Below are 57671 nucleotides of genomic sequence, written 5' to 3'. Positions count from 1 at the left end.
AAAGAGATAATGAACTTGGTGGAATCCTTAATCAGTGCATTCACAACGGTTTTGGTCTTCACACCTTTAAAGAGGAGCTTACAGGTCCTGAGTATGCATATAGATTTATCAAGCAGGTTCTTGATCTTGGCATAGAGTACAAGCTCCATACAATGGTTATGGACATAGCTCCTGATAAGACAGTAACAGCCATGAACAGAGAGGATGGCATGTTCCAGATTAAGGCTAAGGCTGTTATCCTTGCTATGGGTTGCAGAGAGCGTCCAAGAGGAGCTCTTAACATTCCTGGATATCGTCCAGCCGGCATTTTCTCAGCTGGTACAGCACAGCGCCTTGTTAACATCGAGGGCTACATGCCAGGTAGAGAAGTTGTTATCCTTGGTTCCGGTGATATCGGACTTATCATGGCCCGTCGTATGACTTTGGAAGGCGCCAAGGTAAAGGTAGTGGCAGAGCTTTTACCTTATTCTGGCGGACTTAAGAGAAATATCGTTCAGTGTCTTGATGACTATGGCATTCCACTTAAGCTTTCACACACTGTTGTAGACATTGAGGGTAAAGAGCATGTGACTGCTGTTACCATCGCTGAGGTGGGACCAGACAGAAAGCCTATCCCAGGCACAGAGGAAAGATATACCTGCGATACACTTCTTTTATCCTGTGGACTTATCCCAGAAAATGAGCTGTCAAGATCAGCAGGTGTTAAGATGAGCCCTGTAACATCAGGCCCTATAGTTAATGAATCCTTAGAGACCAACATCCCTGGCGTATTTGCCTGTGGTAACGTTCTTCACGTTCATGATCTGGTTGACTACGTTTCTGAAGAGGCTAAGAGAGCCGGCCAGAACGCAGTTAAGTACATAAATGACGGCTGCAAGGACGCCGATACAAGCGATGTGATCGATATCGTGGCTACAGAGGGTGCAAGATATACTGTTCCAACTACAATAAATGTTGACCGTATGGATGACCTTCTTACTGTGAGATTCAGAGTTGGCGATGTTTACAAGAACTCTTTTGTCAGCGTTTACTTTGATGATGAGCGCATTATGCACAATCAGAAGAGAATCATGGCTCCAGGTGAAATGGAGCAGGTAATTCTTCGTAAGAGCCAGCTACAGGAGCACAAGGGTCTTAAGAAGATCACAGTTAAGATTGAGGCAGAGTAATATCTTTTACCATGATAATGAGATTAGGTCTGATAGATTAAGGAGATTCATATGGAGATAAAAGAACTAACCTGTATAGGATGCCCAATGGGATGCCAGCTTACAGTAACTCTTGAAAATGGCGAAGTTACTGAGGTTAAGGGCAATACCTGTCAGAAGGGCGATATTTACGCAAGAAAAGAAGTAACTAATCCAACAAGAATTGTCACAAGCACAGTCAGGATCACAGGCGGCGACAAGGAAAGAGTCTGCGTTAAGACTGCCAGCGACATTCCAAAGGACAAGATCTTCGAAGTAATGAAGGACATTGACGCAGCAGTAGTTGCAGCACCAGCCCATATCGGCGATGTCCTCGTCAAAGACGTTGCAGGAACAGGCGTTGACGTCATCGCCACCAGAAACGTAGAGAAGGTGTAAGCGAGCATTCACAGTTTTGGTAGGCCTAATATTTGGCCCGGCCCCCGCAGACTCCATTTTGTGTTGGTTCGCTCGCCGCAATTTAAGGCTTTCCAAAAGGTGTTTCTAAATCCTGCGAATTAAAACTCGGCCAGGCTCTAAGATTTTTTAAGGGCAGGGTGTTTTGATACTGGCGAGTATAGGCAACAAAAGTGCCATTTTCTAATGCTCCCAGGGCAGGCTTTCACGCGCATGCGAACGATTGTCTGAAGCAGGGCGAAAAGATTATATTACATGGCAAGAGCGCAAAGCGCTCGTTACGGCAAAAAAGAAACGAGATTTCCAAGCTCATGGAGTTTGGAAATTCTCGTTTTTTATTTTGCCTATGGAGCAAAGCTCCAATTGCCATGCACTATAATCTGCCCTGCAAGTAATTATCGTGCAGCATGCGCATTGAAAGAAAGCCTGCGGGGGCAGGGCCAGAGAATGTCCTGTGAACTGTGAATGAAGCGCTGAAGACCTAGTTTTCAATAACGAATAAAAGATAAAAAGTTGCTAAAATAACGGTAAAAAACGCAAAAATGCTGGAAAAATACGATATTATTGTATTATGGGTAAAAGGCGAACTTTGATCTATAAGTTAATGATCTTTTTCATAATCATGGTCGTGTCGGTTCTGTTGCTGGCAGGGCTTAGTACCTATGCCAATCAGAACAAGATTTACAGGGGCGAGTGCGAGCAGAATCTTCAGCATATCGTTGATTATTTCTCTGTGCTTATGCAGGCTGATGGAAAGGAGTTTATTGCTTATCAGGATCTGATGATTGAGCTGGGTGGTGAGATAAATATCCCTGTGGATTTTGATGGAGATTATCATCCTGCCAAGGTGGCCTTTTATGATGCCTTCCATTCTCAATATCCTAATAAAACTCTTGTGACAGAAGTTGATTACATGCAAATGTCCAGAGCTCTTAAGATTCTCTATGTTACCTATAAGCATGAATACTGGCTTCATATCTTTGAGGAGGCCCAGGATTGCTTTGATGTTTCCTACACCTACTACGTGGTTCCTACAGGAGAGCATCTTCACATGTACTACATGATCGATGCAGTCAGAGAACCAAGAGCTTCTGATGGTGATAAATACATTGATCTTATGATTGATGTGGAGCAGGATATGGAGAGCCACGCCCATATGTGGAAGGCCTGGGAGACTGGCGAATACACTCCTGGTTATGATATTACCGACAATGAGTATGGTATTAACTATGCCTATTTCTATCCCCTTATCATAAATGGGCGCAAAATGGGAGTTATAGGCTCTGATATTTCCATCGAGAAATTCAACGGAAAGATTCTGCAGAATACCGTTAAGCAGATGATCTCCATGGGTATATTTATCACTATCGTATGCGGATTATTTACCTGGATAATTGGATCTAAGTATGTTCGAAGGCTTATCAAGCTTAAATCCAGGATGGCTACCTTTTCTGAGACCAGAGATCCGGAGATAGCTAACAGCATTCGCAAAAATATAAAGGGCACTGATGAAATAGCTGAGCTTGCCCATCAGACGGCTGACATGATCAGTGAGCTTGGCGCCTATATGGAGGATCTTCTTGCCAAGAATAAGGCCCTTACTGAGGCCCAGCAAAAGATTAAGGCAGCTAATGAGCTTGCTGTTAAGGATGCCCTTACAGGAATCCGCAATAAGACAGGTTATGATAACGAAGTTATCAAGACTGAGAAGCGCATGAAGGATGAGGGGTTCTATAAGTTTGGAATTGCCATGGTGGACCTTAACTACCTTAAGTTTATAAATGACACCTATGGACACGAAAAGGGTAACCATGCCATTATTAAGATCTGCAACATCGTATGTAACACCTTCTCACATTCTCCTGTATTTAGAGTTGGAGGAGATGAGTTTGTTGTATTTCTTGAAAATGAAGACTATGATAATGCAGAAGAAAGAATAGCAGCCTTTAAGAAGATCCTGGCTGACCTTGCAGAGGATGACACCCTGTCTCCATGGGAGAAGGTATCTGCAGCCATCGGATGGGACAAGTATGATATGCGGATTGATGATAGCGTTGAAACAGTATTTAAGCGCGCTGATGCCCGCATGTATGAGAATAAGCTTGCGATGAAGGCTGCCAGAAAATAGATTGTTGTTGGAGGGTTTTGTAACACTATGATTATTGCTCAGTATTTTTTGGAATTTCTTTTTTACAGCTTTCTAGGCTGGGTCTGGGAATCCATTTATTGTACAGCCAATGAGAAGAAATGGGCTGATAGAGGATTTCTTTTTGGCCCCATCTGTCCTATATATGGATCCTGCGTTGTGGCTACGTCTATTATCTTTAGCCTTATTCCGCAGCTCTCTGACCCTACATTCCCAATCTGGGGAACATTTATTATCTGCTATCTTGGTAGTGCTGTGGCTGAGTTTGGCACCTCCTGGGTTTTGGAAAAGAGATTCCATGCCAGATGGTGGGATTATAGTAACCTTCCCCTTAATATTCAGGGAAGAATCTGCGTGCCTGTAAGTATTGCCTTTGGTGTGGCAGGCGTTCTAGTCGTAAAGTACCTGATTCCATTCGTGGAAAATGTGAGAACCATGTTTAATCCTTACGTTGTTATCTTTGCTTCCATAGTGATGGCAATGATCCTTGGTGCGGACTTTGCACTTACTGAGGCCAGCTTGTCAGCTCTTTTAAAGGATGTTAAGGACATGCATCAGCAGTTTAATGAAAGGGCCCAGGGCAACTACGAGAAGATAGCTTCAACTTCTGAGGCTATAAAGGATGCCTTTGAAGACCTTGGCAGGAACCAAAAGAGAATTCTTAAGAGTCTTGAAAAATTCGTTCCGGATAATAAGCGCTTTACCAAGGAGATAGCAGAAAGCGGAGAGAAGCTATTGAAACGAATCAAAAATCGCTTATAATGGTATGGTTATTACTTGAATCACTCATTGTTATATGAGTGATTCTTTTTTTTTATTGGATGGAGAAAACCCTTTTTGGGGGGTGAGGTGACACATGAAGTGTGAAGTTTGTGGTAATAAAATTAAAAAAGGTCAGGACTTTTGTGAAGTTTGCGGAACTCCTGTTAATACAATTGAAAATGATGTGGAGCTTGAGAAGAAGCTTACTGAAGAATTAAAGAATGAATTAAAGAGTGAATCAAAGAGCAAACATGTAGATAATCTGGAAAAAGAAATAGATCTTTTTGACAAGAAAACATGGAATGGGGTGGCTAAATCATCACAGCGTAAGTTAACAGTTTTACCCAAGGTATTAGCTGTGGTAATTCCCTTGGCAATATGCCTTTTTATGATGCTTGTTGTTCCATATTTTATGGAGAATGCAGGTAGTTCAGAGTTTACAACTAAGTTAGAAGGCGTTGCTATCTATAATACCAACGGAATTATTGTTAATTCCAACGGTGAAAAGAACGAACAATTTAAGAACCATGGAGATCTGCGATTTTACCCAACCTTCGATCATGAGCAGGCTCTGGTCATAGATGGTAAGACCTGCTATCAGGTAAATGGTAATCTTAAGCCTTATAAGATTGGCAAGAATATTGATGGAGCCATCATCGCCAAGAGCAGTGGAGATGTTGTATTTTCCAACACAGACAAAAAGACACTGGACTACTACGATGCAGCCACAGGAGAGATCTATCATATCTCTGATGACTGTCCAAGAATAGATTATGTAGCCATTTCTAACAATGGGCAGTATGTGGTTTTCTATGATAATAGAAAAGACGTCATGATGCTATATGAAAAGAATGGTCATTGCGATGCTTTTGTTGCAGATTATCTTTATTGCATAGCAATCTCGGATGATGCAAGCAGAGCCTACTTTGAAAAGTACGAAGCTCCAAGCTGCACCATTATTTATCTTCATGATGGAAAATATCAGTTTATAGATAAGAATCCAAGCTGGGATTATGTTATTTCAAGTGATTGCAGAGAATTCCTGTCATATGGTTATGAGGATGTTCATTATTTCAAGGAAGGGTATGAGGAAGCTCATATAGTACTCACTGGTGAGTATATTGATGATGTCTATTTTGCATCAGAGCTTGTAGAAAAGGGCCGTGGTAGCTTCGATCATTATTTTATAGATCAGCCTTCCCTTGAACAGTGCATTTTTGAAACTGAAGAAAATGTCTACTATTTCTACGATGGTGATAAGAAGCCTGTAAACCTTGATATTAGCCCTCGAAGAGAAAGAAGATATGCTTTTTTCGAGGACAGGATCATTGCTTTAAACATTTTGGATTACAAGCTATATCAAACTGTGGCTATTGGCGGAGAACTTCAAAAGACTGAGTTTACTGACATAGACTTTAATGTTAAAGAGGTTGAGTGCAACGAGGATATGTCTTCCATATTCATCGGATCCTTTGATGATGAGCTATATCAGCTTGTTGACAGAAAGCCTGTATTTATAACTGAGTATGTGGGTGACTACTACGGCATGGAATATGACAAATATGAGAAGAAGTTCTTTTATGCAAATGCTGGTAATCTCTATTCCATCACAAATGGAGAGGAAACAATAGTCAATGAATTTGACGACTGTGCTAAATTCACATACATTTCCTATGAATTTGGTGATTTCATTGCCTTTGAGGGGAACACTGGCAAGAAATATGTAAGGGTTCTTGGAAATATGCTAAAGGTTAGGAAAAACTAATATAATTACTAGTTTTGAGGAGAAAAGTATGAAAAGAAAAGTTGGATGAATAATTGCCGCTATAGTGGCAATGGTTGCTGTCATAGCTCTTTTGACAGTAAGGGGGATGTATACGCCTGGGTTTACGGCGAGAAAGTTTATGTTGCAAAGGAAGAAGATATTTGAGTAATACTAAGCGAGATGAATATATAGACGCCATAAGGGGCGCCGTGATTATCCTGATGCTTGTGGGACACTCCGGTGCCCCAAAGCTTGTCACAACGCTGATTTATGGCTTTCACATGCCCTTCTTTTTTATATTATCAGGGCTTTTATACAACAGAACAAAGTGGGAGAGTAAGGGATTAAAGAAACTGGTTATCAATAAGTTTAAGGCTTACATAATTCCGTACTTCATTCTTTGCGGAATCAACATAGCTATTGAGATTTTCTACGATTATTTAAATGGCTTTACGATGCTACAGCTCTACAAGAAAGCTAAGGATAGCATCATCTGGGTTCTGTACTCCTATAGCACGAAGGCAAGGATGTCCACCAGCGTTCCACTGTGGTTCCTTCCCTGCATCTTCCTAAGTACGATCCTTACATATCTCTTTTTGAAGGTGAAGAACAGAGTGCTTCGTGGAACTGTAATAGCCATGGGGCTTATGATCAACGTGGCTCTCAAGATATATAAGGCTCCGCCAATCCTTCCATGGCATCTTGGAGTAGCCTTTGTTGGCGCCTTCTTTATGATCGTTGGATATTATGGCAAAAGAGCTATCGATGAAAATGCCACTGAGAATAATATGGCAATGATCCTGATTCTTAGCATTATATTCCTGTTCTGTACAGAACTTACGGGCAAAGTTGATGTTAACGTTAGAAATTATGGAACTCACCCATTCTTGTTCATCGTGGGAAGTACAGCCATGTCCATGGCACTGATCCTATTATTTAAGAATTACCTTCCTAACAGCAAGGTGCTTACCTTCCTTGGCCAGAACACACTGGTGATCATGGGCTTTAATTACACGATCAACGATTACTCAGCCGTTATATGGAAGAGAGTGAAGTTGTACAGTGTTATTCCATATAACTGGATTGTGGTATGTTTGTTGGATATAGTGGCATGTGTGATTATTATTTTTGCTCACAATGCATCTGTAAGATTATTAGATAATTATCGCAGCGCCGCAACACATGAGATATAATACATTTTAGACTGACTAGTTTTGGGGGATAATATGATTTTCGTTAGGGATAAGAAGTTCTATCAGACTCTGGTGGCCTTTGCGCTTCCGATTGCGCTTCAGCAGCTCATTACCGTAGGGGTTAACATGGCGGACAATGTAATGCTGGGGCAGCTTGGAGAATCCTCCATGAGCGGCGCAACTCTTGCCAATAACTTCATTTCAATATTTCAGATAATGTGCATGGGCCTTGGAATGGGAGCCAGCGTCCTTGTCAGCAGATACTTCGGCATGAAGGATAACATCAGTATGAAGAAGGCTGTGAATATTATGTATCGCCTTCTTTTTATTGTGGCAACCTGCTTTGCAGTGGCTACAGCCCTGATTCCGGGTTCCATCATGCGCCTGTATACTCCCAAGGCAGAGGTAATAGGCTTTGGAGTAGGGTACCTTTTGATTTCCATTCCCTGCTATTACTTAAATGGCTTTTCTCTTACCAGCAGCATCATGCTTAGGTGCGTTGGAAAGGCTCACGTTCCGCTGATTTCCAGCATCTGTTCGTTTTTTATAAATATCTTTTGCAACTACGTTTTCATCTTTGGTAAATTTGGAGCTCCCGCCATGGGAGTTAACGGCGCGGCTCTTGGTACGCTTATTGCCAGAATTGTGGAATTCTGTGTTATCATGGGATTTCTTTTGTTTGCAGATAAGAACATAGGCTTTAGAGTTAAGGACTTCGCCCTTCCGGTAAAAGACCTTGTGTCTGAATACATCAAGATATCTATTCCGGTTCTTTTTTCTGACACACTTCTTGGTCTTGGTAACAGCGCTGTTGCTGTAGTCATGGGGCACATAGGAGAGCAGTTTGTGGCGGCCAATTCCATTACAACAGTGGTTATGATGCTTGCCACCGTAGTAATCCAGGGTATCAGCCAGGCCAGCTGTTCAATCACAGGTATCACCCTGGGTGAAGGTGATATTGAAAAGGCTAAGGCCCAGGGCAATACCTTTGCAGCCCTTGGCTTTATTATTGGTGGTGTGGGATGTCTTATAATCCTGGCTCTTTCCAATGTCATTGTTGGTGTTTATAAGATTGAGCCAGAAACGGCAGTTCTTGCCAAGGACCTTATGCATGCTGTGGCAGTTGTTATCTGGTTCCAGGCAGCCAACAGCATTTTGACCAAGGGAACCCTTCGAGGAGGCGGAGATACCAAGTTTCTTATGGTTGCCGACATTATCTTTTTGTGGGTGTTTAGTATTCCTCTTGGAGCAATAACAGGTCTTTTGCTTAAATGGCCAGGCTTCTGGGTATACATTGCCCTTAAGATCGATCAGTTCCTTAAGTGCATACTTTGTGTACAGAGATTAAGAAGTGGAAAGTGGATCAAGAAGATCAACCCCAAGGAATCTTTAGATAAATAGATTTTAGTAAAAAAGACAAATGAATACTAAAATGCATAAAATGTCCGCACTATGCGGACATTTGTCTTTTATTCACAAAGAAATATATAATCCATAAAAAGATTTGTGCAAAATTTTGGCTTGTTTATGGGTCTTAGTTATGTTAAGTTTTGTTTATAGTTTTTATGGCTTTAGTCCGACAAAGTGAATATATATTCATGATATTCATCTTTCTGCAGCAAATATACAGCGTTTATGCATAATATTTGACAAGAAAAACCTATAATAAAGCGATAGGAGAGTAATATGGCACAACTTTGGGGTGGACGCTTCACAGGAAGTATCAATGAACTGGCTTGGAACTTTAATGCATCAATAACCTTTGATAAGAGATTCCTTGAAGTTGACGTTAGAGGAAGTAAGGCTCACGCTAAGATGCTTTCCAAACAGGGCATTATTTCAGAAGAAGAAAGCAACAAAATTTGTGAGGGCCTTGATACAATATTAGAAGATGTAAAGAGTGGCAAATTAGAGATAACCTCCAAGTACGAGGATATCCACAGCTTCCTTGAGGCCAATCTAATCGACAGGATCGGCGATGCAGGTAAGAAGGTTCATACAGGTAGAAGCCGTAACGATCAGGTTGCCCTTGATATGAGACTCTATGCAAGGGATGAAGTTAAGCATATGGAAGCTCTTTTAACCAATACTCTTACAGTGCTTAACCAGATCATGAAGGACAATCTGGACACCTACATGCCAGGCTTTACCCACCTTCAGAAAGCTCAGCCAGTGACTCTTGCTCATCACGTAGGCGCCTATTTTGAAATGTTTAAAAGAGATCTCCTAAGAATGAGAGATATCTACGAGAGGATGAACTACTGTCCGCTTGGAGCAGGGGCCCTTGCAGGCACCACATATCCTTTAGACAGAGAGTATACAGCACAGCTCCTTGATTTTTACGGACCAACTCTTAACAGTATGGATTCAGTATCTGACAGAGACTACCTTATCGAGTTTATGTCAGCTCTTTCTACAGTGATGATGCACCTTTCCAGATTCTCAGAAGAGATCATTATATGGAATAGTAACGAATACAGATTTGTGACAATTGATGATGCCTACTCCACAGGCTCAAGCATAATGCCTCAGAAGAAGAACCCTGATATAGCGGAGCTTGTAAGAGGTAAGACAGGCCGTGTATACGGCGATCTCATGTCACTTCTAACAACAATGAAGGGCATTCCTCTTGCCTACAACAAGGACATGCAGGAGGATAAGGAAGCCTTCTTTGATGCCATCGACAACACAGCTAATTGTTTGACTCTGTTTACTGACATGATGGCAACAGTTAAGTTCAATAAGGACAACATGGAAAAGAGCGCAATGATGGGCTTTACCAATGCTACAGATGCGGCAGACTATCTTGTTAACAAGGGTATGCCCTTTAGAGATGCCCATTCAGTTATCGGAAGACTGGTTCTTTGCTGCATCGATAAGAACTGCGCCATTGATGACCTTACAATAGATGAGCTCAAGGAGTTTTCAGAGCTTTTCGATAATGACATTTACGACGCAATTAGTCTTGAAACCTGCGTCAACAAGCGCCTCACCATCGGAGCCCCAAGTCCCGAGATGATGAGGAAGGTAATAGAGATAAATGAAGCTTTTCTAAAAGAAGATAAATAACCCCAGGAGGAGAAAATATTATGAGTGACAAGTTAAAAGTTGCAGTACTTGGTGGAACAGGAATGGTTGGACAGAGATTCATCTCTATTCTCAATAACCATCCATGGTTTGAGGTAACAACAGTTGCAGCAAGCCCACGTTCTGCTGGCCAGACCTACGAAGAAGCAGTAGGTGGAAGATGGAAGATGGACGGCGAGATCCCAGCTTCTGTTAAGAACCTTGTAGTTAAGGATGTAACTGATGTTAAGGGCGTTTCAGCAGACGTTGATTTTGTTCTTTCTGCTGTTAACATGTCCAAGGATGAGATCAAGCATATCGAGGAAGAGTATGCTAAGACTGAGACTCCTGTTGTTTCTAACAACTCAGCTCACAGATGGACTCCAGACGTTCCTATGATCATTCCTGAGATTAACCCTGACCACATGGATGTTATTGAATTCCAGAAGAAGAGACTTGGCACAACAAACGGCTTTATCGCTGTTAAGCCTAACTGCTCAATCCAGAGCTACACACCAGCTCTTACAGCATGGAAGGAATTCGAGCCATACGAAGTAGTAGCTACAACATACCAGGCTATTTCAGGTGCTGGTAAGAACTTTGAAGAGTGGCCAGAGATGGTGGGCAACGTAATCCCATTCATTTCAGGTGAGGAAGAGAAGTCAGAAAAAGAGCCACTTAGAATCTGGGGTAAGATTGAGAACGGCGTTATCGTTCCAGCAGACGACGTTAAGATCACATGCCAGTGCATCAGAATCCCAGTTCTTTACGGTCATACAGCAGCTGCTTTCGTTAAGTTCAAGAAGAACCCTACTAAGGAGCAGCTCATTGAGAAGCTTGAAAACTTTAAGGGACTTCCACAGGAACTTGGCCTTCCTTCAGCTCCTAAGCAGTTCATTCAGTACATGCAGGAGGACAACAGACCACAGATCACTCTTGATGTTAACTATGAGAACGGCATGGGTGTAAGCATTGGAAGACTTCGTGAGGACACAATCTATGACTGGAAGTTTGTAGGTCTTTCTCACAATACACTTCGTGGTGCTGCAGGCGGCGCTGTTGAGTGTGCAGAGCTTCTTAAGGCTTCAGGATACATTAACAAGAAGTAATTTAAATTTGATAGATTCTAAGGTGCTATGAACGAACAAAGACTAGATGATCTTAGATTTTTAAACAGGTATTATGACAGCAATCTCTCCAATATTCTTGTGGTCTATGGCCACAGGAATATTGAGAAGGATAGGCTGCTTGAGAAATTCATTGAAAATAGAAGAAGTGTTTTTTATACTGCTCGATCGGTTTCACCAAGAGAGCAGCTTTTTCTATGGGGAAAAGAGCTTAAGGAGACAGGAATAGATCTTCCTGAGTATCCTGAGTTTAAAGAGCTCTTTATGGCATGCCTTAAAAGTGCAGGCCGTAACCCAATCATCTTTGTGATAAAGAACTTTGAACACATAATAAAGGGCGACATTAGCTTTTTTACCCAGCTCACAGAACTTATGGATAAGAACGGCAAGAACAGACAGATCCTGGTACTTCTTGTAAGTGACGATATCAACTGGGTTGAGAACAGCATGGTCGCAAGCCTTGGAAATAAGGCAGCCTCCATTGCAGGCTTTAAGAAGATTAAGCCCTTATCCTTCACAGCTCTTAGAGCTTACTATCCAGATATGTCCTATCGTGACGCAGTTATGACCTATTCAGTTCTTGGAGGTCAGACCAGCCTTTGGAGATATTTTGACAGTAATCTTTCCTTTAAGGAGAACATCTGTAAGAACCTTATTGATCCAGGTTCTTACCTTCATGGAGAGGCCATGAGACTGACATCTCAGGATCTTCGCGAAACAGCAGTTTATCACACAATTCTTTCCTGTATGGCACGAGGTATCAACAAGCTTAACGACCTCTATCACGCCACAGGGTTTTCCAGGGCCAAGATCTCAGTTTATCTTAAGACCCTGATTCATCATGATTTTGCTTACAAGGCTTTTTCTTTTGGCAACGCAGGAAGAGAGAATGTGGTGAAGGGAGTCTACAAGATTGCAGATCCACTCCTTGATTTCTACTTCAGATTTATCTATCCAAATCTAAGTGCTCTTTCTCAGATGTCAGTGGAGAAGTTTTATGATATATTTATATCTGCAGGAATGCAAAGCTACACTTCAGAATATTTTAAGGCCGTGTGCCGTGAATATATCTTTAGAAGTGAGATGAAGGGCTCTTTCCCCTTTGAGATAGGTGACGAGGGAGAGTGGCTTGGCAAGGATGGAGATATTGATATTATCGTTCAGTCAGACACAGGAGATACAGCCATTGCCAAGTGTATCTGGGGCAGACAGGTGGCTCACAGTGATCTAAATGCTTTGGAGGACTGCGCAAAGAAAGCAAGACTTGAGGGAGATGTGGTCTATCTTTTTTCAACCGCAGGATTCGACGCATGGCTGGTGGATGCTTCTATGAAGCCAGGTAGCAAGTTGCGGCTGATTGGAATAGATGAATTAACGAATGGCTAACAAACAGGTATATATAGCAGAGAAGCCCAGCGTTGCGCAGGCTTTTGCCTCTGCTCTCAAAATAAATTTTACAAGGAGAGACGGGTATCTTGAGTCCGACACAGCAATCGTGACATGGTGTGTTGGACATCTGGTTACCATGAGCTATCCTGAAGTCTACGATGACAAATATAAAAGGTGGGCCCTGGAGACCTTGCCTTTTATTCCTACTGATTTCAAGTATGAGGTTATCTCAAGCGTTTCCAAACAGTTTAAGATTGTAAAAGAGCTTTTGAACAGGCCCGATGTTGACACGATATATATATGTACCGACTCAGGACGAGAGGGTGAATATATATATCGTCTTGTTGACATGCAGGCAGGTGTTAAGGATAAAAAGAGAAAGCGTGTCTGGATCGACTCTCAGACTGAGGATGAGATCCTAAGAGGTATCAGAGAAGCCAAGGATGACAGCGAATACGACAACCTTGGCGCCGCAGCCTTCTTAAGAGCTAAAGAGGATTACCTTATGGGTATTAATTTCTCAAGAGCTCTTACACTTAAGTATGCTTACTCCATCAAGAATTTCCTTAATGTGGATAAATGCGTTATCTCTGTGGGACGAGTTATGACCTGCGTTCTGGGAATTGTTGTGGATAGAGAAAGGGAGATAAGAGAATTCGTTAAGACTCCTTTCTACCGCATACTTGCAGGGGTTAACCTAAATGGTAAGACCTGTGACGCAGAGTGGAGAGTTGTGGAAGAGTCAAACTTTTTCCAGTCACCTCTTCTTTATTCCGAGAAGGGTTTTAAGGAAAGAGAAGGAGCCATTAAGCTGATCTCTCAGGTGGTTGGAGGAAGCCCCACTGAAGTAGTTAAGAACGAAGAGGGTAATCCTGTAGAATACAAGCTGGATCAGGGCATCAAGTGTCAGGTAATTAAGTGCGAGAAGAAAAAGGAAGTTAAGAATCCTCCTCTTTTATACAACCTGGCAGAGCTTCAGAACGACTGCTCCAGATTCTTTAAGATCAACCCAGATGAGACTCTTGCAGTTGCTCAGGAATTATATGAAAAGAAGCTTACAACTTATCCAAGAACTGACGCAAGAGTAATGTCCAGCGCCATAGCCAAGGTTATAAGCCAGAACATCAAGGGCCTTACAGCCTATGAACCCTGCAGCGTTTATGCCAAGTCAATCCTTCAGCATGAGGCTTATAAAGGAATTGAGAAGACCAGATATGTCAACGACAAGGCCATCACTGACCACTATGCTATCATTCCAACAGGTCAGGGTTTATCTGCTCTTTCAACCCTTAGCCCCACATCAGCTAAGGTTTATGAGATAATCGTAAGAAGATTCCTTGCAGTATTCTACCCAGCTGCCAACTATCAGAAGGTGGCTTTAGAGATTTCTCTTGATAATCTTGAAGCAGAGGCCAAGAAGGAACACTTCTTTGCCAACTTCAAGATCCTTACAGGCAAGGGCTATCTCCACGTTATGGACTACTCTTTCTTTAAGGATAAGAAGAAGGATAAGTCAGAGGGTGATGAGAATTCTTCTGAGGAAGAGGAGACAGTTACTGATGAGGAGCTCTTTGAGTACTTAAAGGGCCTTAAGAAGGGCGATGAGCTTGAAGTTTCAGGTTTTAACTTAAAGGAGGGCGAGACTTCACCTCCAAAGAGATACAATTCAGGTACCATCATCCTTACCATGGAAAATGCTGGTCAGTTCATTGAAGACGAAGAACTAAGAGCTCAGATCAAGGGTTCCGGAATCGGCACCAGTGCCACAAGAGCCGGTATCCTTACTAAGCTTGTTAATATAGGGTATCTTAATCTTAATAAGAAGACCCAGATAATTACTCCAACTCAGATGGGAGAAATGGTCTACGAGACAGTGTCCTGTTCCATGAAGCCTATGCTTAATCCAGCCCTTACAGCCAGCTGGGAGAAGGGCCTTACAGGCGTAGCTGAAGGCCAGATCACAGAGGAAGAGTACATGGGTAAGCTTGATGACTTTGTCAGCAAAAGAACTAACCTGGTTAAGCAAAACGACTACAGAGGGCTGCTGCGGTCCAGATTTGACTATGTAGCTTCTAATTACAAGGAAGCCCCTAAGAAGGCTTCTTCAAAGGGTAAAAGAACTAAAACAAAAGCAGAATAAATAAAGAAAAGGAGATAAAGAAATGGGTGTAAACAGTATTGATGCAGAGGACGATCAGTTTGCGTATCGCTATGATACTCAGCTTTTAATTGACAGAAGAGACAAGGACCTTGATGAGGATGAGATTGCAGATTACATCACAGAGAACTTCGAGGGCAATTCACTTATTGCAGCAGGAGACGAAGATCTTGTTAAGATCCACTTCCATACCAATGAGCCTTGGAAGGTTTTAGAGTATTGCAATACAGTAGGCGAGATCTACGACATCGTTGTTGAGGACATGATAAGACAGGCTAACGGACAGCAGGGGTAATTACATGAAAAGAGGATTAGTACTTGAAGGCGGTGCCATGAGAGGTATGTTTACCTGTGGCGTTTTGGACGTCTTCATGGAAGAAGGGATCTCTTTTGACGGAGCAGTGGGAGTGTCGGCTGGCGCCACCTTTGGCTGCAACATTAAGTCAAGGCAGATAGGAAGAGCCCTTAGATATAACAGAAAGTATTGCGGTGACAAGCGCTATTGCAGCTGGAGCAGCTGGTTTAGGACAGGAGATCTTTACAATGTTTCCTTCTGCTACGACGAGCTTCCTTACAAGCTGGACAGATGGGATATTAAGGCCTTTAAAGAGAACCCTATGGAGTTCTACTGCGTGGCTACTGATGTAGAGACAGGAAAGGCTGTGTACCACAAGTGCACTACAGGTCAGAAGGATGACATCATCTGGATTCAGGCTTCAGCCTCCATGCCAGTGTTCTCAAGACCTGTTAAGATTGAAGGCGGTAAGTACCTGGATGGTGGTATGAGTGACTCTATTCCTCTTAAGTTCATGGAGGATCAGGGATATGACCAGATTCTTGTCATTGAGACTCAGCCTCTGGAATACCGCAAGGAGCCTCAGAAACACATGGGAATTATCGGTCTCTTTTTAAGTAAATATCCTAAGATGATTGAAACTATGAGAAACAGATATCTTATGTATAATGAGGAAAAGGATTATATAAGACAGCAGGAAGAACTGGGTAACGTCCTTGTTATAAGACCTAAGGAGCCACTTCATATCGGAGCCATGGAAAAGAATAAGGACAATCTTCAAAGGGTATATGACCTGGGAAGAGTTGCAGCCAAGGAATTCCTTAAAAAGAAGACCTGGGTCAATGAGTAAGACCTGTTAAGTTAGATGTCTTTTGAAAGATCTAATAAGAAAGAGGAAAGTAGTAATGGAAGAATTTAAGATTTCTAATATGTATGATTTAAACGAGACAATCGCTGCAGACTATATGAAGACCAAGGAGTATCCCTGGGAGCTTCTTGCAGGTATCAAGGACTATATCATAGAGCTTGGTAACTCACTTCCTGCAGATAAGTTTGAAAAAAGAGGCGAGAACGTTTGGGTTGCCAAGAGCGCCAAGGTCTTTGATTCTGCTTACATCGGGGGACCATGTATCATCGATGAGGATGCAGAGATAAGACAGTGTGCCTTCATCAGAGGCAGCGCCATCGTTGGTAAGGGTGCTGTTGTAGGCAATTCCACTGAGCTTAAGAATGTAATTCTTTTTAACAAGGTTCAGGTTCCTCACTACAACTACGTTGGTGATTCTATCCTGGGCTTCAAGGCTCACATGGGCGCTGGCTCCATCACATCCAACGTTAAGAGTGACAAGAAGCTCATCGTTGTAAAGAACGGTGCTGATGACCAGGTAGAGACAGGCCTTAAGAAGATGGGTGCTATGCTTGGCGATAACGTTGAGGTTGGCTGCAATTCAGTTCTTAATCCTGGAACAGTTATTGGAAGATGGTGCAACGTATATCCACTTTCATCTGTTCGCGGATGCATCCCTGCTTACCACATCTTTAAGGACAAGGACCACGTTGTTAAGAAGGTCGAGGACTAATTTCTATTTATGAAGATTGAGAATGATAAGTTTTATAAAAGGCTGTTTGGCCTGGCGTTTCCTATAGCTATCCAGAGCCTTATGCTGGCTTTGGTGGCAGCAGGGGATGCCCTTATGCTGGGGAGAGTTGGACAGGATGAGATGACCAGCGTTTCTCTGGCCACTCAGATCCAGTTTGTCCAGAATATGGTGATATATTCTGTGACTGGAGCCGGGGCCATTCTGGGAGCCCAGTATTTTGGAAAGGGTGATAAAAGAACTTTAGAGAACCTTTTCCATATTATGTTAAGACTCTGTATCGGGGTTTCAATCCTGTTTTTCATTGGTTGTGAGTTCTTTCCTCAGTACCTTATGGCTATTTTTACAGGAAGTGATAAGCTCAATGCCCTTGGCTGCAGCTACCTTAGGATAGCTGGTTATTCCTACCTTCTTACAGGAATATCCCAGTGTTATCTTACTATTATGAAGGTTTCAGACCATGTGCCTGTCAGCGCCTTCATTAGTTCCGGAGCTGTGGTTATTAACATTGTCCTTAATGCTGTTTTTATCTTTGGACTTTTGTTTTGCCCTGCCATGGGAGTTAAGGGAGCTGCCCTTGCCACAACCCTGGCCAGAATTATTGAGCTGGCGTTATGTATTTCTTTTTCCTATAGGAAGGATTACATCAGGCCGGAGCTTAAGACCTTCTTTGATAAGAAGCCTGGACTTATTCAGGATTTCTTTAAGCAGTGTATTCCTCTTCTTGGAGGATCAATGCTCTGGGGCGTTGGATTTACATCCTATACAGCCATTATAGGCCACATGGGAGAGAATGCTGCAGCTGCCAATTCCATCGCATCTGTAGTCAGGGACCTTATCTGCTGCGTATGTAACGGTATCGGAAGTGCCGCCGGGATTATGGTGGGCTATGAGTTTGGAGCCGGCAACCTTGAAAAGGGTAAGGCCTACGGTATCAAGCTTGTGAAGATTTCCTATGTTATAGGCTTTGTTTCTACAGGATTTGTTCTTTTGATCACACCTTTAGTTGTGAGAATGGTGATCTTAACTGATGAAGCAAGATATTATCTTGTTGGAATGATGATCATTATGGCTGTATATATGATAGGAAGGTGCGTCAATACCGTGGCCATCAACGGAGTTCTGGATGGAGGCGGAGATACGGTGTTTGATATGTATTCTCTGGCGGTGTGCATGTGGGTTATTGCCATTCCACTGGCTCTTCTTGGAGCTTTCGTATTCCACTGGCACGTATTTGCTGTATATGCCTGCACCTGTCTTGATGAAGTGGGCAAGATCCCATGGGTTATGGTAAGACTTAAGAAATATAAGTGGGTTCAGGACCTGACCAAGTAGATAATAAAAATTTAAGAATTAAAGCATTAGCCGATACTTGTTGGTATCGGCTTTGTTTTTGGCTTTTTGCTTTAGCAAACACGGGATTTGTTAAAAAAAAAACATTGAATAAATAGAGGATTTGTGTAAAAATAAGTATGGTGTTTTTGGGATATTTCTTTTAGCACCAATTCTATGGCTGCATATAATGGCTAATATGCATAGGCCAGTCTAATTAAGTAGTAAGTAATGAAAGTTACTTTACAATACGAAAGGAGATTTTTCACATGATTTACTCAACAGAGGTAAAAAACATGTGCCCTGTAACACAAGGGGTACACCATGGCGCTGCTCCCATTCCGGAAGAGGCTAAGTGGGTTAAGTCAAAAGAGATAAAGGACATTTCAGGCTATACACATGGTATTGGCTGGTGTGCTCCTCAGCAGGGTTGCTGCAAGCTTTCCCTTAACGTTAAGGATGGTATCATCCAGGAAGCTCTTGTAGAGACAATTGGTTGCTCAGGTATGACTCATTCTGCTGCTATGGCATCTGAGATCCTTCCAGGACTTACAGTTCTTGAGGCTCTTAACACAGACCTTGTTTGTGATGCTATCAACACAGCTATGAGAGAGCTCTTCCTTCAGATCGTTTACGGAAGAACACAGTCTGCATTCTCAGAGGATGGACTTCAGATCGGTGCTGGTCTTGAGGATCTTGGTAAGGGTAACCGTTCAATGGTTGGTACAACTTACGGAACACTTGAGAAGGGACCTCGTTATCTTGAGCTTACAGATGGTTACATCACAGATATCGCTCTTGATGAGAACGACGAGATCATCGGATACAAGTATGTTAACTTTGGTAAGATGATGGACTTCATCAAGGCTGGTGACGACGCTAACACAGCTCTTGAGAAGGCTAAGGGACAGTATGGACGTGTTGCTGATGCAGTTCGTTGCATCGATCCAAGACACGAGTAATAGGTAAGGAGGAATAATAAAAATGGCTTTATTTGAATCATATGAAAGAAGAGAGCCCCAGATCCTGGCTTGCCTTAAGGAGTATGGAATTTCTTCTATCGAAGAGTGTAAAGAGATTACAATGGCAGCTGGCATTGACGTATACAGCCTTATCGAAGGCATTCAGCCAATCTGCTTTGAGAACGCTAAGTGGGCTTACACAGTAGGTGCTGCTATCGCTATTAAGAAGAACTGCAGAAAGGCTGCTGATGCAGCTGCAGCAATCGGTATTGGTCTTCAGGCTTTCTGTATTCCTGGATCAGTTGCTGATCGTCGTAAGGTTGGTCTTGGACATGGTAACCTTGGTAAGATGCTTCTTGAAGAGGATACAGAGTGCTTCGCATTCCTTGCTGGTCACGAGTCATTCGCAGCAGCTGAGGGTGCTATCGGTATCGCAGAGAAGGCTAACAAGGTTCGTCAGAAACCTCTTAGAGTTATCCTTAACGGTCTTGGTAAGGATGCAGCTCAGATCATTTCTCGTATCAACGGTTTCACATATATTGAGACTGAGTACGATTACTACACAGGTGAGGTTAAGGAAGTATTCAGAAAGTGCTACTCTAAGGATGCTAACTCACCACGTGCTAAGGTTAACTGCTACGGTGCTAACGATGTACAGGAAGGCGTTGCAATCATGTGGAAGGAGAACGTTGACGTATCTATCACAGGTAACTCAACTAACCCTACAAGATTCCAGCACCCAGTTGCAGGTACATATAAGAAGGAGCGTACAGAGGCTGGTAAGAAGTACTTCTCAGTTGCTTCAGGCGGCGGTACAGGACGTACACTTCACCCAGATAACATGGCAGCAGGCCCAGCTTCTTATGGTATGACAGATACTATGGGACGTATGCACTCAGATGCTCAGTTCGCAGGTTCATCTTCAGTTCCTGCTCACGTTGAGATGATGGGTCTTATCGGAGCTGGTAACAACCCTATGGTTGGTATGACTGTTTCTACAGCCGTTTCAATCGAAGAGGCTGCAAAGGCTGGTAAGTTCTGATTTTGATCACTTGATGAGGTTTTTTCGAATCTAGTGAGCATAGTCGTTCGATCGAGCGTTAGCGAGAGTCGAACTTCCATATTGTAAAATTACCCGGAGATTTCTCTCCGGGTGTTTTTTTGTACATGTTGATGGTTGCAAAATATAGCTCTTTCCAATATAATACGAACTGTTGCAAAGTAAGTTTTAATAGATATGTGAGGTTATTTTTTAGATGATTAGTGCAAATAACGTAACCTTAAGAGTTGGTAAGAAGGCTCTTTTTGAAGAAGTTAACATTAAATTCACACCAGGCAACTGCTACGGTATCATTGGTGCCAACGGTGCTGGTAAGTCTACATTTCTTAAGATTCTTTCAGGTCAGATCGAGACTACTAATGGTGATGTAGTTATCTCTGACGGAGAGCGTCTTTCATTCCTTGAACAGGATCACTTCAAGTATGATGATCAGGTAGTTCTTGATACTGTTATCGCAGGTAACGCTCGTCTTTTCGAGATCAAGAATGAGAAGGATGCAATCTATGCCAAGGAAGATTTCTCTGATGAAGATGGAATCCGTGCCAGTGAGCTTGAGGCTGAGTTTGCTGAAATGAATGGTTGGGAAGCTGAGTCAGATGCTGAGTCACTTCTTAATGGTCTTGGAATTGAGACAGAACACCACTACAAGCTTATGAAGGACTTGGATGGTGCTCAGAAGGTTAAGGTTCTTCTTGCAAGAGCTCTTTTTGGTAATCCAGATATTCTTCTTCTGGACGAGCCTACTAACCACCTTGATCTTGATGCTATCGCATGGCTTGAGGAGTTCCTTATCAACTTCGAGAATACAGTCATCGTAGTATCCCATGACCGTTACTTCCTTAACAAGGTTTGTACTTACATCGCAGATATAGATTATGGTAAGATCCAGCTCTATGCTGGTAACTACGACTTCTGGTACGAGTCAAGTCAGCTCATGATTCGTCAGATGAAGGAAGCCAATAAGAAGAAGGAAGAGCAGATCAAAGAGCTCAAAGAGTTCATCGCTCGTTTCTCTGCTAACGCAAGTAAGTCTAAGCAGGCTACTTCCCGTAAGAAGGCTCTTGAGAAGATCGAGCTTGATACAATCAAGCCTTCAAGCCGTAAGTATCCATACATCGACTTCAGACCAGACCGTGAGATCGGTAACGAGGTTCTTACAGTTGATGGAATCAGCAAGACTATCAACGGAGAGAAGGTTCTTGATAACATTTCCTTCGTAGTTCAGAGAGAGGATAAGATCGCTTTTGTAGGTGGTAATGAGCTTGCTAAGACAACTCTTTTCCAGATCCTTACAGGCGAGATTGAGCCAGATGAGGGAACCTATAAGTGGGGCGTAACAACATCCCAGGCTTACTTCCCTAAGGATAATACTAAGGAATTCGACAATGACTACACTATTACAGAGTGGCTTACAGGCTATTCTGAGATCAAGGATGCAACATATGTAAGAGGCTTCCTTGGACGTATGCTCTTTGCCGGTGAGGACGGAGTTAAGAAGGTTAAGGTCCTTTCCGGAGGTGAGAAGGTTAGATGCCTTCTTTCCAAGATGATGATCAGTGGTGCTAACTGCCTCATCTTTGATGAGCCAACTAACCACCTTGATATGGAATCAATTTCCGCACTTAATGATGGAATGATCAAGTTCCCAGGCGTTGAGCTTTTTGCCTGCCGTGACCACCAGGTAGTTCAGACAACTGCCAACAGAATCATGGAGATCCTTCCAGATGGAACACTTGTTGATAAGCGTTCTACATACGATGAGTACCTTGAAAATGATGAAATGGCTAGAAAGCGTACAGTTTATAACACTGCCGCTGAGGAAGAGGAAGACGACTGATTTTCCTATGGGGACCATGCTAGCCATGTGATGAGTTAAATTGGTTTAGCATGAGAGTTTTGCAATACATTACCGGTAACTGCCTTAATGGTTACACATAAACGAGTTATATGAATTGTGGAGGAGAAAAGCATGCAGGAATTTAAGCCAGTAAAAGAAGGAAAAGTCAGAGAAATCTATGATATCGGGGAGAACCTTATCATGGTTGCAACTGACAGAATTTCAGCCTTTGATGTTATCCTTAAGAACAAGGTAACTAAGAAGGGCACAGTTTTAACTCAGATGTCCAGATTTTGGTTCGACTATACTAAGGACATCGTTAAGAATCACATGGTAAGCGTTGATAACGCTGACATGCCAGAGTATTTCAGACAGCCAGAGTTTACAGGCAACAGCATGCTATGCAAAAAGCTTACAATGATCCCTGTTGAGTGTATCGTTCGTGGATACATCACAGGAAGTGGTTGGGCAAGCTATAAAGAGAACGGAACAGTTTGTGGCATCAAGCTTCCAGAAGGTCTTAAGGAATGTGGTAAGCTTCCTGAACCAATCTACACACCATCAACTAAGGCTGAGATCGGTGATCACGATGAGAACATCGACTTCGACCGCAGCGTAGAGGTTCTTGAAAAGGAATTCCCAGGACATGGTCTTGATTACGCAACCAAGATCCGTGATTATACAATCGCTCTTTACAAGAAGTGCGCTGACTATGCACTTACAAAGGGCATCATCATTGCAGATACCAAGTTCGAGTTTGGTATCGATGAAAACGGCGAAGTTCTTATCGCAGATGAAATGCTTACACCAGACAGCTCACGCTTCTGGCCAGTAGAAGGTTACGAGGAAGGCCATGATCAGCCATCCTTCGACAAGCAGTTCGTTCGTAACTGGCTTAAGGCTAATCCAGACAGCGACTACAACCTTCCACAGGATGTAATCGATAAGACAATAGCCAAGTACCTTGAAGCTTACAAGCTTCTCACAGGTTCAGAGCTCTAAGATCAAGAGAGCCAGAGGGAAACGCCCTTTGGCTCTTTTTTTTGTGGCATAAAAAACTGGGATAGGTTACAATAATTTTCAGGGTGACATATATTATTTTTTACAAAGGGGATTTTTTATGGCAACAAACGTTAAAGAGTGGAAACTCGGGGATCCAATGATCAACGAGAATGATTATTGGCAGGACCCTAACTACGTAGCACCGGACAAAGAGAAGGAGAAGCTTGTTCTTAAGCTTGCTACCCTTATTACAGACCGCTACGTCAAAAAGCTCACTAAGAAGATCAACAACCGTGATCCAGAGTACTGGATGTTGGATATGATCTTTGACAAGGAGCAGATCAAATTTCTTTTAAATTTCAAAAAGACAAGAGTTCCTTACTCAATTGAGGAACTGGCACAAATGAATAAGATGCCTATCGAGAAGACGCAGCAGATGGTGGATCGTCTTGTGTGGATCGGTATCATCGAGATGAACAGAGCTAAGACACCGGATAAACACAAGCAGTACGAACTTCCTATTTTCGTACCTGGCTCTGCAGAGTTTATGATGATGCAGGATAAGCTTACAGACGAGTATCCTCAGCTTGCTACCTTCTTTAACCTTATGACTCAGCTTCCTTTGGCAGGAATTACTCAGATGGTACCTCCAGGAGGAGCTGGTGTTGGAATGCATGTCATTCCTGTTGAGAAGGCCATTAAGCTGGAGAACGAGTCTGTTCCAGTTGAGCACCTTTCTCGCTGGATCGATATGTATGATAAATACGGTATTTCTGAGTGCTCATGCCGTAAGCAGCAGGCAATGCGCGGAGAGGGAAGTGGTGAGATCCGCGGTGACTACTGTATCGGAATGGGCGATATGGCTGAATATATGGATAGTCGTGGAATCGGTCACTATGTCACCAAGGAGGAAGTATACGAGATCCTTGAAAGAGCTGAGAGACACGGCTATGTTCACCAGATCACTAACATAGATGGTGAGGGCAAGATTGTTGCCATCTGTAACTGTGCACCTGGTGTCTGCAATGCCCTTAGAACTTCACAGCTCTTCAACACACCTAACATGTCTGCTTCTGCTTATAGAGCTCACGTGGAAAAGGATAAGTGTGTTGCCTGTGGTAAATGCGTAGAGGTCTGCCCTGTTGGCGCAGCCAAGCTGGGACAGAAGCTCTGCAAGAAGGACGGAAGTGAAGTTACTTACCCTAAGACAGAGCTTCCTGATAAGAAGAACTGGGGCCCAGAGAAGTGGAACTATAACTACAGAGACGATGCCAAGATCAACTGCTATGAGACAGGAACAGCACCTTGTAAGACTGCTTGTCCTGTGCACCTTTCAGTTCAGGGCTATATCAAGATGGCTTCAGAGGGTAGATACGATGACGCCCTTAAGCTTATCAAGCAGGATAATCCGTTCCCATATATCTGCGGCGCTGTCTGCAACAGACGTTGTGAGGATGCCTGCACAAGAGGCACAATTGATCAGCCTCTTGCTATAGATGAGATCAAGAAGTTTATCTCTTCACTGGATCTTAAGAGTAAGGACCGCTATGTTCCACTTTGTGAGAAGCACGATGGTGGTATGTGGTCAGATGACTATAAGGTAGCTGTAATTGGTGGTGGCCCAGCAGGTCTTTCCTGTGCTTACTTCCTTAGAAGAGACGGCTATCCTGTAACAGTATTTGAAAAAGAGAAAAGACCTGGCGGAATGCTTATGAACGGTATTCCAAGCTATCGTCTTGAAAAGGATATAATCGACGCTGAGATCGATGTTATCAGACAGATGGGCGTTGAGTTTAAGTGCGGAGTTGAGGTTGGTAAGGATATTACTATTGACCAGCTTCGTAAGGAAGGCTACAAGGCTTTCTTTGTAGCTATTGGTATGCAGGGCGGAAGACTTGCAGGAGTTCCAGGTGAGGATGCCAAGGGAGTTCAGACAGGTGTTGATTTCCTTCGCAGCATTAACCAGGATCACAGCATTAAGCTTAATGGCGAGACTGTTGTAGTAGGTGGTGGTAACGTTGCTATAGACGTAGCCAGAACTGCAGTAAGAGCAGGCAGCACCAAGGTTACAATGCTCTGCCTTGAAAGCGAAAAGGAAATGCCAGCAGCCAAGGACGAAGTAGAAGAGGCTAAGGAAGAGGGCATCGAAGTTAAGAACGGCTGGGGTCCTAAGGAAGTTGTTACAGAGAACGGCCATGTTAAGTCTGTTATCTTTAAGCGCTGCACAAGCGTATTTGACGAAGAGCACAGATTCAGCCCTAAGTATGATGAAGAGGACACAATAGAGATTCCTTGTGAGAACCTTCTTCTTTCAATTGGTCAGTCCGTTCAGTGGGGTAACCTTCTTGATGGAACCAAGGTTGAGCTTAACAGAAATGGAACAGCCATTGCTGACAAGCTTACAAGACAGACTGCAGAGCCTGATATCTTTGTAGGCGGTGATGTATTTACCGGAGCAAGATTTGCCATCGATGCAATTGCAGGTGGTAGAGAAGGTATGGTATCCATCAACAGATTCGTCCACAAGGGCAATAGACTTGATCTTGCCCGTGACAGAAGAGAATTTGTTGAGCTTGATAAGGACGACATCCTTGTGGAAGGCTTTGATAATGCCAAGAGACAGATTCCTGGTAAAAAAGCCGGAGTAGCCAAGGAGACCTTTGATGACCTTAGACTTACCTTCACAGAGCAGCAGGTTAAGACTGAGGCATCCCGATGTCTTGGATGTGGTGCTACAACAGTAGATGTTAACAGATGTATTGGCTGCGGCCTTTGCACAACCAAGTGCGAGTTCGATGCCATCCACCTTACAAGAGATATCCCAGAAGCCAGCGTAATGGTTCGCGCAGAGGACAAACTTAAAAAGGTTGGCCCATACGCCGCAAAGCGCGCAGGTAATATCGTGATCAACAAGATCGCAGGAAAAAAGGATTAAAAGCAACCGGAGCCAATGATCCTATTGGCTCCGGTTTTATCATGTGGTATTATATAGTAATGAAAACTACATGTTGTGGAGGAAAAAAGTGAGTTTCAAAATAGTAACAGATACATCCAGTAATATTCCAAAGAGTATTCTTGATCCCGAGGACATCCCTCAGGTTCCATTTACTTTCTATCCCAAGGATAATGAGTCTGATCAGAGACATTGTGATGATATAGAGAATTTTGATGGCGCCAAGTACTACACAGAGATTAGAGAGGGGCACCTTTATAATACATCTCAGGTAAGCCCACAGGCATACTATGACTGCATGTCCAAGTTTGCCCAGGATGGCTATGACGTTCTTTATGTTGGTATGTCTTCAGGCATAAGCGGAGCCTATAATTCATCCCTTATTGCCAAGAAAATGCTGGAGGAGGACTTCCCTGACAGAAAGTTCATGATGCTTGATACCAAGGCAGCTTCTCTTGGAGAAGGAATCGTAGTGTTTAAGGCAATCGAGCTCAGAAAACAGGGCCTTTCCATTGAGGAGTGCTACGAAGAACTTACCAAGTGGAGTAAGTGCGTATATCAGGTATTTACTGTGGATAGCTTAAGACATCTTCAGAGAACAGGAAGACTTTCCAATGCAGCTATGATCATTGGTACAGTTCTTAACCTTAAACCGATTCTTAGAGGTAATGAGCACGGACAGATCATCAACATCGATAAGGTTCGCGGCAATAAGAAGGCCATCAAGGCCATGGCAGATATTTACAACAGGATCGTTAAGAATCCACAGGAGCAGATTGTTGGTATAGCCAGCGCTCACAACGATGAGGATACCAAGTACCTCATAGATCTTTTAAATGAGCAGAACCCACCTAAGGAAATTCTTAGCGTATGCTATGAACCAGTAACTGGATCCCACGTTGGACCTGGTGCTGTAGCTCTTTTCTTCTTTGGAGATGAGGACTGTCGTTTCCACGAATAAATAATTAGAGTCAAAGAATTGTTTTCTTTGACTCTTTTTTAGATTATCATTAAATATAGGTAATTTAATTAGGGGGATCATATGAAAAAAGATAGTAGCTTTGGGGTAAAACAGATTACAATCACAGCAGTTCTCCTGGCAATCTGTATAATCAGTCAGGTATTTAAGAATCTCAGTATTTTCGTAACGGGGCCAATTGTCAATTTGTGTCTGGCCCTGGCGGTGGTCATGGCAGGTCTTCCCTGCGCCATAATTCTTAGTATTATTACACCAATTACCGCTTATTTTATTGCCGCATCTCCGGTGATGAACGCGGTTCCACTTATTATTCCATTTATAGCAGCAGGTAACATTGTATTTGTATTAGCCATCCATTTTCTTCTTAAAAAGGAGATGGCAAAGCCAGCAAAGAGAGGCTACAGTTTGATCTGCTATGTGAAAGCGGTTTTGTGTGCTTTGATAAAGGGCGCTTTCATGGGCCTTACCATATCCCTGTGGCTCCTTCCAACCTTTATTCCAGCGGAAAGCCCACTTAGAGGTAAGATGCCTGTATTTCAGACAACATTTTCAATATTCCAGTTTATAACTGCCCTTGTGGGGTTCATATATTTCTTTATAATCATGGTAGCTGTTAATCATTCTAAGAAGAATAATGAGGCTTAATGGCCGGGGAGAGGGTTACCATGTCAGACAGAAAAATACTTATCACATCAAATTCTTGGATATTAGGGGATCTGCGCAGTCCTGCCCTTGAAATGGCAGCGGCTTCGCTTGGTCGTGACATCTTAAACACATGTAACAGAACTAATAAGGAAGGCATAGATATCAGGCTCTTGGCAAAGAAATCCATAGAGCCTGATTGTTTTGTTATAGAGGTAAAGGGCGGGGAGCTCATGGTAGAGGCCTCCAACGACCTGGGTTTTATCTACGGAATGTACCACATTAGTAAGTCTTTCCTTGGGGTTGATGAATTCTGGTTCTGGAATGAACAGAGCTTTGATAAAAGAGATGGCTACCAGGTGCCTGAGGACTACCACTACCAGTCAGAACCCTTTAAGGTTAAGTTCCGAGGCTGGTTTGTCAACGACGAGGTCCTTATTGATGAGTGGAACCTTGGAGAAGACAAGGAAAAGGCCTGGGAGATGGCCTTTGAGACCCTCCTTCGCTGCGGCGGTAACATGACTATTCCAGGCACAGATACCAACGCCCACATATATTGTGAGCTGGCCAGCAAGATGGGACTGTGGATAACCCACCATCACGCAGAGCCACTGGGAGCAGAGATGTTCGCCAGAGCTTATCCTGATCTGGAGGCATCCTACGACAAGTATCCTAAGCTTTTTGAGAAGCTTTGGAAGGAAGCCATTATAAAGCAAAAGAACTACAAAGTAATCTGGAACCTGGGCTTTAGAGGTCAGGGAGACAGACCCTTCTGGGCAGATGACAAGGCCTATGATACAGACGAAAAGCGTGGCAAGCTCATCAGTAGTCTCATCCGCAAGCAGTACGACATGGTCAAAAAAGCTGATAAGGACGCCATCTGTTGTAGCAACCTCTACGGAGAGACCATGGAGTTGTACCAAAAGGGACTTATTGATCTTCCAGAAGATGTGATCTTCATATGGGCAGACAACGGCTTTGGCAAGATGGTTTCAAGGCGCCAGGGCAATCACAACCCAAGAGTATACGCTCTTCCTAAGGAGGCCAAGGGAAGGCACGGCATCTATTACCATGCATCCTTCTATGACCTTCAGGCTGCAGCCCAGATGACTATGCTTCCCAACTCACCTGAATTTGTGATAAAAGAGCTAAATCAGGTCTTTGACAAAAACGCTGATGATTTCTGGATCATCAACTGCTCCAATATTAAGCCCCATGCTTTTTTACTGGGACTTATTGCAGATTATTGGAAGCGGGGAAGATTAGAAATACCAAAACAGAGTTCAGCCAAGAATAAAGAGAAAAAAGAAAATCCTGATAATGTGATAGCTGCATATGTTGACGACTACAGAAACTCATACTGCATCAGATACTATGGCAAAAAGTATTCAGAGGTTATTGCGGAGCTATACAAGCTTTGGCCTAAGTACGCTCCAAGCTATGGCCCTAATGAGGATGACCACGCGGGAGAACAGTTCTTTAACCACGGGGCCAGAGTTCTTACCACGGGCTTTATTAGCTCTTTTAACACCCAGAAACCATCTGCCACAAGGGCGGCAGATGAATGGCTGTGGTTCTCCAATAAGAAGACTCTTATGAAGCAGATCGAGGACTATAAGAAGGTGATAGAGCCAGCCACCAGAGGTTACCAGGAATACCTTTTAAAGTGCAGGGAGGTTTCATCTGAGATTTCAAGGGCTGTGAACAGGACTCTGGAGGATACCTTTATCTGGCAGGTTGAATATAACTACTATAGCTGTCTTGGAGCGCTCCATACCTGTAATGCACTGGAAGCTTGTCTTATAGATTTTAAGAAGGACACTGCAGATGTGGACAAGGCGGAGGATAAGGTCATCGACTGCATTTCCCAGGGGGAAGATGCAGAGGGCGGTCCAGACTACTTAAAGGCTTTCTATGAGGCAGGACTTGCGGCTAAAGCCTTTAAAGAGGGCTATGACAGAATGCGAAGCCATGAGCACGGTGTATTTAAGGGATTTTTTGATAACGACTGCGAAGCAGATATCCGCCAGTCCTATTACGTGCTTAAGGGACTTATGAGCTACGTGAGATTCCAGGGAGATGGCCCACACTTTTATAAATGGCAGCGCATGTTCCAGGAGGGAGCAGGCGGAAACAAGGTACATCTGATACTTCGAGTTAAGAAGCACTTAAATGATGAGGAACTTTGGGAACTTATAATTGAGTACGCGGACAAGATTAGGAAAAAGAAACTAAAAAATATCTAAATTACGATATTGGTGCAATAAAGATGCTATACTAGTATATAGTGACAGGAAGGGGGGACTAATTGTGCAGTATAGCAAGTCAGAGCATATCAAAATCACAGGACTTGAGCAGGATTTAGAGAGAGTTTACGAGGTACTTGATGATTACCTCAAGGATATAGACCTATCCGGCAAGAAGGCACTTAGATTCAGACTACTAACGGAGGAGGTTGTAAGACTCATCAAGTCGATCATATCAAACAACAGCCTTGAACTGTGGTTTGAGGGGACAAATAGATTGTCCAACATTAAGCTGATTTCCATTGGACAGATGGACGATCAGACCAAAAAGGAACTGGGCTCTATTTCCACCAGTGGACAGGTGGTTGAGGAGAAAGGATTTTTTGGAGAGCTGATATCTCTTTTCCTTATCAAGGACAGCAGCCAGGATTCAGACTGGTCCTTAAAGGAATACGAGGATAAGCTAAGAGCCAAAAAGGCAGAGGATAAGTTCTCCATGGAGGCCTGGGAGGATCTGGAGAGATCCCTTGTGGGCAACCTGGCGGATGATATCGAGATCAAGGTTAGAAAGAACAAAGTAGAAATGACGGTGGTTAAGGACTTTACAGATTCCCTTGCCTTTGTTTCTACAGGAAGAGATAAGATCGTATCAAATCAGATCTTTGCTGGAACCGGAAAGGCAGCAGCCAAGTCCCTTAACAGGGCAGAGGATGTTATCTGCGAGCTGGGAATGTCCCACGAGGATGAGCTTCACGCTAAGCTCTTGTTCGAGGAGACCATGGGAATGCTGGCAGCCATGACCGGCAACTACATTGCAGTTATCTGGTTTGAGAAATATAAAAAGAGCTATTGTCTTAAGCTCACAGCCAGAACTCAGATGGACTACGACAAGAAGCAGGACTTCCTTGATATGTCCAGTTCAAGGCGTAATGAGAATGTAAAGGGCTTCATGGGCAAGGTCATGGACGTTATAGAAAACGGAATCCTTGACTATGAAAAGGTTATGAAGCTAAGCCAGACTTATTGTGGAACCTACATTGACTATGGAAACATGGGTATGTACGGCGTTATGGAAATGGCTCCGGATTGTGGAATCATGTGGTCTTTAAATGATTATAAGGATTCCCTCTCTGATGAAAAGGACACCGAAGAGGGCGCTAAGGAGGCCTGGGACGAACTTGAAAAGTCTATCGTAGCAAGCCTTGCCACAGACGTACTTGTAGGTGTTAAGGGCGATAGAGTAGACATGACCATTATCTGCGAATGTAAAGGATAATATCAGTAATTGTTTGGAATAGTAAAGGACAAAACGAAGGGAGAAAAGACATGACAATCAAAAAGATCGAAAACGGTGATGAGCTTACAATCGCATTAGAGGGAAGACTTGATACCACAACTGCTCCAGAACTTGATGATATGTTAAAGACAACACTTGGTAGCGTTAAAGAGCTTAACTTTGATTTCTCCAAGCTTGAGTACATTTCTTCTGCAGGCCTGAGAGTTCTTTTATCAGCCCAAAAGGTTATGAATAAGCAGGGCAGTATGCTGGTTAAGAATGTTGGCGAAGAGATCAAGGAGATCTTTGAAGTAACAGGCTTTACAGATATTCTTAATATCGAGTAAAAAGAAATAAATAAAGGGCTTCACTTAGATGGCTAGCATCTGGTGAGGCCCTTTTTGTATGCTTATTATTTATTCAGCGTATGTCTCGAATGATGATTTATCTGGGAAGATTACTTTGCAATATCCGGGTGGCTGTAATAGAAGTCATCCCTAAACTCTCTCTCATACTCGTTGGCAAATCTCATGGCGGTATGGAGCTTTCCTTCTGAGGTATCTGTGTAGTAACCAACTGTGAAATATAACCAATCCGGGTCGCTGGCTCTTTCTTTTAACTTATTAACCTTTTCCTCAAACTCCTCTTCAGAGCTGGTGGTGGAAATAACAGCAAACTCATCACCAGAAGATCTGTATACATAATCGCCATTAAATACTTCCTTAAGGACTTTACCTGCATCCTGAAGCAGGTTGTTACCGGCGTCATGTCCTTGAACTACGTTGACGTTCTTAAGAGTATTAAGATAGCAGAATGCAACGCTGAAGGTTCTTGGTGCCATTCGTAGCTGTATTGAAAGCTCATCAACCTGATTGTTCATGGCATTTCTATTGAGAACTCCGGTGCGGGAGTCGATGTTACTTACGTGTTTAAGCCTCTCGATAAGGAGATGGTGTGATGCTTCTGAAGCAAGGAAGAAAGATACAAGTTCAACAGTATCTTTAATTCTTGAAAGGTTCGCTACATCAAAGTTAGTAAGGAAAAGATATCCAATAACTGTGTTCTGATGTATGAAAGGAACAAGGCAAAGGGTATGAACATCGTTGGCTCTAAGGGTCTTAACCCAATCAGGGGCCTTCTTTTCGTAAAGGACCATATCCTCTTCGTTTCTAATGATGATGCAGTCTGTGTCTGCAATAAGTCCTTCCCAGGATTCCACAACATCATAAGGAATGTTATCAAAGATCTCGTGGATAGATACAGCATTGTTGTGGACAGAAGCACTTACAACCTCAAACTTATACAAAGTCTTGGTAACTGTCATGATACTTGCGGAGAATGCGTCAGTGAATTCACGGATATCCTTGGTGACAACATTCATTGCTGAATAGAAGTCATCCTCTTTTCTAAGATTAAGACATGTCCTAATGACAAAAGAAGCAATATCAGGAGGAATGATGGCGTATTTGCCAGCATCCATTTCTTTGCTTAATGAATAGCTAAACTGACAGTATCCAATGTTATTCTCCTCGTCCTTACAAAGTGGGAGAGTGATATTCTCTGTCCAGAAGCCATAGGTTCTGGTGGTGTCAACATAGCCAATATATCTTTCTCCAAGCCAGGCTGCTTTAAAGCATATGTCCTCAAACTTGGGATCCTTTGGGATTTTTTCTGTGTATGGTTTTCCTTCAACGTCTTCTCCAGTCATGCTGAACTTTTCGTTGGTGGCAACCATAATGATCTCACCGCAGCTTCCATCTGGGTTCTTTTTTACAGACAGGACGGCGCATGGGCTCTCACACATGTTTACGAATGACTTTAGGTTTTCGTAGCTCATCTTTGTTGACACGATTTTACCTCCTGAGTATCCGCTATTACATAAATCCACTACCTATATCATATCTTTTTATTGACGAATAATCAAACAATAAAGTATAAAAAAGCATAAAATTCTCATTATTTTGTTCAATTTAAAAACCTAGGAATTTACTGCGCTGATACTTCCGTAGAACCGGAAGATGCAGTATAATACACTTATATCTTCACACTGTTGCGGAAGGAGGTATGAAAATGGAAGTATCACTTGCTATATTCTGGCTTGTTCTGGCTGTTATCATGGCTGTGATCGAACTGGCTACCATGGGGCTTGTAACCATTTGGTTTACGATTGGTGCCGTTTTCGCACTGCTGTTATCACTTCTTGGAACTCCGTTATGGGCCCAGATTCTTGTGTTTGTGATAGTATCCGCGCTGGTACTGGTGCTGGCAAGACCTATTGCCACCAAGTATGTCAATAACAGAACCGTCAAGACCAACATTGATGCGCTTATTGGCAGAAAGCTTGTAGCCAAGGAGGATATTGACAATCTCAAGGGAACAGGTAAAGTAGATATGGATGGTACCACCTGGCGTGCGGTTTCTACCGTAGATAACATCGTCATTCGCAAGGATGAGCTTGTTAGGATCGTCAAAGTCAGTGGTGCAAAAGTTATTGTTGAAAGGGAGGGAATGTCATTATGACAGGAATAGTTCTTTTAGTACTTTTAGTACTGATCATTATCTTGATCGCAGCTAACGTTAAAATCGTTCCACAGGCTCACTCATATGTTGTAGAGAGACTTGGAGCATACAAGGAGACATGGGATGTAGGTCTTCACATCAAGATGCCATTTATCGACAGAGTGGCAAGACAGGTTGACCTTAAGGAGCAGTATTGCGACTTCCCACCTCAGCCAGTTATCACACAGGATAACGTTACAATGCAGATCGATTCAATCGTATTCTTTAGAATTTCTGATCCTATGGCTTATGCATACGGAGTTAGAAATCCTATCGGAGCTATCGAGAACCTTACAGCTACTACACTTCGTAACGTAATCGGTTCCCTTACACTTGATGAGACACTTACATCAAGAGATCAGATCAATGCTCAGATGCAGGATGCTCTGGACATTGCAACTGACCCATGGGGTATCAAGATCACAAGAGTAGAGCTTAAGAACATCAATCCACCTGAGCAGATCCGTGATGCCATGGAGAAGCAGATGAAGGCAGAACGTGAGAAGAGAGAGAAGATCCTCTTCGCAGAAGGTGAGAAGCAGTCACAGATCACCGTTGCAGAAGGTGAGAAGCAGAGTAAGATCCTTCAGGCTGAAGCTGATAAGCAGGCTACAATCCTTAGAGCTGAAGCTGAAAGAGAAAAGAAGATCCGTGAAGCAGAAGGTCAGGCTGAAGCTATCAAGAGCATTCAGAGCGCTAACGCAGAAGGTATCAGAATGCTTAAGGAGGCAGGAGCAGATGAGTCTGTTCTTACACTTAAGAGCCTCGAGGCATTTGAGAAGGCAGCCAACGGACAGGCTACCAAGATCATCGTTCCTTCTAACATTTCTGGAATTGCCGGACTTGCTCAGTCTATCAAAGAGGTCGTTAAATAATAGTAGGTAAATATGGAGAACATAAAGAAAAAGCGCTTTGAAACCAAAGGACAAATGGTTTCCTACTTCCTTAAAGGAAGCGTGATTTTCTTTTCCCTTAGTATCGTGGCGTCGCTGCTGGTGACGTTCTTTGAGTTCATAGGGCCTAAGATTGTTCAGTATACCATCAACTACTGTATAGCGGACACTGTCACGGAAAATGACAGTGTCCCAATTTATATAATCAGGCTGATGGATGCCCTGGGGGGAAAGGATCATCTTAAAACACATCTATATCTGATCGCTTTGGTTATCGTTGTGATAGCTGTCTTTACTGCGCTTTTCAGATATCTATACAGAATTCTTAATTCAATTGCCTCGGAAAGACTTGTGGAGCGCATGAGGAATAAGCTCTTTTCCCACATCATGCACCTGCCCTTTGCGTGGCATTCAGAGAACCACACCGGCGATATCATCCAGAGATGTACGTCGGACGTAGAGACTGTCAGAGCCTTCATTTCTGAGCAGCTCCTTAATCTTATCAGGATAGTCATAAGGATCATCATAGCCATGTACTTCATGATCGGTATAAATGGCTTTTTGAGCATTTTTTCGGCTGTCTTTATTCCAATCGTTGTTTTGTATTCCTGTTTTTTCCATAGAAGAATTAGTAAAAGCTTTCAGAAGGCTGACGAGGAAGAGGGAAGGCTCTCCGCCATGGCCCAGGAGAACCTTACGGGAGTTCGCGTTGTAAGAGCCTTTGGAAGAGAGAAGTACGAGAGAGACAGATTTGTGGAAAAGAACTATCACTATTCCAATCTGTGGATCGACATAATGAAGCTTTTATCTGCCTTCTGGGCATCCAACGATCTGATCTCCGGTCTTCAGGTCATGGTAATTACAGTTCTTGGCGCAGTTCTCTGCGTACAGGGAACCATTAACACCGGAGAATATATAGCCTTTGTTTCCTATAATGCCATGCTGACCTGGCCTGTAAGAGCCCTGGGACGAATCATTTCAGATATGAGTAAGGCTGGGGTTTCCATTGACCGTATCATGTACATTATGAATTCTGAAATAGAAGAGGATAAAGAGGGGGCTATCGATGTATCCATGGATCAGGACATCACCTTCGACAACGTATCCTTCTCCTACGGAAATGGAACAGACGAAGTTGTAAGGGGAGCCTCCTTTAAGATAGAGGCTGGCAAGACCACAGGCATCCTTGGAGGAACGGGATCAGGTAAGTCCACCCTTATGTACCTTATGGATAAGCTCTACGACCTTCCTTCTGAGAATGGAAGGATTCTCATTGGAGATACTGATATAACGGACATCAAGACCTCCTGTATCAGGAAGAACGTTGGATTTGTGCTTCAGGAGCCATTTCTTTTTTCAAGAACCATCTCTGAGAACATCGGCATTTCGGAAAAAGAGCTGGATATTGCCAAGGTAAGGGACGCTGCCAGGATAGCAGCCCTGGATGAGACTATTCAGAGCTTTAATAAGGGCTATGAAACCTTTGTTGGTGAAAGGGGCGTTACTTTATCTGGTGGTCAGAAGCAAAGAACTGCCATTGCTCAGATGCTGGTGTCCAGGCCGCAGATAATGGTCTTTGACGATTCATTGTCAGCTGTTGACACCCAGACTGATGCCAAGATAAGAGCAGCTCTTTCCAAGGAGATAGGAAAGTCCACCGTTGTGCTTATTTCCCACAGAATCACCACCCTTATGCATGCGGACAACATAGTTGTTCTTGATAAGGGCAGGGTTCGCGAACAGGGAACTCATGAAGAGCTTTTGGAACTTGGCGGAATTTATAAGAGAATATACGATATTCAGATGCAGGGAACATGAAAGAGAATAATAAAAAACTACCATTTTTTGGAATACCTAAGCTGTATCCATTTTTAAAACCATATATTCCCACCGTTATCAGCATGATAATTCTTGGAGTCCTGAGCTCTCTCATGGATTCTATTTATCCTGTGTTTAATAAGTATGCCCTTGATAACTTTGTGGGAAAGGGAACTCTTGATGGGCTGTGGCTATTTATTGCCCTGTACGTGGGAGTTCTTTTGCTTCAGGTTGTTGATAACTTCATATGTGTCTACATGTGCGGCAAGGTTGAGATGAGTATGGACAGAGACCTAAGAGATGCGGCCTTTAGCCACCTTCAGACCCTGTCCTTTGCCTACTTTAACCAGAATAACGTGGGCTACATCCATGCCCGTGTTATGAGTGATACTGGCAAGATCGGAGTCATGGTGGCCTGGAGAATGATGGACATTGTCTGGAACGGATCATATATTATCTGTATCCTTGGCATGATGTTCTACTTAAATGCCAAGCTTGCGCTGTATATAGCAATCCTTGTGCCTATCGCTGCAGTGTTTGTTATGTACTTTCAAAAGAAATTAATCGTTATCAACAGAAAGATCCGAGAGATCAATTCTACCATCACCAGCAATTTCAATGAGGGTATTACTGGAGCCAAAGCTGTTAAGACCTTGGTTGTTGAGGATAAGATTCAGGATGACTTTGAGGTTGATACTACTAAGATGAAGAGAACCTCCGTTAAGGCAGCTCATTATTCCGGCTTCTTTACCTCAGTGGTTACCATGATGAGCTCTTTTGCCCTGGCACTGGTTCTGTGGAAGGGCGGAATCATTACCATCGACGGCGTATTTGAGATTGGCGTTCTCTCAGTCTTTTTAACCTATGCTCTTAATATGATGGAGCCAATTCAGAATATTATTGTCACAATCTCTGAGCTTATAGCTGTTGAGGTTAACGTTGAGAGATTCTTTAAGCTCATTGAGACAGAGTCTGATGTTAGCGACAGCCAAGAGGTTATTGAGAAATACGGCGATGCCTTCAATCCTAAAAAGGAGAACTGGGAAGAGCTTATCGGTGATGTGGAATTTAAGGATGTAACCTTTAAATATCCCGACGGAGATGAGTATGTGCTTGAGCACTTTAATCTTAAGGTTCCACAGGGCACTAACGTGGCCATCGTGGGCGAAACAGGAGCAGGTAAGTCTACACTAGTTAATCTTGTGTGCAGATTCTTTAAGCCCACAGAGGGCGCTGTTCTTATTGATGGGAAGGACGCTGCAGAAAGGTCCCAGCTGTGGCTTCACAGTAATATTGGCTATGTTCTTCAGACACCGCATCTGTTTTCTGGAAGTGTCCGTGATAACCTCAAATACGGTAAAGAGGATGCCACAGACGAGGAAATCTGGGCAGCTCTTAAGCTTGTGTCAGCGGAGGGCGTTGTAAAGCGCATGGAAAAGGGCCTTGATAGCGACGTGGGAGAGGACGGCGACATGCTTTCAACAGGGGAGAAGCAGCTTCTTTCCTTTGCAAGAGCTATACTGGCTGACCCAAGGATACTGATTTTGGATGAGGCCACAGCTTCCATAGACACTGTGACCGAGAAGGCTATCCAGGACGCCATCAGCACCGTCATCAAGGGAAGGACCTCTTTTGTCATTGCCCACAGATTATCAACAATTGTAGATGCGGATATCATTTTGGTGGTACAAGATGGTAAAATAATAGAAAGAGGAACTCACAAGGAGCTTATGGATAAGAAGGGTTACTATCACGAGCTCTTTACAAGGCAGTTTGAGGAAATGGCCTTTTCAGATATCTGATAAAAGAGCTATTTCTATAGATAAACAAATTCTTGGCGATTGGGGAAAGGCTCATGACAGATTACGCTGTATTTAGCGATGTTCATGCAAATCATACGGCTCTTCAGGCCTGTATAGACGTGGCTATGGGGAAGGGAATCACTAACTTTGTCCTTTTGGGGGACTTTGTTACGGACTGCCCTAATCCCCAGAAGACCATGGAGCTTATCTACGTTCTTAAGCAGTATTTCAAAACCTATATAGTAAGAGGTAATAGAGAAGAGTATCTTCTTAACTATAGAAAGAACGGTACAGGTAACTGGAAAAAGGGGTCTGCCTCTGGTGCGCTTCTTTATACCTATCAGAATCTTACTGACAAGGATTTTAATTTTTTTGAATCTCTTCCTAATTATGGACAGTTTCATATTAAGGGAGCCCCTGGCTTTGAATATTGCCACGGATCACCAACTGTTACAAGCGAGCTTTTGTTCAGGGAAAAGAGAAATACCAAGAAGGTATTAACCCACCTTAACGAGGGAATTCTTTTACACGGACATACACACCAGCAGGGAGCCTATACCTACAGGGGTAAAAAAGCTATCAATCCTGGAGCCATCGGACTACCCTCGGGATATGGCGGTAAGACTCAGTTCTGTATTCTTCACGGAAATGGAAAGGCCTGGGAAGAGGAATTCATTCAGCTTGAATATAATAGAAAAGAGATCATCAGGGAATTTAAGAACAGCGAGCTTATGAGCGTTGCTCCTGCCTGGGCTGCCATCAGCATGCACACCATAAGAACAGGAGTTGACCTTAACGAGACAGTTCTTTTACGAGCTATGAGACTGTGCGAACAGGAAAGGGGCAAAGTAAAATGGCCCGATATTCCTGAGAAATACTGGGCCATCGCTCTTAAAGAAAACTACATCGACCTCCACGGTAAAGAAATCCCCCACAAGGAGGAGTAATGTGCTATGGGCCGGCCCTGCCCCTCAGGCTCTATTTTGTGTTGGTTCCCTCGCCGCGATTTAAGGCATTCCAAAAGGTGTTTCTTAAATCCTGCGAATTAAAACTCGGCTGGCTCCTTTATTTTTCGGCAGGGGTGTAGGTTATGAGATTATATTGCATGGCATGTCCGCGCGGCGGCCATACGGCAAATAATAAAGAGATATTCCAAGCTCTACGAGTTTGAAATATCTCTTTCCTATTTACCTACCTTATTGGAGCAAGCTCCAATTGCCATGCAATATAATAATATACTTTAGTGACCTGCCCAAAAAACTTGGAGCCTAGCCTCAAACAGATTAATTCGCAAGCAGGATTTCCAAAACACTTTTGGAAAGCTCTTAAATGCAGGCTCGCTCTTACAACACAAAATAGAGCCTGATGGGGTAGGGCCGGCGCCTAGATCACGTCACCACCAGCGTCAGTGAACTCTTAGATGGTGGTATCCATAGCTACGGATGTATCAGCTGCGGTAGTTTTATTTGCGTCCTTGTCGTACTGCTTGAGCTGATCATCAAGCCATGAGGATTTATATTTAGCGTATTTATCTGTAGTGGTAGTAGTTGTTGCTGCAGTAGCAGTTTCTGTACTATCTGTCTTTTTAGTATCTTCTGCTGTTTTCTCTTTTTCAGATGATGGAACATAGCCACTTTTACTTATACTATTAAGGTGACTATCGAGAAAACTTGTCTTGGATGAACTGGTCTTTTTGGTACTGCTTGTATCTGCAACACTCTCTGCAGTAGCTGTAGATCCAGTTTCTCTGTATGCGTTCAGGGCGTTCTTATTTCCTACTTTATTAACATATGATTTCATAAGGGAACCATAAGAGCCATTCTTTATACTGGAATAATCAGAAAGAAGACCGCTCATACTTGATACATAATCAAAAGAGCCGTTCAATGAACTAAAAAAATTTGTGCTCATAAGCTTCACCTCCTTGTGAACATACTTCCTTGATGCTATTATGGGCTCTAAGCCTTGAAAATACAATTTATAAAGGCTTAAAACTTTATGAAAATTTAGCAAAAAACCGCGTATTTATATATAATAGAGAGTGCATCAAAAAAATTTTTAAAAAAATTTGAAAAAAGTGCTTGCATTTATTTTCAGTTTGGGGTAGTATAAACAAGTCGCCGCGATACGGCAGCGACAAAGAACACTAAGCCTCGTTGGTCAAGCGGTTAAGACGCTGCCCTCTCACGGCAGAATCAGCGGTTCGATTCCGCTACGAGGTACTGACTGTTAATAACAGCCCAACCCAATGATCTGTATCGAATTTCGATACAGATTTTTTATTGGCAAAATTTGACATGATTAAAAAACGTGTGCTATCATGTCTAAGGAAACAATAACTAGTTGATTTGAAGTGGACTTTCGCGAGTCCACTTTCTTATTGCCCTAAAAAGGAGAATCAATGTCCAAAAAAGACATAATCGAGAAGAAAACAGAAGCTCTTTTAGAGCCCATCGCAGAGGCTAATGGCGTTAAGATCTATGATGTAGAGTACGTCAAGGAAGCTGGCGAGTGGTATCTTAGAGCCTACATCGACAAGGAAGGCGGAGTTAACATCAATGAATGTGTTGATGTGAGCCATGCACTTTCCGATGCCCTTGATGCAGATGATTTCATCGAGGAGGCATATACATTGGAGGTTTCAAGCCCAGGTCTTGGAAGAGCCCTTAAGAAGGACAGGCACTTCGAGAACAGCTTGGGACAGGAAGTTGAGCTTAAGCTCTTTAAAGCTAGAGATGGAGTTAAAGAGTTTGCCGGTACACTTAAGGCATATGATGCCAATACAGTTACCGTAACAATAAATGACCAGGATGAGATTTTTACAAGAAAAGAGATATCAGTTATTAAACTTGCTTTGGACTTTTAACCAGAGCGGAAAAAGGAGACTACGATGAGTAAAGAATTAATGGATGCCCTTGACCTTTTAGAGAAGGAGAAGAACATCAGCAAGGATTCTCTGTTTGATGCAATTGAGAATTCACTTATTACAGCCTGCAAGAACAACTTTGGAAAGGCTGACAATATCAGAGTTGAGATCAACAGAGAGAACTGCGATTTCAAGTGCTACGCTGAGAAAGAAGTAGTAGAGACAGAAGAGGATGTTATGGATCCTATGCTTGAGATCTCTCTTGATGATGCTAAGAAGATCAAGAAGAGCATCAAGGTTGGCGCTATGGTTGACGTTCCTCTTAACTCTAAAGAGTTTGGACGTATCGCAACTCAGAATGCCAAGAACGTTATCCTTCAGAAGATCCGCGAGGAAGAGCGTGGTGCTATCTACAATGAATATTTCGAAAAAGAGCATGACATCGTAACTGGTGTTGTTCAGAGATTCATTGGTAAGAACGTAAGCATCAACCTTGGAAGAGCAGATGCTATCCTTAATGAGAACGAGCAGGTTAAGACAGAGCACTACAGACCAACACAGCGTATCAGAGTATATGTTCTTGAGGTTAAGAATGGCTCTAAGGGACCAAGAATTCTTGTTTCCCGTACACATCCTGATCTTGTAAAGAGACTTTTCGAGCAGGAAGTTGCTGAGATCCAGGACGGAACAGTAGAGATCAAGTCTATTGCCCGTGAGGCAGGAAGCCGTACCAAGATCGCTGTATATTCCAACAACCCTAATGTAGATGCTGTTGGTGCATGCGTTGGTGTTAACGGTGCAAGAGTTAACCTTATTGTAGATGAGCTTGAGGGCGAGAAGATCGACGTTATCGAGTGGGATGAGAACCCAGGTAACCTTATTCAGAATGCTCTTTCTCCAGCTAAGATCGTTGCAGTATTTGCTGATCCAGATGAGAAGAGTGCTAAGGTTGTAGTTCCTGATTATCAGCTTTCACTTGCTATTGGTAAGGAAGGTCAGAACGCAAGACTTGCTGCAAGACTTACAGGTTATAAGATTGATATCAAGAGTGAGACTCAGGCTAAGGATGCTCCAGGATTCAGAATGGAAGACTACCTTGACGATGAGGATTACGATGAAGAGGATTATGAAGAGGGCGAGTATCAGGACGAGGAGTCTGAGGATACTTCAGTAGAAGAGTAATAATCCTGGAAATGGAGTACTGATGACCAAGAAGATTCCGATGAGAAAGTGCGTCGGTTGCATGGAGATGAAGGAAAAGAAGGACCTTGTACGTATCGTTAAGTCCCCTGAGGATGAGATTTTTCTTGATACTACAGGAAGGGCCAACGGAAGAGGCGCTTATATCTGCAACAATGCAGGATGCCTTAAGAAAGCCATTAAAAACAAGGGCCTTGAAAGATCTTTTAAATCTCAGATCCCAGCCGATGTGCTCCAGAATATTGAAAAGGAGCTTAGCTAATTGGATTCTAAAAAGATATATTCTTTGCTTGGATTGTGCATGAGAGCAGGCAAGCTTAAAAGTGGTGAGTTTGCTACATTAGAGGCAATCCGTGACAAGTCCGCTGTGCTGGTTATAGTCAGCGAGGATGCGTCCAACAACACAAAGAAAGAGTTTAGTGATAAATGTAGTTTTTATGATGTTCCGATGGTTTTCTTTGGTGACAAGGATAAATTGGGACATGCAATTGGTAAGGATGTTCGAACGAGTCTGGCAATTACAGACAAAGGCTTAGCCCAGGCGCTTGCGAAGGACTTACTTCTAGATCAAAGTAACGGAGGAAATGTGAATGGCAAAAATTAAAATATCCGAACTTGCAAGTGAGCTTGGATGCGAAGGAAAAGAGCTTATCAGCTTTTTGCAGGAAAAAGGAATAGAGGCTAAACGTTCGAACAGTTCTATCGAAGAAGCTGATGCAGAGGTGGCAAGAAAGCATTTTGGAAAGTCTGCAAAGGCTGCTGAACCTAAGCAGGAGAAGCCTAAGAAGGCTGAAGCTCCTAAGGCAGAAGCACCAAAGGCAGAGGCTCCAAAGGCAGAAGCACCTAAGGCTGAGGATGCTCCTAAGAAAAAGAAGAAGATCATTATGGTTACAAATGCCGGCAATTCTAAGATGGGCGGCTACAATAATGGTCAGGGAGGCAATTCTCAGGGCAATAACCAGCGTCGTGACAATGGTAACAGAAATAATAACAACAACCAGGGTCAGAGAAGAGGCACATTTGCTCAGTCTCAGAATGTTTACCATCCTATCAAGCCTTTAACAGCACCATCACAGCTTGATAGCTATGATAACAACATTTCAAGATCAGCAGCCCCAGCTCCTAAGAAGGAAGCTCCTAAGAAGGAGGAGGCTGTTAAGGAGCAGGTAAAGGCTCCAGTTACAGAGGCTAAGGCAGAAGCACCAAAGGCAGAGGCTCCAGTAAGAGAGAACAGACCTGCATCTGATAATAGAAGAGATAATCAGAACAGAGATAATAGAAATAACGGCGCACCAAGAAATGGTGACAGAAACGGTTCATTCCAGAACAGAAATGGTCAGAACGGTGGATTCCGCAGAGATAACAACCAGGGTGGTTTCGGTGGACGTGATAACAATCGCGATAACCGTGACAATCGTGGTGGCTTTGGCGGAAGAGATGGCCAGAGAAATCAGAATGATAAGTTTGCTGGTAAGAACGATAAGTTCGGCAATAAGTTTGATAAGGGCGGAGCAAGAGGCGGATTTGCAGATGCTCCAGCTTCTAAGGAAGGCTCAGGACGTAGAGACGAAGACAGACGTCGTATGGGTCAGGAAAAGGATAAGAGAAACAAGAGAGATCTTGCTTACGAGCAGGAAGAGATGATGCCAAGAAGTAAGAGAGTTGGCAGATTCATCAAGCCTGAGGTTAAGAAGGTTGAGGAACCAGAAGAGCAGATCAAGGTTATCACAATTCCAGAGAAGGTTTCTATTAAGGAACTTGCTGAGAAGATGAGAATGCAGCCTTCAGTTATCATCAAGAAGCTCTTTATGGCTGGACAGGTTTCAACTGTTAATACAGAGCTTACTTATGAAGAGGCTGAGAACATCGCAATGGAATATGAGATCCTCTGCGAGAAGGAGATCCCAGTAGACGTTATCGAAGAGCTTCTTAAGGAAGAAGATGATGCACCTGAGACTCTTAAGAAGAGACCTCCAGTTGTCTGCGTAATGGGTCACGTTGACCATGGTAAGACATCACTTCTTGATGCTATCCGTAAGACATCAGTAACAGATAGAGAGGCTGGTGGTATCACACAGAGAATCGGTGCTTATCAGGTAACAGTTAATGATCAGAAGATCACATTCCTTGATACTCCTGGTCATGAGGCATTCACTGCAATGCGTATGCGTGGTGCTAACTCAACAGATATCGCTGTACTTGTAGTTGCAGCTGATGACGGTGTTATGCCACAGACAGTAGAAGCTATCAACCATGCTAAGGCAGCTGAGGTTGAGATTATCGTTGCCGTTAACAAGATTGATAAGCCTAATGCTAACATCGACAGAGTTAAGCAGGAAATGACTGAGTATGGTCTTATTTCAACAGATTGGGGCGGAACAACAGAATTTGTTCCTGTTTCAGCTAAGTCAGGTCAGGGTATTGAGGACCTTCTTGAGACAATCATCCTCACATCTGACATTCTTGAACTTAAGGCTAATCCAGATAGAGAGGCAAGAGGACTTGTCCTTGAGGCTAGACTTGATAAGGGTCGTGGTCCTGTTGCTAACGTACTTGTTCAGAAGGGTACACTTCACGTTGGAGACTTTATTTCTGCAGGCGCAAGCTCAGGTAAGGTAAGAGCTATGGTTGATGATAAGGGTAACAAGCTTAAGGAAGCTCTTCCATCACAGCCAGTTGAGATCCTTGGTCTTTCAGATGTTCCAAATGCAGGTGAAGTATTCCTTGGACATGAGACAGATAAGCAGGCTAAGCAGTATGCTAATACATACCTTCAGCAGCACAAGAAGGATCTTATTGAAGAGACTAAGGCTAAGATGTCACTTGATGATCTTTACTCCAAGATTGAGGAAGGAAGACTTCAGGAACTTGATATCATCATCAAGGCTGACGTTCAGGGTAGCGTAGAGGCTCTTAAGCAGTCACTTCTTAAGCTTTCTAACGACGAAGTTGTTGTTAAGGTTATTCACGGTGGTGTTGGTGCCATCAACGAGTCTGATGTAACACTTGCTGCTGCATCAAACGCTATTATCATCGGTTTCGATGTTCGTCCAGATGCTACAGCAAAGAGCATGGCTGATCACGAAGGCGTTGAGATCAAGCTTTACAAGGTTATCTACCAGGCTATCGAAGAGATCGAATATGCTATGAAGGGTATGCTTGCTCCTATCTATGAGGAGAGAATTACTGGTCATGCAGAGGTTCGTCAGATCTTCAAGGCTTCTAAGGTTGGTAACATTGCCGGTGCCTTCGTTAAGGATGGTGTCATCAAGAAGGATTGCAAGGTTCGTATCACAAGAGACGGCGAGCAGATCTTCGAAGGTGAGCTTGCTTCCCTTAAGAGATTTAAGGATGATGCTAAGGAAGTTAAGGAAGGCTTCGAGTGTGGTCTTGTATTTGACGGCTTTGATCAGATCCATGAAGGCGACTATGTAGAAGCTTATGAGATGGTAGAGGTTCCACGTACATAATCGTGAGATAGGAATAATATGCGAAAGAATAGCAACAAGAACAAAAGAATCAACGGAGAGGTAATGAAGGTTATTTCAGAAGCCATCCGTTATAGCAAGGATCCTCGTATCAGCCCTATGACTTCTGTTATGGAGGTTGAGGTTGCTCCAGATCTTAAGACATGTAAGGTCTGGGTAACTGTTATGGGTAATGAAGAGGACAGAGTAAGAACAGCAGAGGGCCTTAAGAGTGCTTCAGGATATATCCGCAGCACTCTTGCCAAGGAACTCAATATGAGATATACACCTGAGATCCGCTTCATCATGGATGATTCTATTGAGTATGCTATCAATATGTCCAAGATCATTGATGAAGTAGCAGCTAAGGACAATGAGGCCAGAGCTGCAAGAGGAGAGTCTTTAGAGGACGAAATTCAGGAAGAGGATGAGGAGTAATCTTTCTCCAAGTCGTGACAACTTTGTTTTACAGGAAAGTGAAGGTATTACATGAAGATAGATGAGCTTATGTCAGGTATTAAAACAGTGGGAATAGCAGGCCACATCAGACCAGATGGAGACTGCGTTGGTTCCTGTATGGGTATGTATCTGTATCTGTCAAAGAACTATCCGGATGTAAGAGTGGATGTTTTCCTTGAGAGCATTCCACCTGAGCTTATGTTCATTAAGGGCACAGATAAGGTTAATTCTGAGTTTGTTTCTGATGTGGACAGCTATGATCTTTTTATTGTACTTGATTGCAGTAAGGATCGTACCGGAAATGCCGAGAGCTTTTTTGACAAGGCCAAGAAGACAGTTAACATCGATCATCACGTAAGTAATACTGGAACAGGTGATGTTACATACATCGTTCCAACAGCCAGTTCAGCCTGCGAGCTTGTTTTTGATGTGATCAACCAGGATAAGCTTGATGAGGAGACTGCCAAGTCTCTTTACACAGGCATGGTTACTGATACTGGAGTGTTTAAGTACAATAACACTTCTCCTAAGACTATGGAAGTGGCAGCTAAGCTTATTAGCTTTGGCTTTGATTTTGGAAGTCTTATTGATCATGTTTTCTATGAAAAGACCTATCTCCAGAATCAGATTCTTGGAAGAGCGCTTCTTGAGAGTATAAGACTTCTTGATGGAAGGCTTATTGTGTCTGTTGTAACAAGACAGATGATGGATTTTTACGGAGCAAAGAGCAATGACCTTGATGGCATTGTTAATCAGCTTCTTCTGACAATTGGCGTAGATTGTGCAATGTTTATGTATGAAATCGAGCCACTTGTTTACAAGGTTAGTCTTCGCAGCAATGGAGCTGTTAATGTTTCAGAGATTGCACAGCTCTTTGGTGGCGGTGGACACATAAGAGCGGCTGGATGCAGTGTTAACGGCACTGCGCATGATGTTATAAATAACATCACACAGTATATACACAAGCAGCTGGAAGAAAACTCATAAATAAAAGTCACAGGATATGCAGGGAGCATGTCTTGTGACTTAATTCATCTAATGGGATAGCTGGATAAGGAGATATATGCCAAGTACATATAACGGACTCATCAATATATATAAAGAAAAGGGCTTTACCTCTAACGACGTGGTGGCCAAGATGCGAGGAATTCTTCATCAGAAGAAGATTGGCCATACAGGAACTCTTGATCCTGATGCAGAGGGAGTATTAGTAGTTTGCCTTGGAACAGGAACCAAGCTTGTGGAGATGCTTACAGACCACGACAAGGAGTACATTGCCTGCTGCAGACTTGGTGTCACAACTGACACTCAGGATATGTCTGGAACTGTAATATCACAGTCAGAGGTTAATGTTACAAGAGACGAGCTCCACGAGGCAGTACAGGCCTTTGTTGGAGACTATGACCAGATTCCTCCTATGTATTCTGCCATCAAGCAGAATGGGAAAAAGCTCTATGAGCTTGCAAGAGAGGGAATCGAAGTTGAGAGAAAGCCAAGAAAGGTTCATATAGGAGCCATTACGGTTTTAGATGATTCTCAGCTTCAGGAGACAAGCTCTTTTACCATGGAGGTTAAGTGCTCCAAGGGTACATACATAAGGACTCTATGCAATGACATAGGAGACAGACTTGGTTGCGGCGCAGCAATGCAGAATCTCTTAAGGACAAGAGTTGGAGCATTCACTCTTGATACTGCCATTAAGCTGGGAGATCTTGAGAAGATGAGAGATAATGGAACCCTTGAAGAGGTGATCCAGTCTCCAGAGTATATCTTTAAGGACCTGGATGCGCTTCATGTTCTTGATAGCGCCAGAGTTCTTCTTGAAAATGGCAATAGCTTTAAGGCAAGGGATCTTTGTAACGAGGATCCAGAGGGTGTTAATGACAAGGAATTTGCTAAGCACATGTTCTCAAACGGAGATATGTTCAGGGTTTACGGCCTTGATGGCACTTTCTTTGGTATTTACCAGTATGATGAAAAAGTTAGGCTGTTTAGAGCCTTTAAGTTTTTCTACGAAAAGAATAATTGATAGTTTAGGTGGTGTTGTAAGTGCAGATCATTACGAGACTTGAGGAATTAAATATAGATTCAAAGACTGCGGTTGCCATGGGCAAGTTCGATGGAATTCATCTTGGACACAAGAAGCTTTTGGACCTCATCATAAATGCCAAGCAGGATGGACTTAAGGCAACGGTATTTACCTTTGAGCCTTCTCCAGAAGAGTATTTTGTGGGACACAAGATCAAGCAGCTCTTTACCAAGGCGGAAAAGAGAAAGGCCTTTGAGAAGATGGGAATCGATATTCTTGTGGAATTTCCATTAAATGAGCATACTGTAGCTACTCCTCCTGAGGATTTTGTAAGACATATCCTTGTTGAGGATCTTAAGGCTTCTCTTATCGCAGCTGGAACCGATGTTTCTTTTGGCGACAAGGGTAGAGGAGATCAGTACCTTCTTAAGAACATGAGTAAGGAGCTGGGCTTTGAGCTTATTCTCATTGATAAGGTTATGCTTGATGGTGAGGAGGTTAGCTCCACAAGGGTTAGAAATGAAGTGGTTGATGGCGAGATGCCTATGGTAAAAAGACTTCTTGGCTGCGACTATAGTATCAGCGGAATCGTTGAGCATGGCAAGCATTTAGGACATACCATTGGTATTCCTACTGTTAATATTTTGCCTCCGGATAATAAGCTTCTTCCTCCTTTTGGAGTTTACAGAAGTACTGTGGTTATTGGAGATAGCTCTTTTGACGGAATGACTAATATCGGCCGTAAGCCAACTGTATCCTCTGACAATCAGGTGGGGGTTGAGACTTACATCTACGACTTTGATGAGGATGTGTACGGCCAGAATATTGAGGTTATTCTTCATGAGTTCACAAGACCTGAGATGAAGTTCGATTCTCTGGAGGCCCTTAAGGCTCAGATGGAAAAAGATATTAGCGGTATTAAGAAGAAAAATAGCTGATCGCGATATAGAAATAGTGAGGTTTTAAATGGATTACAAGGATTATATGGTTAGAGCTACTGCTGGCAATGCCCAGATCAGAGCTTTTGCTGCTACAACTAAGGATTTAGCTGATTATGGTAGAAAGGTTCATTCCCTTTCTCCTATAGCTACTGCGGCTCTTGGAAGACTTATGACCGGAGCTGTAATGATGGGCACTATGATGGACAACGACGATGATCTTATCACCATCAAGATGGATGGCGATGGTCCACTTAAGGGAGTGCTGGCAACTGCAGATAATAAGGGTAATGTAAAGGGCTACGTTGTTAATCCTTACGTTATCATGGAGCCTAACGCTGAGGGACACCTTAACGTGGGCGGTGGAATCGGAGAGGGAACTCTTACAGTTATCCGCGATATGGGCATGAAGGAGCCTTACATCGGACAGATTGAGCTGTATTCTGGCGAGGTGGCTGAGGATCTTACTTATTACTTTACTAAGTCTGAGCAGACTCCATCCTCTGTTGGACTTGGCGTTCTAGTAGAAAGAGAGAATCTCTCTGTTGTGGCGGCCGGTGGATTCATCGTTCAGCTCATGCCTTTTGCTGATGAGGAGACCATTACACACCTTGAGGAGAACCTTAAGAAGTTCTCATCAGTTACTGATATTTTAAAGGCTGGCAAGACTCCTGAGCAGCTTCTTGAGATTATTCTTGATGGCTTTGATATTGAGTTTACTGACAAGGTGGATCTTAACTTTTATTGTAACTGTGACAAGGACCGTGTTGAGCGAGCTCTTATGCTTATTGGCAAGAAGGAACTTGACGACATGATTAACGACGGCAAGGAAATCGAGGTTTGCTGTCACTTCTGTTCTAAGGCCTACAAGTTCTCTGTTGATGAACTTAAGGCAATCAAAGAAAGAGCAAAATGAGCCATTGGGGACGGGGTTAGTGGTTCATTGTAAAGATAAGAGGAGAGTATTGTAATGAGATTAGTTTTCTTTAGACATGGGGATCCGGATTATGCTGTAGACGGGCTGACAGCCCAGGGCGAGATTGAGGCGCAGCTCTTAGCTAAGCAGATTAAGAGCTTTGGAATAGACGAGGCCTTTGTTTCACCTCTTGGAAGAGCAGCTGCCACAGCTGATTATTCGTTAAAAGAGCTAGGAATTACAGGAACGACCTGTGACTGGCTTAAGGAATTTCCTGCTATGTTTGATGCAAGTTCTGCCAGCGAGGCAACTAAAAAAGCCTATGCTACTGAGCTTAAAAAGCACCTTGATGGAAGCTATGATGGCAGAATTGTCTGGGATATTCTCCCTTCTTACTATATGGACCATCCAGAACTCTTTGGGGCTGATACCTGGAGAGAGTCTGATGTGGTAAAGGCTTCCAATATGCTGGAGGTTTATGATAATGTGATCAGTTCCTTTGATTCTCTTTTAGCAAATCACGGTTACAAGCGGGATGGAAGCATCTATCGCGTGGATGAGGGAAATGATAAGGTTCTGGCTTTCTTTTGCCATTTCGGTATTACATCAGTCCTTTTATCACATTTATGGGGCGTATCGCCTTTTGTTCCTATGCAGTTCCTGGCAATGGCTCCAACGTCAGTAACAGAGGCTGTCACAGAGGAGCGAGAGAGGGGCATAGCGATCTTTAGAACTCTTCGCATTGGCGATACAACGCACCTTACTATGGGCGGCGAGAAGCCTTCATTCTCTGCAAGATTCTGCGAGAAATTTGAGAATCTGGATGAACGTCATTAATAAGTCAGAGGGGACGGTTCTAGATGACTCATTGCATGCAATGAGTCATCTAGAACCGTCCCCTCTGACTAAAGGAAATGGCAATTAGCAATTGAAAGGAATAAAGGTATGAAGAAAAAAGTAGTAGCTATGCTCATCCTGGCGATGTTGGTAACAGGATGTGGCGCAAATGGTAAAATAAGCGATGAGAGTGCAACAGAGCAGACATCAGTAGTTCAGGAAAAAGCTGGACAGGAAGTAAGCTCTGAAGAGGCATCAGATGAGGCTTCTGCGGATTCAGATAATGATGCTTCAGATGAGACGTCAAGCGAAGATTCAAACGCAGCAGCAGATGCATCAAGTGTATATGCTTCAAGCGAATCTAGTGCAGATAATGGAAATGATTCAACAGAAGCTTCTAATCTTCTAGATGGAACTTATAATACTGAGCTTAGAACTTCTCCTGTTGAGGGCCTTCCATATTATGTGAAAAGTATTGAAGTTACTGGTGATACAATAATTCTTAATGCTGCAATCTATCAGTTTGATGCTGACTGGAATCTTATCGATATTGGTATGGGAACATATACCTTGAAAATCAACGAAAATACAAGATTCCTCTCTGGCGGCGGAGAAGATGATCCTACTGAGATGAGTAGAGATGAATTTGCCATATATGTTGTTAAATGCGCAGATTCAGGACTTGGTCTTAGCTTTAAAATTGTTAATGGATATCTTTCTGAGATTGGTATCTGGTCATAATGAATTAAGAACTGACTCTACTTTCCGTAGGTACAATAACAAACAGGGCTGTTTTACAATCTGAACATGGAGGTGAAAAGATATGAACCAATATGTTACAGGAGCAGTTATTAAAGAACTTCGTGAAAAAAATAAAATGACTCAGGCGCAGCTTGCGGAAAAGCTTGGGGTTACGGACAAGACTGTCTCAAAATGGGAGACAGGTAAAGGGTATCCGGATATTACGCTGCTGGAGCCAATAGCTGATGTGTTCAGGGTTTCAGTCACAGAACTTATTTCGGGTAATCCGATTCATAACGCCAATGTATCTGCAAACATGCTGAGATCAAAGTTCTACGTGTGCCCTATCTGCGGAAATGTGATTCACAGTATGGGTGAAGGTGTCATTGGATGCCATGGACTGCAACTTTCTCCTTTATCAGCAGAGCCTTCAGACGAGAACCACATGGTTTTTATTGAGCGTTCTGATGATGAATATTATGTGAGAATTGATCATGAAATGTCCAAGGAACACTATATTTCTTTTATCGCCGCAGCGGGAGCAGATGAAATCCAGATGATTAAGCTCTATCCAGAGGGGAAGTCAGAAGCTCGTTTTAAAATCCGTGGTGTAAAGAAGGTATTCTTTTACTGTAATCACGATGGGCTCTTCTATGTGGATATAGTTAAGGGCATTGATGATAAAGATAGTAGCTATGATAATACTCTGGAAAGAAGAGAACTTGAACAGATTGCGGATAAATTATTTGGATAGTAAAAGCAGATTGGCCATTTGACAGTATAACTACTGTTAAATGGCTCTTTTTCTGTTATATTTAAATAAATATATGTTGGAGGGTGATTAAATGGGAGCAAAACTACTATATCAGGGGCATGGCAGTGTACGAATCGTTACAGAAGAGGGAAAGGTTATCTTTCTTGATCCATTTATGGGAGGAGGCTACGACCTTCCTGCAGATCTTATTCTCATGACACATGGGCACTACGATCACACTCAGGATAATCTGATAACCAAAAGAAATCCTGGCTGCACTTTGATTAAATGGTCGGATGCCCTTAAAAATGGCGAATATCAAGCTTTCGATTTTGGCTTTGTAAAGGTTGAAACAGTAGAAGCAGGATATAACAAGAACCACAATGTTTCAGAATGCGTTGGCTTCATATTTACTTTTTCTGATGGAGTAAAGGTGTACTTCTCTGGCGATACATCCACAACCCCGTCCATGTCTGGGTTTGCGGAAAAAGAGCTTGATTATGCCTTTTTATGCTGTGACGGCGTCTACAACATGGATGTAGCTGAGGCTTCAAAATGCGCCAAACTCATAGGCGCTAAGCATACCATTCCATACCACATGGAGCCAGTTAAGGATAAGAGCGGCTTTGATATTACCGCGGCTGAGAGCTTTGATGCTCCTGGAAAGATTGTGCTTAGACCTGGGGAAGAGCTTGAACTTAAATGAAATGGGAAGCAAGGAAAAGGTTTGATGAGTTGACTTCCAGAATAATGCGATAAGGATATTTATGAAATTAAGAATATTTGAAATAGATAATGATTTTGAATCAATGAAAAACTGGGTTACGGACGAGAGAACGCACGCTATGTGGTGCGCTAATCTTATCAAGTATCCATTAAGTGAAGAACATATGGCTGAAACTATGACCGCAGCAGATAGGTTTGGTGATGTTCCTTATGTTGCTATATCTGATGATGGCAGAGTGGAGGGCTTCTTTTGCTATTCGTATAATAATGAAACAAAAGAGGGTATGCTCAAGTTTGTAGTAGTAGATCCTGAAGTAAGAGGAAAGGAAGTCGCCCAGAAGATGCTTAGGCTTGCGGTAAAACAGGCATTTGAGAATCCGGAAGCGGAAAGAGTACAGTTAAATGTATTTCCGGAAAATCACAGAGCTATGAGGTGTTATGAAAAAGCCGGATTTGTAGTGAGAAAACTTACACCTGATGCATTTGCCTATAAAGATGAAACCTGGGGTAGATGCAATATGGTATTCAACAAGGAATAACTTTCAGTATTATATACGAATTATATTTTTACGGAGGACTCATTAGATAAGGAATGAACACGATTTTGGAATATGCTCAAAGGAATAAATCCTCTTTTGAGATGGGAGGAGTCTCATCCAATGAAATACGTTTTTTTACATACGAGGGAAAAAGATATATTTTAAAGACTCCCTTAATGACAAGAGATGATTTTTCACCGTTCTGGACAATGATGAGAAAGGTGTTTGGTTATTCGGTAAAGGGGCAGAATTCAAGTCTTCATAATATCTACAATACTTTGAAGGATAACCCTCACATAAAAGTGGCTCCGTTTGTAGCAGCCAATGAAGATGCAAGCGTTTTTGAGTTTGTTGAAGGAACAGCATGGGGTAATGATTTTTTTCCAAAGGGAAAGAAAAACGCTTATACTCTGGGGCAGTTTATTGGATATAATCACAGGACAAAGTATGATTATTCCGGACTTTTGGGCGTTTCAAAAGGAGATTTATTTTTTGAAAATGCCAGAAGATATATTGAAGATTGTATTAGCGAGCATTGGAGTGGAGATGATGATGCAGATAAAAAGGTCAGGGGTTGTTACGAGCAGATAAAGGATAAAAAGCTTTCAAACAGTGGGAATTCTCTAATTATGGTCGACATCTGCGCGGATCAGTTCTTGTTTTGCGATGAGAATATTGTAGCATGTGTTGATTTAGATGCGTATGTGATTGGACCTGTAGAATGGGAGCTTAGCTTTCTTCATTACCAGGTTGAGGACTGGGATGAATTCAAGGCGGGATATGAGACATATTGTGAGATGCCGCCGTTTGAGGAAGTGAGTAAATTATTCTTTTTGCTTATGGCACTCAGTTCATACGATAACAAAGCAGCAATTGATGGCTACTGGGCTGCTCTATTAGAGGAATAATATAGAAATCGAAATCAAGAAAGATAATTGGTGTGAAGATGCTGAAAAGAGTGTCGGATAGAATCTGGTACTATCCCATGGAAGAGAAGCGAGACAGGCCTAATCTAGGATATGATGCTTTATATGGCTAAAGATGTTTAACTTTCAGTAGTATAGACGATGACAAATCGGGATTAGTAGATGGAGGAGACTATGTTAAATGATTATGCAATAGACAAGCCAATTCTTGAAACGGACAGACTGATTATTCGTGTGCTTAACGAAAACGATGTGGATGATTTAAAAGAGTGGTTGGGAAGAGATGAAATTTATACATATTGGGGAAGAAAAGCAAGCAAAGGCGAGAAAAATCCTGAACTCATGTTTATTGATCCACGTCCTTGGGTAAAAAGAAAACCTTCTCTTGATCTTGATTGGGGAATTGTATTGAAAGAAACCAATAAAGTGGTAGGTATGATCGCAGTATTTGATATTCAAAATGCCAGAATGGGCGATATAGCATACAGGATTAATCCTGAGTACTGGAGTACGGGAATTACTACAGAAGCTTTGAAGGAAGTGTTACGGTTTGTATTTGAGAACACAGAAATTGACCGATTGAATGGACGGGTGGATGTGAGAAATGCTGCTTCAAATAAAGTTATGGAAAAATGTGGTTTTATAAAAGAAGGAACCGTTCGTCAAGGGAAAATGGTTTCCGTTTATTGCGACTATAATATTTACGGTATGCTTAGAGAAGATTATATGCACATGCAAGGCATAAATGGTTAGATAAATTCGGAGTTTGCGGGGCAATCATTTATGTGGGAAAAAGAAATTGAACAATTAAGAAGCCTTTTATAGCAAGGTTGGGAGAGAATATGACTGTTAAGGAACTATTTGAAAAATACTGTACTAAGGAAGGATCCGGTTATATCTGTCACGGACGCTGCTTTGAGCTGACTCCGGCTTCGGAAGAAGAGATCCGGGCTTTCAGGAACCTGTGCGATGAACATGGGGTAGATAAGATGATTGTTTCTGAACTTGAGGAATATTACAGGCAGAATAACAGCTTCTTTGATTACTTTAAATGTGATGAGGAATCTTTGTTTGACTGGTGGGAAGATGAAGACCAGAGGTCCATATGGCTCGGATGTGTGGATGATGACAGCTTTATCTACGACGATCTTACCCATACTTATGCGCTAGGATGGGCCGGAAGCCATGACATTGGTGATTATGAGACCTTGATGGAAATGCTAGAAGCATATCTGAAAGAAGGGTGGGAGAATGGATGGAACAGCTAAGGAGGCTGTTCTTAAATGACATGGAACATGCTTAAATAGATTCGTTTAGGCACAATACAGGACCTGTACCACATTGATATTTTGAAACGAAAGGAAAAATAAGTGGTGTTAGAATTTGAAAAAGAACATTTTGAAGATTTAAATTACTATAGAAATATTGCTCTGGAAGAGACGGTTGAAACAGACAGAGAGTATCACAGACATATGATAGGTGGATGGCACAATTCGAGTGTTGGGCTTTTTGTTAAGAAGGATGCCCTATTGGATGAGCTAAAGGCCGCGGCCAAGGCTAAAGACTATGGGCGGATGCAACAGATATTTTTTACTTACAATAAGCGCGAACTATCATGGCATTTCCCAAAAAGCTGCGATCATTGTTTCATAGCGCACAGTGTAATCCCATATCTGTGTTGTGCTGATTATGGCGAGATTTATAATGCATGTCCGGAGGATTTACCATTAGCTGCCAATGGTAATCCTATGCTGGTGAATGCCACATCTCTTTTGCAATGTATTCTATACAAGGGAAAGTATGATGAGCAAACAATTATAGCCAATGCTGAAAAGTATATAGCATCCAAAGATGGCAAATGGTACAGAGCATATGTAGCCTGCTTTTTGGCTATTCTTAAAGAGGATGCTGTCATGCTTTCTGATAATCTGCAGATAATATGTGAAAATCATTCTCGTAGAGGCTATTTGACGGCTTTCGGGAAATTTCATTGTCAATACGCCTACGGATTAGTGATAATCGCCAGACACAATTTACCGGAGGATATTTTCCATAAGGTAAGACTTCCGGAGCATAAAACATTCGACAAGGGATACATGGAGTGGTTATACGCCGGAGAGTTAGTGAGACAGAGCGTCTATAATTACGAGGCGCCTTTTGAGGAGTTTGATTTGGTATATGAGATGCCACTTCCGAAGACAATGATCTATCAAAGATACCTAAATGAAGATAGACTAATCTTAAGCTCTAGGAAAAAAAATGCTTATTATATTAATGATGAGGCAATGGATGCACAAGTTTTGGATTATGTTATGAAAAAATTAGATAATATACAGTAACGAATGAGGAGAAACAAAACATAAAAAATATAAGATTCTATGAGGCAGTTTTTTGTTATGTCTGAAACTACATTTTAGATAACATAAAAAGGTATTCATGATCGACAAATACGAATATAATCATATAATTTCACGCCTCTATCTTGTAATGAGATAGAGGTTTTTTATATCAAATAAGAAAATGATATAATAAACATGACATATAGATGTCGTGTTTGCAATGATATGATTTTAGTGGAGTGAAAGATAATGAAGATAGACAGGCTGATTGGAATACTTTCTGTATTACTTCAGGAAGAGAAAACTACAGCACCTGAGCTGGCAGAACGATTCGAGGTTTCAAAAAGAACTATCAATAGAGACATCGAGGTTCTGTGTAAGGCCGGGATTCCTATACAGACTTCCCAGGGAGTTGGCGGAGGAATCAGCATCATGGATGGCTATCGCATGGACAGGACTATTCTGACATC

At 42.6% G+C, this 57671-nt stretch carries 52 protein-coding genes and 1 tRNA gene (2 of these 53 cut by a window edge); 51 read left to right on the top strand and 2 right to left on the bottom strand.

Translation table 11 applies throughout. The annotated features are described in order from the left end of the window. From T541_RS0106420 to T541_RS0106295, 25 genes are all read left to right on the top strand, one after another. Positions 1-1169 carry the 3' portion of an NAD(P)/FAD-dependent oxidoreductase gene (locus tag T541_RS0106420; RefSeq protein WP_026651918.1) on the top strand. 100 nt of this gene lie to the left of the window's left edge, so the window shows 1169 of its 1269 coding nt (coding positions 101-1269); its start codon lies off the left edge, out of view; its stop codon occupies positions 1167-1169. 51 nt (positions 1170-1220) lie between these two features. Beyond that, positions 1221-1586, top strand: coding sequence for a DUF1667 domain-containing protein (locus T541_RS0106415; protein WP_026651917.1), 366 nt, complete (start codon positions 1221-1223; stop codon positions 1584-1586). 607 nt (positions 1587-2193) lie between these two features. Beyond that, complete coding sequence (locus tag T541_RS20605; RefSeq protein ID WP_026651916.1) at positions 2194-3732, top strand: GGDEF domain-containing protein; 1539 nt, start codon at positions 2194-2196, stop codon at positions 3730-3732. A 27-nt stretch (positions 3733-3759) separates the two neighbouring features. Then, positions 3760-4512: a putative ABC transporter permease gene (locus T541_RS0106405; protein ID WP_026651915.1), complete on the top strand. Its 753-nt coding sequence runs from the start codon at positions 3760-3762 to the stop codon at positions 4510-4512. A 94-nt stretch (positions 4513-4606) separates the two neighbouring features. Next, positions 4607-6277: a zinc ribbon domain-containing protein gene (locus T541_RS0106400; protein ID WP_026651914.1), complete on the top strand. Its 1671-nt coding sequence runs from the start codon at positions 4607-4609 to the stop codon at positions 6275-6277. A 161-nt stretch (positions 6278-6438) separates the two neighbouring features. Next, positions 6439-7470, top strand: coding sequence for an acyltransferase family protein (locus tag T541_RS0106390; RefSeq protein WP_026651913.1), 1032 nt, complete (start codon positions 6439-6441; stop codon positions 7468-7470). A 33-nt stretch (positions 7471-7503) separates the two neighbouring features. Beyond that, positions 7504-8871 (top strand): MATE family efflux transporter, encoded by a 1368-nt coding sequence (locus T541_RS0106385; RefSeq protein ID WP_026651912.1) that lies wholly within the window; start codon positions 7504-7506, stop codon positions 8869-8871. 285 nt (positions 8872-9156) lie between these two features. Then, complete coding sequence (gene argH, locus T541_RS0106380) at positions 9157-10539, top strand: argininosuccinate lyase (protein WP_026651911.1); 1383 nt, start codon at positions 9157-9159, stop codon at positions 10537-10539. Between the two features lie 20 nt (positions 10540-10559). Beyond that, a complete protein-coding gene (asd, locus tag T541_RS0106375; RefSeq protein ID WP_026651909.1) occupies positions 10560-11645 on the top strand; it encodes an aspartate-semialdehyde dehydrogenase in 1086 nt (361 codons plus the stop codon). Between the two features lie 27 nt (positions 11646-11672). Continuing rightward, the gene (locus tag T541_RS0106370) at positions 11673-13049 is read left to right on the top strand and encodes an ATP-binding protein (protein ID WP_026651908.1); all 1377 of its coding nucleotides are present in this window, start codon (positions 11673-11675) and stop codon (positions 13047-13049) included. Next, entirely contained in the window at positions 13042-15192 is a 2151-nt protein-coding gene (locus T541_RS0106365) for a DNA topoisomerase (RefSeq protein WP_026651907.1), read from the top strand. Before T541_RS0106370 ends, T541_RS0106365 begins: the two co-directional genes overlap by 8 nt. A 22-nt stretch (positions 15193-15214) precedes the next feature. Beyond that, positions 15215-15505, top strand: coding sequence for a hypothetical protein (locus T541_RS0106360; protein ID WP_026651906.1), 291 nt, complete (start codon positions 15215-15217; stop codon positions 15503-15505). 4 nt (positions 15506-15509) lie between these two features. Beyond that, entirely contained in the window at positions 15510-16355 is an 846-nt protein-coding gene (locus T541_RS0106355) for a patatin-like phospholipase family protein (RefSeq protein ID WP_026651905.1), read from the top strand. Between the two features lie 55 nt (positions 16356-16410). Beyond that, complete coding sequence (locus T541_RS0106350) at positions 16411-17085, top strand: UDP-N-acetylglucosamine pyrophosphorylase (protein WP_026651904.1); 675 nt, start codon at positions 16411-16413, stop codon at positions 17083-17085. 9 nt (positions 17086-17094) lie between these two features. After that, positions 17095-18438, top strand: coding sequence for an MATE family efflux transporter (locus T541_RS0106345; protein ID WP_026651903.1), 1344 nt, complete (start codon positions 17095-17097; stop codon positions 18436-18438). Between the two features lie 266 nt (positions 18439-18704). After that, a complete protein-coding gene (locus T541_RS0106340) occupies positions 18705-19397 on the top strand; it encodes an iron-sulfur cluster assembly scaffold protein (RefSeq protein WP_022773289.1) in 693 nt (230 codons plus the stop codon). Between the two features lie 22 nt (positions 19398-19419). Then, on the top strand, positions 19420-20439 hold the full coding sequence (locus T541_RS0106335; RefSeq protein WP_026651902.1) for a GGGtGRT protein: 1020 nt from the start codon (positions 19420-19422) through the stop codon (positions 20437-20439). 214 nt (positions 20440-20653) lie between these two features. Then, on the top strand, positions 20654-22294 hold the full coding sequence (locus T541_RS0106330) for an ABC-F family ATP-binding cassette domain-containing protein (protein WP_026651900.1): 1641 nt from the start codon (positions 20654-20656) through the stop codon (positions 22292-22294). A 132-nt stretch (positions 22295-22426) separates the two neighbouring features. Further along, a complete protein-coding gene (locus tag T541_RS0106325) occupies positions 22427-23296 on the top strand; it encodes a phosphoribosylaminoimidazolesuccinocarboxamide synthase (RefSeq protein ID WP_026651899.1) in 870 nt (289 codons plus the stop codon). 157 nt (positions 23297-23453) lie between these two features. After that, positions 23454-26231 carry an FAD-dependent oxidoreductase gene (locus T541_RS19000; protein ID WP_051538133.1) on the top strand — a complete coding sequence of 926 codons (2778 nt, stop codon included), beginning with the start codon at positions 23454-23456 and terminating at the stop codon, positions 26229-26231. A gap of 88 nt (positions 26232-26319) precedes the next feature. After that, positions 26320-27210 carry a DegV family protein gene (locus tag T541_RS0106315; protein ID WP_026651898.1) on the top strand — a complete coding sequence of 297 codons (891 nt, stop codon included), beginning with the start codon at positions 26320-26322 and terminating at the stop codon, positions 27208-27210. A gap of 81 nt (positions 27211-27291) precedes the next feature. Next, positions 27292-27873, top strand: a complete 582-nt coding sequence (locus tag T541_RS0106310) for an ECF transporter S component (protein ID WP_026651897.1) — start codon at positions 27292-27294, stop codon at positions 27871-27873. A gap of 20 nt (positions 27874-27893) precedes the next feature. Further along, complete coding sequence (locus T541_RS0106305) at positions 27894-30116, top strand: glycosyl hydrolase 115 family protein (RefSeq protein WP_034466337.1); 2223 nt, start codon at positions 27894-27896, stop codon at positions 30114-30116. 64 nt (positions 30117-30180) lie between these two features. Then, positions 30181-31392: a hypothetical protein gene (locus T541_RS0106300; protein ID WP_026651895.1), complete on the top strand. Its 1212-nt coding sequence runs from the start codon at positions 30181-30183 to the stop codon at positions 31390-31392. Positions 31393-31442: 50 nt separating this feature from the next. Then, a complete protein-coding gene (locus T541_RS0106295) occupies positions 31443-31739 on the top strand; it encodes an STAS domain-containing protein (RefSeq protein WP_026651894.1) in 297 nt (98 codons plus the stop codon). Between the two features lie 110 nt (positions 31740-31849). Here the strand turns inward: T541_RS0106295 and T541_RS0106290 are convergent, their stop codons facing one another. Continuing rightward, positions 31850-33241, bottom strand: a complete 1392-nt coding sequence (locus tag T541_RS0106290) for a GGDEF domain-containing protein (RefSeq protein WP_026651893.1) — start codon at positions 33239-33241, stop codon at positions 31850-31852. A gap of 221 nt (positions 33242-33462) precedes the next feature. On the opposite strand from T541_RS0106290, the gene T541_RS0106285 reads away from it, so the two are divergent. From T541_RS0106285 to T541_RS18995, 5 genes are read left to right on the top strand one after another with little or no spacing between them, the layout of a single operon-like run. After that, on the top strand, positions 33463-33912 hold the full coding sequence (locus T541_RS0106285; RefSeq protein WP_026651892.1) for an NfeD family protein: 450 nt from the start codon (positions 33463-33465) through the stop codon (positions 33910-33912). Further along, positions 33909-34826 (top strand): SPFH domain-containing protein, encoded by a 918-nt coding sequence (locus T541_RS0106280; protein ID WP_026651890.1) that lies wholly within the window; start codon positions 33909-33911, stop codon positions 34824-34826. Before T541_RS0106285 ends, T541_RS0106280 begins: the two co-directional genes overlap by 4 nt. Before the next feature lie 12 nt (positions 34827-34838). Further along, complete coding sequence (locus tag T541_RS0106275; protein ID WP_026651889.1) at positions 34839-36662, top strand: ABC transporter ATP-binding protein; 1824 nt, start codon at positions 34839-34841, stop codon at positions 36660-36662. Then, positions 36659-38464: an ABC transporter ATP-binding protein gene (locus T541_RS0106270; protein ID WP_026651888.1), complete on the top strand. Its 1806-nt coding sequence runs from the start codon at positions 36659-36661 to the stop codon at positions 38462-38464. The genes T541_RS0106275 and T541_RS0106270 overlap by 4 nt, the downstream gene beginning before the upstream one ends. Positions 38465-38517: 53 nt before the next feature. Next, entirely contained in the window at positions 38518-39411 is an 894-nt protein-coding gene (locus tag T541_RS18995; protein ID WP_051538122.1) for a metallophosphoesterase family protein, read from the top strand. A 469-nt stretch (positions 39412-39880) separates the two neighbouring features. Here T541_RS18995 and T541_RS0106255 read toward each other — a convergent pair whose 3' ends face one another. Beyond that, positions 39881-40375 (bottom strand): hypothetical protein, encoded by a 495-nt coding sequence (locus T541_RS0106255; RefSeq protein WP_026651887.1) that lies wholly within the window; start codon positions 40373-40375, stop codon positions 39881-39883. 239 nt (positions 40376-40614) lie between these two features. Here T541_RS0106255 and T541_RS0106250 point away from each other — a divergent pair. From T541_RS0106250 to T541_RS0106150, 21 genes are all read left to right on the top strand, one after another. Further along, positions 40615-40686: transfer RNA gene (locus T541_RS0106250), tRNA-Glu, on the top strand. Between the two features lie 179 nt (positions 40687-40865). Continuing rightward, positions 40866-41330: a ribosome maturation factor RimP gene (rimP, locus tag T541_RS0106245; RefSeq protein ID WP_026651886.1), complete on the top strand. Its 465-nt coding sequence runs from the start codon at positions 40866-40868 to the stop codon at positions 41328-41330. Positions 41331-41354: 24 nt separating this feature from the next. Further along, complete coding sequence (nusA, locus tag T541_RS18990; protein WP_051538121.1) at positions 41355-42512, top strand: transcription termination factor NusA; 1158 nt, start codon at positions 41355-41357, stop codon at positions 42510-42512. A 19-nt stretch (positions 42513-42531) separates the two neighbouring features. Further along, positions 42532-42792, top strand: coding sequence for an RNase P modulator RnpM (rnpM, locus tag T541_RS0106235; RefSeq protein ID WP_026651885.1), 261 nt, complete (start codon positions 42532-42534; stop codon positions 42790-42792). Further along, the gene (locus T541_RS0106230; RefSeq protein WP_026651884.1) at positions 42793-43134 is read left to right on the top strand and encodes a L7Ae/L30e/S12e/Gadd45 family ribosomal protein; all 342 of its coding nucleotides are present in this window, start codon (positions 42793-42795) and stop codon (positions 43132-43134) included. Beyond that, positions 43121-46000, top strand: a complete 2880-nt coding sequence (infB, locus tag T541_RS0106225; protein WP_081779873.1) for a translation initiation factor IF-2 — start codon at positions 43121-43123, stop codon at positions 45998-46000. The genes T541_RS0106230 and infB overlap by 14 nt, the downstream gene beginning before the upstream one ends. An 18-nt stretch (positions 46001-46018) precedes the next feature. Next, positions 46019-46435: a 30S ribosome-binding factor RbfA gene (gene rbfA / locus T541_RS0106220; RefSeq protein ID WP_026651882.1), complete on the top strand. Its 417-nt coding sequence runs from the start codon at positions 46019-46021 to the stop codon at positions 46433-46435. Positions 46436-46486: 51 nt separating this feature from the next. Beyond that, positions 46487-47443, top strand: coding sequence for a DHH family phosphoesterase (locus T541_RS0106215; protein WP_026651881.1), 957 nt, complete (start codon positions 46487-46489; stop codon positions 47441-47443). Between the two features lie 76 nt (positions 47444-47519). Then, the gene (gene truB, locus T541_RS0106210; protein WP_034466289.1) at positions 47520-48485 is read left to right on the top strand and encodes a tRNA pseudouridine(55) synthase TruB; all 966 of its coding nucleotides are present in this window, start codon (positions 47520-47522) and stop codon (positions 48483-48485) included. 20 nt (positions 48486-48505) lie between these two features. Beyond that, the gene (locus T541_RS0106205) at positions 48506-49423 is read left to right on the top strand and encodes a bifunctional riboflavin kinase/FAD synthetase (protein WP_026651879.1); all 918 of its coding nucleotides are present in this window, start codon (positions 48506-48508) and stop codon (positions 49421-49423) included. 28 nt (positions 49424-49451) lie between these two features. After that, positions 49452-50339 (top strand): Hsp33 family molecular chaperone HslO, encoded by an 888-nt coding sequence (gene hslO / locus T541_RS0106200; RefSeq protein ID WP_026651878.1) that lies wholly within the window; start codon positions 49452-49454, stop codon positions 50337-50339. Positions 50340-50393: 54 nt separating this feature from the next. Then, positions 50394-51176 (top strand): histidine phosphatase family protein, encoded by a 783-nt coding sequence (locus T541_RS0106195; RefSeq protein WP_026651876.1) that lies wholly within the window; start codon positions 50394-50396, stop codon positions 51174-51176. Positions 51177-51284: 108 nt separating this feature from the next. Continuing rightward, positions 51285-51917: a hypothetical protein gene (locus tag T541_RS0106190; RefSeq protein ID WP_026651875.1), complete on the top strand. Its 633-nt coding sequence runs from the start codon at positions 51285-51287 to the stop codon at positions 51915-51917. Positions 51918-51999: 82 nt separating this feature from the next. Beyond that, positions 52000-52671, top strand: a complete 672-nt coding sequence (locus tag T541_RS18985) for a helix-turn-helix domain-containing protein (RefSeq protein WP_081779872.1) — start codon at positions 52000-52002, stop codon at positions 52669-52671. A gap of 91 nt (positions 52672-52762) precedes the next feature. Then, on the top strand, positions 52763-53377 hold the full coding sequence (locus tag T541_RS0106180) for an MBL fold metallo-hydrolase (protein WP_026651874.1): 615 nt from the start codon (positions 52763-52765) through the stop codon (positions 53375-53377). A 61-nt stretch (positions 53378-53438) separates the two neighbouring features. After that, positions 53439-53936, top strand: a complete 498-nt coding sequence (locus tag T541_RS0106175; protein ID WP_026651873.1) for a GNAT family N-acetyltransferase — start codon at positions 53439-53441, stop codon at positions 53934-53936. Positions 53937-53989: 53 nt separating this feature from the next. Then, positions 53990-54844 carry a hypothetical protein gene (locus T541_RS0106170; protein ID WP_155839471.1) on the top strand — a complete coding sequence of 285 codons (855 nt, stop codon included), beginning with the start codon at positions 53990-53992 and terminating at the stop codon, positions 54842-54844. Between the two features lie 192 nt (positions 54845-55036). Continuing rightward, positions 55037-55615: a GNAT family N-acetyltransferase gene (locus tag T541_RS0106165; RefSeq protein WP_034466286.1), complete on the top strand. Its 579-nt coding sequence runs from the start codon at positions 55037-55039 to the stop codon at positions 55613-55615. 89 nt (positions 55616-55704) lie between these two features. After that, complete coding sequence (locus T541_RS0106160; protein WP_026651870.1) at positions 55705-56130, top strand: hypothetical protein; 426 nt, start codon at positions 55705-55707, stop codon at positions 56128-56130. Positions 56131-56235: 105 nt separating this feature from the next. Then, the gene (locus T541_RS0106155) at positions 56236-57201 is read left to right on the top strand and encodes a hypothetical protein (protein ID WP_155839470.1); all 966 of its coding nucleotides are present in this window, start codon (positions 56236-56238) and stop codon (positions 57199-57201) included. Between the two features lie 249 nt (positions 57202-57450). Further along, positions 57451-57671 carry the start of a helix-turn-helix transcriptional regulator gene (locus tag T541_RS0106150; protein ID WP_026651868.1) on the top strand. 691 nt of this gene lie beyond the right edge of the window, so only the first 221 of its 912 coding nucleotides appear in the window; its start codon is at positions 57451-57453; the stop codon falls past the right edge of the window.

This window comes from Butyrivibrio proteoclasticus P6B7 (assembly GCF_000622085.1).
Classification (GTDB): Bacteria; Bacillota; Clostridia; order Lachnospirales; family Lachnospiraceae; genus Butyrivibrio; species Butyrivibrio proteoclasticus_A.
Note: the sequence above shows the minus strand (reverse complement) of the source record. Positions and strands in the feature narration are given on the sequence as shown.

Excerpts from the sequence above, each read along its gene's own strand:
- rbfA (WP_026651882.1), top strand. The coding sequence starts at position 46,019 with ATGCGAAAGAATAGCAACAAGAACAAAAGAATCAACGGAGAGGTAATG.
- T541_RS0106405 (WP_026651915.1), top strand. The coding sequence starts at position 3,760 with ATGATTATTGCTCAGTATTTTTTGGAATTTCTTTTTTACAGCTTTCTA.
- T541_RS0106365 (WP_026651907.1), top strand. The coding sequence starts at position 13,042 with ATGGCTAACAAACAGGTATATATAGCAGAGAAGCCCAGCGTTGCGCAG.
- T541_RS0106345 (WP_026651903.1), top strand. The coding sequence starts at position 17,095 with ATGAAGATTGAGAATGATAAGTTTTATAAAAGGCTGTTTGGCCTGGCG.
- T541_RS0106275 (WP_026651889.1), top strand. The coding sequence starts at position 34,839 with ATGGAGAACATAAAGAAAAAGCGCTTTGAAACCAAAGGACAAATGGTT.
- hslO (WP_026651878.1), top strand. The coding sequence starts at position 49,452 with ATGGATTACAAGGATTATATGGTTAGAGCTACTGCTGGCAATGCCCAG.
- T541_RS0106180 (WP_026651874.1), top strand. The coding sequence starts at position 52,763 with ATGGGAGCAAAACTACTATATCAGGGGCATGGCAGTGTACGAATCGTT.
- T541_RS0106400 (WP_026651914.1), top strand. The coding sequence starts at position 4,607 with ATGAAGTGTGAAGTTTGTGGTAATAAAATTAAAAAAGGTCAGGACTTT.
- asd (WP_026651909.1), top strand. The coding sequence starts at position 10,560 with ATGAGTGACAAGTTAAAAGTTGCAGTACTTGGTGGAACAGGAATGGTT.
- T541_RS0106355 (WP_026651905.1), top strand. The coding sequence starts at position 15,510 with ATGAAAAGAGGATTAGTACTTGAAGGCGGTGCCATGAGAGGTATGTTT.
- T541_RS0106350 (WP_026651904.1), top strand. The coding sequence starts at position 16,411 with ATGGAAGAATTTAAGATTTCTAATATGTATGATTTAAACGAGACAATC.
- T541_RS0106285 (WP_026651892.1), top strand. The coding sequence starts at position 33,463 with ATGGAAGTATCACTTGCTATATTCTGGCTTGTTCTGGCTGTTATCATG.
- T541_RS0106310 (WP_026651897.1), top strand. The coding sequence starts at position 27,292 with ATGAAAAAAGATAGTAGCTTTGGGGTAAAACAGATTACAATCACAGCA.
- nusA (WP_051538121.1), top strand. The coding sequence starts at position 41,355 with ATGAGTAAAGAATTAATGGATGCCCTTGACCTTTTAGAGAAGGAGAAG.
- T541_RS0106280 (WP_026651890.1), top strand. The coding sequence starts at position 33,909 with ATGACAGGAATAGTTCTTTTAGTACTTTTAGTACTGATCATTATCTTG.
- argH (WP_026651911.1), top strand. The coding sequence starts at position 9,157 with ATGGCACAACTTTGGGGTGGACGCTTCACAGGAAGTATCAATGAACTG.
- T541_RS18985 (WP_081779872.1), top strand. The coding sequence starts at position 52,000 with ATGAACCAATATGTTACAGGAGCAGTTATTAAAGAACTTCGTGAAAAA.
- T541_RS0106175 (WP_026651873.1), top strand. The coding sequence starts at position 53,439 with ATGAAATTAAGAATATTTGAAATAGATAATGATTTTGAATCAATGAAA.
- T541_RS0106270 (WP_026651888.1), top strand. The coding sequence starts at position 36,659 with ATGAAAGAGAATAATAAAAAACTACCATTTTTTGGAATACCTAAGCTG.
- T541_RS0106330 (WP_026651900.1), top strand. The coding sequence starts at position 20,654 with ATGATTAGTGCAAATAACGTAACCTTAAGAGTTGGTAAGAAGGCTCTT.
- rimP (WP_026651886.1), top strand. The coding sequence starts at position 40,866 with ATGTCCAAAAAAGACATAATCGAGAAGAAAACAGAAGCTCTTTTAGAG.
- T541_RS0106215 (WP_026651881.1), top strand. The coding sequence starts at position 46,487 with ATGAAGATAGATGAGCTTATGTCAGGTATTAAAACAGTGGGAATAGCA.
- T541_RS0106360 (WP_026651906.1), top strand. The coding sequence starts at position 15,215 with ATGGGTGTAAACAGTATTGATGCAGAGGACGATCAGTTTGCGTATCGC.
- T541_RS0106370 (WP_026651908.1), top strand. The coding sequence starts at position 11,673 with ATGAACGAACAAAGACTAGATGATCTTAGATTTTTAAACAGGTATTAT.
- T541_RS0106165 (WP_034466286.1), top strand. The coding sequence starts at position 55,037 with ATGTTAAATGATTATGCAATAGACAAGCCAATTCTTGAAACGGACAGA.
- T541_RS0106160 (WP_026651870.1), top strand. The coding sequence starts at position 55,705 with ATGACTGTTAAGGAACTATTTGAAAAATACTGTACTAAGGAAGGATCC.
- infB (WP_081779873.1), top strand. The coding sequence starts at position 43,121 with ATGGCAAAAATTAAAATATCCGAACTTGCAAGTGAGCTTGGATGCGAA.
- truB (WP_034466289.1), top strand. The coding sequence starts at position 47,520 with ATGCCAAGTACATATAACGGACTCATCAATATATATAAAGAAAAGGGC.
- T541_RS0106295 (WP_026651894.1), top strand. The coding sequence starts at position 31,443 with ATGACAATCAAAAAGATCGAAAACGGTGATGAGCTTACAATCGCATTA.
- T541_RS0106415 (WP_026651917.1), top strand. The coding sequence starts at position 1,221 with ATGGAGATAAAAGAACTAACCTGTATAGGATGCCCAATGGGATGCCAG.
- T541_RS0106195 (WP_026651876.1), top strand. The coding sequence starts at position 50,394 with ATGAGATTAGTTTTCTTTAGACATGGGGATCCGGATTATGCTGTAGAC.
- T541_RS0106335 (WP_026651902.1), top strand. The coding sequence starts at position 19,420 with ATGGCTTTATTTGAATCATATGAAAGAAGAGAGCCCCAGATCCTGGCT.
- T541_RS0106385 (WP_026651912.1), top strand. The coding sequence starts at position 7,504 with ATGATTTTCGTTAGGGATAAGAAGTTCTATCAGACTCTGGTGGCCTTT.
- T541_RS0106340 (WP_022773289.1), top strand. The coding sequence starts at position 18,705 with ATGATTTACTCAACAGAGGTAAAAAACATGTGCCCTGTAACACAAGGG.
- T541_RS0106170 (WP_155839471.1), top strand. The coding sequence starts at position 53,990 with ATGAACACGATTTTGGAATATGCTCAAAGGAATAAATCCTCTTTTGAG.
- T541_RS18995 (WP_051538122.1), top strand. The coding sequence starts at position 38,518 with ATGACAGATTACGCTGTATTTAGCGATGTTCATGCAAATCATACGGCT.
- T541_RS0106305 (WP_034466337.1), top strand. The coding sequence starts at position 27,894 with ATGTCAGACAGAAAAATACTTATCACATCAAATTCTTGGATATTAGGG.
- T541_RS19000 (WP_051538133.1), top strand. The coding sequence starts at position 23,454 with ATGATCAACGAGAATGATTATTGGCAGGACCCTAACTACGTAGCACCG.
- T541_RS0106255 (WP_026651887.1), bottom strand. The coding sequence starts at position 40,375 with ATGAGCACAAATTTTTTTAGTTCATTGAACGGCTCTTTTGATTATGTA.
- T541_RS0106325 (WP_026651899.1), top strand. The coding sequence starts at position 22,427 with ATGCAGGAATTTAAGCCAGTAAAAGAAGGAAAAGTCAGAGAAATCTAT.
- T541_RS0106190 (WP_026651875.1), top strand. The coding sequence starts at position 51,285 with ATGAAGAAAAAAGTAGTAGCTATGCTCATCCTGGCGATGTTGGTAACA.